Raw genomic sequence first — 53,968 nt, forward strand, 5'->3', positions numbered from 1 at the left:
TGGATCCCGACACCTGAGCGTGCGATCGACCAGCCGTTCCTGATGCCGGTCGAGGACGTGTTCTCGATCTCCGGCCGAGGTACTGTTGTGACGGGCCGTGTCGAGCGTGGCGTGATCAACGTGGGCGACGAGATCGAGATCGTCGGCATCAAGGACACGCAGAAGACGACCTGCACAGGTGTTGAGATGTTCCGCAAGCTGCTGGACCGTGGTGAAGCGGGCGACAACATCGGCGCACTGCTGCGCGGTATCGACCGTGAAGCGGTTGAGCGTGGCCAGGTTCTCTGCAAGCCGGGTTCTGTGACCCCGCACACCAAGTTCGAGGCGGAAGCCTACATCCTGACCAAGGAAGAGGGTGGCCGTCACACGCCGTTCTTTGCGAACTACCGTCCGCAGTTCTACTTCCGTACGACGGATGTGACCGGCACAGTTCAGCTGGGCGAAGGTACCGAGATGGTGATGCCGGGCGACAACGTGTCCTTTGGCGTTGAGCTGATCGCACCGATCGCGATGGAAAACGGTCTGCGCTTTGCGATCCGCGAAGGCGGCCGCACGGTTGGCGCGGGCGTTGTGTCCAAGATCACCGAGTGATCGCGGGACGCGCAGGGTAGAGCGTGTCCGGGAACTGAATAACGGCACGCGCCCATGCGGCGCAGACCCGTTCAGACAGACAGAGGCCGCCCGGCACCGGGCGGCCTTTTTGCATGCCCGGTGCATCCCCGCCGCCACTACGCGAAAAACAGGGGGGGCGTTCTGCTGGCGGCATCAAACCTCTGCTGTACGAAATGTCCCGGAAGTGCTTACATCTGTCAGGGACGAACCGACCAGGATGCCGATACGATGATGCCGAACCGCCGCCAGGCACTGGCCATTACCTGCGCCGCTCTTGGCGCCCCCGGAACAGCGCTGAGTGCGCCCTTTGTGCTGCGCGCGGCCCCGGTCACGGCGCAGATCCTCCCGGCAGGGGACGGTGCCACAGGTCTTTGGGGTTATAACGGATCCAGTCCGGGGCCGGAAATCCGCCGGCGCGTGGGCGACACGCTGGAACTGACCTTTGAGAACGCCATCGGAGAGGGGTCGGCGATACACTGGCACGGTATCCGGATTGAAAACGTGATGGACGGAGTGCCCTATCTCACTCAGCCGATGGTCGCGGATGGTGAAAACTTCACCTACCGCTTCACGCTGCCCGATGCCGGAACATACTGGTACCATTCCCATAACCGGTCCTGGGAACAGGTGGCGCGGGGCCTCTACGGCCCGTTGATTGTCGAAGAGCGCAGGCCTCCGGATGTTCATCATGACATCACGGTCGTGATTGATGACTGGCGGATTGAACGCACCGGGGAGGTCGTAGAGAACTTTGGCGACCGGCATGATTTTTCACATGCAGGCCGGCTGGGTACCTATGCGCGCGCGATTACATCGGTTTCGCAGGTGCGGCGTGGAGACCGCGTGCGTCTGCGGCTGATCAATACGGCAACTGCGCGTATCTTTCCCCTCGAAGTCTCCGGTCTTTCAGGAAAGATCGTTGCCCTTGATGGTATGCCTCTGTCCCGGCCACGTGACATCGAAAGGATGTTTCTGGCACCGGCGCAACGGGCCGACATCATCGCGGATGTCACCGATACAGTTAAGTTTGTTTTTCCGACCCGGCAGGATCCATACGAGCTGGGAGAGATCAGCGTGACGGGACAGAACAACTCACCGTTTGTTACGCCGGTCGCGGCACTTCCCCCGGCAGATCTGCCTGCACCTGCTGACATACCAGACCGCAGGGTGACGCTGGTGATGCAGGGCGGGGCGATGGGTGGTGTTCACAGAGGGGACGACATCTGGAGTTTCAATGGCATCTCCGGTCTGATGGATGACCCCTGGCAGACAATCGAACGTGGAGAGACCGTCCAGATCACCCTGAAAAACGACACGGCCTTTCCGCATGGTATTCATCTGCACGGCCACCATTTCTTTGAGCTAAACCCCGATGGTTCGCCCGGGGATCTGCGCGACACGACGCTCTTGCAGCGCCAGGAAACCCGCGACATCCTCTGTGTTTTTGACAATCCTGGAAAATGGCTGCTTCACTGCCATATGCTCGGACATCAGGCGTCGGGCATGAAAACCTGGGTACAGGTGACCTGACCGGATGATTTGTGGAAATTGCTACGGATTCCCGCATAAAAATCAATGATCACCATTGCCTTTCTGCGCGACTCCCCCTAAACGACCCAAATCCAACAAGGGTGCGGTCAGCCGCGCCCTTTTCCGTTGGACCAAAAGACGCGATGAGGGTGTGCGATGAGCGCCCATCCTCCTCTCCGATCTGGACCCTGATATAAAGGGTGATGCACATGGCCGTTCAAAGCCAAAACATCCGCATCCGCCTCAAGGCGTTTGACTACCGCGTGCTGGATGCTTCCACACAAGAAATCGTCAACACCGCCAAGCGTACAGGTGCTTCCGTTCGCGGCCCGATCCCGCTGCCGAACAAAATCGAGAAGTTCACCGTTCTGCGTGGCCCGCACGTTGACAAGAAATCCCGTGACCAGTTCGAAATCCGCACGCACAAGCGCCTGCTGGATATCGTTGATCCGACTCCCCAGACCGTAGACGCGCTGATGAAGCTCGACCTCGCCGCTGGTGTGGACGTCGAAATCAAGCTGCAGTCATAAACGTAGGAGGGTAATTGTTATGTTGCGCTCAGGCGTTATTGCAAAAAAAGTCGGGATGACCCGGCTGTTCATGGAAGACGGCAAGCAGATCCCTGTGACCGTTCTCCAGCTCGACAAGCTTCAGGTTGTGGCACAGCGGACCGCTGAGAAAGACGGCTACTCTGCCGTTCAGCTCGGTGCCGGTACGGCCAAGGCCAAGCGGACGTCGCAGGCCATGCGCGGCCACTTCGCAGCGGCGAAAGTGGAACCAAAGCGCAAGGTTGCCGAGTTCCGCGTGGACGAAGAGAACCTGATTGGTGTGGGCGAAGAGATCACTGCAAACCATTACTTCGAAGGCCAGTTCGTCGACGTGGCGGGTACCTCTATCGGTAAAGGTTTCGCCGGTGCGATGAAGCGCCACAACTTTGGCGGTCTGCGTGCTACGCACGGTGTTTCCATTTCGCACCGTTCGCACGGCTCTACAGGCCAGTGTCAGGATCCGGGCAAGGTTTTCAAAGGCAAGAAAATGGCGGGTCACATGGGTGCTGCCCGTGTTACCACGCAGAACCTTCAGGTCGTCCGCACAGATGCCGACCGTGGCCTGATCATGGTCAAAGGCGCTGTCCCGGGCTCCAAGGGTGGCTGGGTTACCGTCAAGGATGCGGTCAAAAAACCGTTCCCGGAAAACGCAATCCTGCCCGCCGCGCTCAAATCTGCTGCCGAGGAAGCCGCGAAAGCTGCTGAAGAAGCCGCTGCCGCAGCCGCCGCTGAAGCAGAAGCAGAAGCAAAGCGCCTTGCCGAAGAGCAGGCCGCAGCTGAAGCCGAAGCGCTGAAAGCAGCCGAAGCCGAAATCGAAGCTGAAAAGTCGGATGACGCGCCTGCCGCGGAAGAAGACAAGAAAGAAGGTGACGCATGAAACTCGATGTCATCAAACTCGACGGCGGCAAAGCCGGCTCGGTAGAGCTGGACGAGGCGCTGTTCGGTCTGGAGCCGCGCGCGGACATCCTGCACCGTGTTGTGCGCTGGCAGCGTAACAACGCGCAGGCTGGTACGCACAAGGTCAAGACCCGCTCGGAAACCAGCTACTCGACCAAGAAGATCTACCGCCAGAAAGGCACCGGTGGCGCACGCCACGGCGACCGTAACGCGCCGATCTTCCGCAAGGGTGGTATCTACAAGGGCCCGACACCGCGCAGCCACGGTCACGAGCTGACCAAGAAGTTCCGCAAACTGGGCCTGTGTCACGCGCTGTCAGCCAAGGCCAAAGCGGGTGAGCTCGTGATCATCGACGCGGCAGCCTCAGAAGGCAAAACAGCCGCTCTGGCCAAACAGGTTGCAAACCTGGGCTGGAAACGCGCGCTGGTCATCGACGGTGCCTCGGTCGACGAGGGTTTCGCCCAGGCCGCACGCAACATTGACGGTCTGGATATCCTGCCGACAATGGGCGCAAACGTATATGACATCCTCAAGCGTGATACTCTGGTGATCACCAAAGCGGGTGTCGAAGCACTGGAGGCTCGCTTGAAATGAGTGCCAAGGCAGAACACTACGATGTGATCCGCAAGCCGGTTATCACCGAAAAAGCCACCATGAGCTCCGAGAACAACGCCGTTGTTTTCGAAGTGGCGATGGACAGCAACAAGCCGCAGATCAAGGAGGCCGTCGAGGCGCTCTTTGGTGTGAAGGTCAAAGCTGTCAACACCACGATCACAAAGGGCAAAGTGAAACGGTTCCGCGGCCAGCTCGGCAAGCGGAAGGACGTCAAAAAGGCCTATGTGACGCTCGAAGAGGGCAACACAATCGACGTATCCACAGGTCTCTGACCTCCCTCCGGATATCTGTAAAGTCTGACACGCCCCGGTGCCGCAAGGTGCCGGGGCGTTTTCCGTTGGCAGGGGGCGTTCTGCTGTCCGGTGGAACCTGGCAGAACTTCGCCGACTGTTCAGACTTTTGGGCTGCAGTGTAGTAATTCCGCCACCACCGACACGATTTATCGTGTTAGTTTAAGCACTTCTAACGGGAATGGTGTGGGTTTCGGTTGTCAGCGGTTTTCAGTCAGCATTCCTGGAGGTGGGGTTTTTCCGAGGGACGATCACGTGCAGGAGAAAGAAACCAGTTCAGATATCCCGTCCGGTGCAAACGGCACCGCTGACGCGATTGCAGATACCAACTGGGAAAGCCGGCTGAGTAAGGCAAGAGCGCGACGTGCAGAAGTTCTGTCTGCCCGTACCATGGCAAAGACTGCGCAGACCGTCGCAAAGACACGCGCGCCCGAGGCCGCCCCGACCGTACCCGAAGCAGCCGATGGGGCGGAACCCGGGGATGCAGCAGCAGAAACGAACACAGAACTGGGTCTGCGGCTCACCGGAAAAGACGCTGCCCGTGCACTGTTTGTGTTCGCGGGCAGTCTGGGATTTGCCCTGGGGGCGGTGCTTGGTATCGGAATCCTGATCGGGGTGGGCTCAACCGCGGGCAGTCAGCAGTCGGGTATCGCACAGATACAGACCACGCCGGTGCCGTCAGCAGAAGTACCTGCAAACACCCTCCAGGCGATTGCGACCGGCCCGGAACCGGTGCCAACCACGCGGGATACGGCATCGCTTCCGACAGGCGAAACGGTCAGTGCCACTCCAGCGCCGGAAGCACCCGCGCTGCAGGTTTCTGTATCCTCTCTTCCTGCCGTGCCTGCCCTGACCGGTGCGCCTTTACCCGACGACGCTGTTCTGCTCGTGGACAGCCAGAAGCTGCAGCCCGCGCGGCCCTCTGATGATCTGCCTGTCGATGTCACGCCTGTTCTGCTGACAGGACTCGTGCCGCCCGAACCGCTGAAGGCACGGGATACGCCGTTGCCCGAAATCACGCAGATTACCTATATGAGCGTTGATCTGACGCCGGCAGACGCGGCGGTGATGCGGTCTCTTGCCGTACCAGCCGCGGTGCCGGATACATTCTCGCCGCTGCAACCCACTGTACCTGCGTATTTCGTCCATGCACCGGATGGTGTTTCGACGTCCCGGCTTCAGGGCTACATCGCGCAGATAGAGGCATCAGGTGTCGCGGTCGCAGGCATAGGTCGTGAGACATTCCGCGTGTCGTCGACGCATCTGCGGTATTACAGTCCGGAGATGCAGGAGGCGGCTGCTTCCCTGGCCGATGACCTTGGTGTGCCCGCGCGTGATTTTACCGGGAATGCCATAGTGCCGGGGCGGATCGAGATCTGGGTCGCAGGGCGGCCCAGAGTGGCGCCTGCTCCCGTCGTCGAGGAGCGGATACCGTGGTGGCGCCGCAACCGCGAGGACCGCTGAATACGTGAACTCAGCGCCGATGCGCGTTACCAGGTGATGGCGTCAGACGCTGAACCAGCTGCCCCGGCGCCGGTTTCCCTGGGCCTGGCAGATACGACACCGGCGGTTTTTCATAGCGGGCATTCCCCTGTTTTACGGGGGTTTGGGCGCCCCAGGCCATTCAGGCGCAGAATGCATGCAGAACTGCCGATTAACCAGCTACGGCCCTTGACCCGATCCCCAAGCTCCCCTATCAGACCCCATCGGTAAGGCCCCGGATTCGTCCGGGGCCTCGTCGTTGCCCGCAAGGGCATCCTAACGGGCACCTACGGGGGCCTTCATACCATAGTCGTCATCGCGACGACGGACAGCAAAACGGAAGACAGACAACATGGCACTCAAGTCGTATAAACCGACGACGCCGGGCCAGCGTGGGCTGGTACTGATCGACCGTTCGGAGCTCTGGAAAGGCCGCCCGGTCAAGTCCCTCACAGAGGGTCTGACCAAGAATGGCGGACGGAACAACACCGGACGGATCACGATGCGCCGCAAAGGCGGCGGGGCAAAACGCCTCTACCGGATCGTTGACTTCAAACGGAACAAAATGGATGTAACGGCCACGGTCGAGCGCATCGAATATGACCCTAACCGGACAGCTTTCATCGCTCTCGTGAAATACGAAGACGGCGAGCAGGCGTACATCCTCGCGCCGCAGCGTCTGGCCGTCGGTGACAGCGTGATTTCAAGCGCAAAAGCAGACATCAAACCGGGTAACGCTATGCCTTTCGCAGGCATGCCCATCGGTACAATCGTACACAACATCGAGATGAAGCCCGGCAAGGGTGGTCAGATCGCACGTGCCGCCGGTACCTACGCTCAGTTCGTGGGCCGTGACGGTGGTTACGCTCAGATCCGTCTGAGTTCTGGCGAACTGCGTCTGGTACGTCAGGAATGCATGGCCACTGTCGGAGCCGTGTCCAACCCTGACAACTCCAACCAGAACTACGGTAAAGCGGGCCGTATGCGTCACAAGGGCATCCGCCCGTCTGTGCGTGGTGTCGTGATGAACCCGATCGACCACCCGCACGGTGGTGGTGAAGGCCGGACCTCTGGTGGTCGTCACCCGGTTACCCCCTGGGGCAAACCGACGAAAGGTGCCAAGACCCGCAACAAGAACAAAGCGTCCAGCAAGCTAATTATCCGCTCGCGGCACGCCAAGAAGAAGGGGCGCTGATAGATGGCACGCTCTGTATGGAAAGGTCCTTTTGTCGACTCTTATGTGTTGAAAAAGGCCGAGGCGTCCCGCGAAAGCGGTCGCAACGAAGTTATCAAGATCTGGTCGCGCCGCTCGACAATCCTGCCCCAGTTCGTGGGCCTGACGTTCGGTGTCTACAACGGTCACAAGCACATCCCTGTTAACGTGTCTGAAGACATGATCGGTCAGAAGTTCGGTGAATACTCGCCGACACGGACATACTACGGTCACGCCGCAGACAAAAAAGCGAAGCGGAAGTAAGCCATGAGCAAGGATAAAAATCCCCGCCGCGTGGCCGACAACGAAGCACGTGCAAAACTGCGCATGCTGCGTACAAGCCCGCAGAAACTGAACCTGGTCGCTGCAATGATCCGCGGCAAGAAAGTAGACAAGGCCCTCACGGACCTGACTTTCTCCAAAAAGCGGATCGCACTGGACGTGAAGAAGTGCCTTCAGTCCGCGATTGCAAACGGCGAAAACAACCACAATCTCGACGTGGACGAGCTGATCGTTGCAGAAGCCTATGTGGGCAAAAATCTGACGATGAAGCGCGGTCGCCCGCGGGCCCGTGGCCGTTTCGGCAAGATCATCAAGCCGTTCTCGGAAATCACGATCGTCGTACGTCAAGTTGAGGAGCAAGCCTGATGGGTAACAAAGTCAATCCGATCGGCATGCGCCTGCAGGTGAACCGCACCTGGGACAGCCGCTGGTATGCCGACACCAAGGATTACGGTGATCTTCTGCTGGAAGACCTCGCGATCCGTGAGTTCATCAAAGAAGAATGCAAACAGGCCGGTGTGGCCCGTGTGATCATTGAACGTCCGCACAAAAAGTGCCGCGTGACAATTCACACAGCTCGCCCCGGTGTCATCATTGGCAAGAAAGGTGCAGACATCGAAGGTCTGCGCCAGAAGATTGCCAAGATGACAGAGAGCGAGCTGCATCTCAACATCGTTGAAGTGCGCAAGCCCGAGCTGGACGCGGCCCTCGTTGGTGAAAGCATTGCACAGCAGCTGGAGCGTCGGGTGTCTTTCCGCCGCGCCATGAAGCGTGCGGTTCAGAACGCAATGCGCATGGGTGCTCTTGGTATCCGCGTAAACGTTGCTGGCCGTCTGGGTGGTGCAGAAATTGCGCGTACCGAATGGTACCGTGAAGGCCGTGTGCCGCTGCACACGCTGCGCGCCGACATCGATTACGCACACGTGGAAGCGACGACTGCCTATGGCATCATCGGGATCAAGACATGGATCTTCAAAGGTGAGATCATGGAACACGATCCGTCCGCGCGTGACCGTAAAGCACAGGAACTCCAGGATGGCCCTGCACCGCGCGGTGCCGGTGGTCGTCGCTAAGGGGGAATGATCAATGCTTCAGCCAAAGCGCACTAAATTCCGCAAGCAGTTCAAGGGCTCAATCAAGGGTCTGGCGAAGGGCGGGTCTGACCTGAACTTCGGCACCTATGGTCTCAAAGCCATTGAGCCTGAGCGGGTCACCGCGCGTCAGATCGAGGCGGCCCGCCGCGCGATGACGCGTCACATGAAACGCCAGGGCCGTGTCTGGATCCGGATTTTCCCGGATGTACCTGTCACAGCCAAGCCCATCGAAGTTCGTATGGGTAAAGGTAAGGGCTCGGTCGATCGCTGGGCTGCCAAGGTCAAGCCAGGCCGTATCATGTTTGAGATCGACGGTGTTAATGACGATGTGGCCCGCGAGGCGCTGCGTCTGGCCGCGATGAAACTGCCGATCAAGACCCGGGTTGTTGTCCGCGAGGACTGGTAAACCCGCCAAATCTTGCCTTAAAAAACAAAAGCCCTGCCTTACCGGCGGGGCTTTCGTGATTCAGCGGGTTCAGGAAACGGCCGAATCCCGACCCAGCAGCGCCTGGTTGTGATCGTCCCTGTCACCAATCGCGTAGGAACTGCTGACGATCACCCACTTTTCGCCGGTAAAGCGCAGCTCAGAGTAAACAGCGAAAGGTGCCTGGGTGATAACATTGCCGCTCACCAGTCGGGTCTCATGTGTGGCGACGACTGTGGTCTGATCCCTGAAACGGGCCTCGACACAATGTCTGTACATCTGACTGACGCCGTTCCTTGCGTAATGCGCACGGACGGCGGAATACACATCTTTCAGGTCCGCAGTGTCCCTGATGATCCGGCGACCTTCAAAGGTTTCCAGCTCGTACGGCAGCTGAAAACAGGACCGGAGCAGCTCAAAATCATCTGACATCAGCGCAGTCCCCGTCTGTTCGAGGAGATACTCCGAAATCTGTTTTGCTGTTTTAAATTTCTGCTGCATTCATCCGGACGGCAGTAAGCGCCGCCGTTCTCGCTTAATTCGTTCATGCAGCCTGTGTTAAAAATCCTTTTGAAACAAGTCCGTAGTATTTTTCGCGTCGGAAATCAGAAGAATTCCGCCTGAATTCTAGTTTTACTAGAAGTGAATATGGAAACAATACTTTTGCGGGCGCGGACTGCGCTGACTAAGGGGTGTCAGCTCCACGCATAGTTGAAGCTGATGCTGATACGTTCTTCTTCGGCCATGTTCAGGGGCACTTCATGGCGCAGCCAGCTTTCCCACAGCAGTACTTCACCAGCTGCCGGCGCCACATAGCTGAATGCACGCAATTCGGGTCGGGCGTCCTTGATACGGGGTGGGGCGGCCATCATCATTGCATGCCTGGGATCCTCGAACCTGATAGCGCTGGCACCGTCCGGTACCGCGACATAGGTCGTGCCACTGATGACGGAATGCGGATGGATATGTGACGTGTGAATGCCACCGGGGGGCAGAATGTTGATCCAGATATCCTCCAGAACCAAGTCCCGGCCGTCCAGATCGAATTCAACATCCTTTGCAAAAGTGGCAACGTGTTTATCCAGCACTTTGACCAGCTCTTTGAATATCGGGAAGCGGTAGGGCAGGTCGCTCAGTGAGGCGTAGCTGGTATAGCCGGGATAGCCGTTCTCCTCGCACCAGTTCTGGCCGGCTTCATCGTCTTCGGCAACAGACCAGCAGGACGCTTCAAGCTCACTGTGGTCGACAGGCTTGCCCTGTTCCGACAAAAGAGCGCGGTACAGGCGGGTGACGAAAAGGGAGTTAATCTCGGGCATACGGTCTGGATATCGTTTTGAGGCAGGATGAAACAGCCCTAACAGGCGCCGAGGCAAAAGGCATCCTCAGATGTGGTTGTGCCGTTACGTGGCGTAACAACTCAAACGTGTCGTTCGCGCATATTTATGTGTCGTATTTTTTCAACTTTCGCGTGACCTGCGGGTGCAAGGCAGCGACATAAAATGAATTGACCTCACGGTCAAAAAAATACCTGAAAGTTTGTTCTGATCTGCCTGGCGTCTGGTCCAGGCCCCGGAGTCCGTTATGCACCATGCAAGACCGGAAGATTTCTTCAGCTCAATGGCTGCGGCATATGCCGAAGGCGACTTTGAAACAATCGCGGGGGGGTTCGACGCGCCCGGGGCGGTCTATCTGGAAGACGACATTATTGTCTGGAATGACACTGCGTCTCTGATTGAAACGCTGAAAGGCCATTGCGAAGCAAACTATCAGCTGGGCACGCGCCGGGTGTCGCCGGAAATAATTGCAAAAAGCATGTATGGCAGGCAGCATTTTTCCGTCTGGGTCTCGTGGGCACACGAAGATTCCGCCGGTAAGCTGCTGTTCCGGGCCTCTATGCGGTACTTCTTCCGCCGCAGGCGCAGTGGAGCTCTTTCGGTACAGCTGGTAGAATTGCCAGACAGACCCCGTGCCTACGAGAACGAAGGAATACGGCCACCGTTCCGTCGCACCCGTGAACAGACCGGGCGTCGCTGTGTCGTCTGACATGCATCGCCGCGAGGCAAGTGCAACGCGCGGCTTGGTCTTAAGGACTGGACGGGGCAGGCGGCCCCCTCTGTCCGGCAGTGACAGGCAGGTTCTGATATGCAGCTAGATCACCTTTTCATGTTTGTTCCGGACGAACAGATCGCGCATCAGATGATGGAAGATGCCGGTCTGAGGGTGAACTATGCGCGCAGGCACCCGGGACAGGGAACCCGAAACCTCTGTGCCTGTCTGGATGATGTATTTTTTGAATTACTCTGGGCAGATGGTTCAGACGCGACTGATGAAAGCAGAAACATCGGGCTGGAGCGTCGAAGCCAGGGGCATGGATCCCCGCTCGGTATATCGTGGCGGGGCGACGCGCCATTTGCCTGTGAGGCTTATGCCGCGCCGTTTCTGCCAGAGGGTGTTACGATCCCCGTGGCCATCGCCAGCCGGGACGAAGCGTTGCCATTTATGTTCAGAACGCCGGGCGGCCAGCCTCCGGTGGCACGAACCGATGGCCTGACCGGAAACCGGCAGATGCCACGGTTCGCACACCTGCTGCATTGCGAACTGCGCGTACCGGAACCGTCAAAACTCAGGCCGTTTACCGCGCCGATGGAACGGTTGTCGGTTGTGTCAGGCAAGCCCGGTTTTCATGTAGTGATGGCTGATGCCGGTGGCAGAGAGGCCGGGAGTTTTGCCTGGCAGGCGCCGGACTGGCCAGAAAAGCATCCTTAGAGGTCGGGCCGCCGCCTGGCTCTTAAGCCTTTTCTGAAATTACTCCCGGTCTGCGACGCGGGCTCCCGTTGCACGCCGGTGGGGTCGCAGAGGGTTCTGGCGTTCTGGTGAGCGAGACCAACCTGCTGCAGCCTGAACGGGGTAAAGACGGCGCACTGTCTTCAGAGTGCGAGAGGCGATATGCCTCCTGCAAATGCCGCGAGTATGGGTGAGGTAAGCGCAAAACCGGCGCGCAGATAATCTGCGACCCCTTCTTTCAGGCCGCGTTCGGACCGCCATGACTGTGTGTCAGGTGGCTCGCCGGCCATATCAGCGTTGCCAGCCCTGTTCGCCAGATTTTTCACCCGGTTGTCCAGGATAAAGGCAACCGGCAGGTAAAAGCTGAGCATCAGGAGACTGAAATAGGTGCCGGTATACAGAGCCGCCGACAGCAGAACCGCGCTGTAGGCCGACCGTTCCGCATCGGTGACCAGCGGCAGTGGCCAGTAAATCCAGCTCGCCGCATAAAGCATACCAAAAGACAGAACCAGCCCGGACAGATAGAGCTGCTGACGCATATGGCGCAGATTTTCGGCGAGCAGGGCGGCCTCTTCTTCAATGTCTTTGCAGTCGCGGCTGTTCAGACACAGGATCATGCCCACAATGATGGCACCCAGAGCAAGCCCCGCGAAAATGTTCACCAGATCAACAACACTGGCGAACATCGTAATGACAGGAGCTTCCCCGCAGGTTCCCAGCAGCCATGTGTCAGCAGGACCGGTGCAGCCCCTCAGTGTTCCGCGGGACAGCACGTCGTCAAAAACCGCCTTGCCAAGACGGTCATAGACCTGACCACCACTCACATCACCGAAACTGCGCAGTGACGGCAGAGCCGACAGCGTTAGCACAAAGAAAAAAGCCAGGAGTGCGGCGATCCGTGTTGTGAGAGCGACTGGGCGCGAAAGTGTCACAAACAGCATTGCGGCGGCCAGTACAGATAGTGCCCCAAACAGCCAGGTGGCTGCCAGAAATCGATAGCGGCCCGCTGCCTCAAGCCAGTCCTGACCCTGAACAAGGATTCCGGCAGGCACGTTCAGATCACGGGGCATCAGATGCGTGCCGATAATTTTGTGGGTCGCAAAGATGAGAACCGGCATAAGGACAATTGCGAAACAGCGCAGATCCACCTTGCGCGGTGGCGTCACCGTTTTCTTCTTCGCGGGCCCTGTCATAAGGTCTCATAGCATATTCTGAGCGTGGGCGCGAAATCCTGTTGAACGCGTCGCCGGGTTAACAGCACTTTTGCGATGACACGGCGTCCCGGTTGCCAGCAGGGCAGATGTTCGGCAGTCAAAAACCAGACAACAACCGCAGTTGCCGGACCGAAACAGGAATGCCCCCGGAACGGCACCTTTATCAGTCATTTGTGTTCTACAGAGCTGTGCTTCTCCTGCCGCTGATGTGCAGGAGGCTGTCCGGGCCCTCTGATAACTGACGCCGGTTGCAGAGTTTTCAGTGTCCGGATGCGCCGCGCACCATTGGTTATCACCCGTCGAAGCACGGGCCCGGGGCGGTGGGGCCTTTATAGTACCCTGTCGCTGATGCGTTGTTTCACCGGGTGGAAAGCTTTGCATCCCGTTCGAGACGTGCGGCCCGCAGGCGTGCCATTTTCGTTTGTCGTTTTTCGGCTTCGCTTTCGGTTATTTCCCGAACAATACGGGTCGTCTTGTCCAGGTTGGTCTCCGCAACCGGCTTGGATGTGCTGAAGAAAGTGTCTTTTGTCACTTTGGCCATGGGCGCCGCTCCGTTCTCTGATATGCGCATAAAAAAACGGGCGTGTCGTCGCCGATACGCCCGTTCATTATTTACTGACTGTCCCTGTTACAGGGTCAGACCCTTACGCCAGAGCGATGTTTGCAGCGCTTTCGCGACCATCGCGGCCGGCTTCGATATCGAAGGTGACCTTCTGATCATCTGCAAGGCCGGTCAGGCCCGCGCGTTCGACGGCAGAGATGTGTACGAACACGTCTTTGCTGCCGCCGTCGGGGGCGATAAATCCAAAGCCTTTTGAAGTATTAAACCATTTGACTGTGCCAGTGGCCATTTTCATTTTCCTTTTCTGATGCCCGCGAAATGCGGCATGTCGGCTAAGTCAGTGCAAGATCGAAAAGACTGAGCCGAAAGGAGCAGTGTGGCCGATAGAGACAACGTCGCATGCCCCACATGGTTGTTTTTGCCCCGGATTACAAGGTGAATCTTTTTCCGCTGCCTACGAAGACAGCTGCAGCACGCCAGAAATGGCGATTGAAACACGATCTTGCAGCGGCAAAGCTGTCCGGGTTTGTGCGTGCCGTCATCGGAGACGATTTCCCAATGGAATAAGGGGTTGCCAAGGCTGCGCAACCCTCCTATACGGCCCCTTCATCATGGACTCCACGGGAATCAGGGTGACGCATTAATGCGGCCTGCCCGTGATGTTGAAAGGAAAAAGGCGATGAACGCCAAGGAATTGCACGACAAAACGCCCGACCAGCTGCGTGAAGAGCTGGCCAATCTGAAGAAAGAGCAGTTCAACCTGCGCTTCCAGCAGGCCACCGGCCAGCTGGAAAATCCGGCACAACTGCGTGTCGCACGTCGCAATGCGGCCCGCGTCAAAACTGTACTGAACCAGAAAGCAGCAGCCGCTGCCGCGTCTGAATAAGGAGAGCACACATGCCCAAGCGTATTCTGTCCGGCGTCGTGACCTCCGACGCGAACGCACAAACAGTTACCGTTTCCGTAGAGCGCCGCTTTACGCATCCGGTTCTGAAAAAGACCATCCGTAAGTCCAAGAAGTACCGGGCTCACGATGAGAACAACACATTCAAAGTGGGCGACAGCGTCCGCATCATCGAATGTGCACCGAAGTCCAAGACCAAACGCTGGGAAGTACTTGAAGCCGCTGAGGCCTGAGTTCTTCTCAACTGAATCGAAACCCTGGGGACACGGCCACGCATCGGCCCCCCAAAGGTCGGGAGAAACCAAATGATCCAGATGCAGACCAACCTGGATGTTGCTGACAACAGCGGCGCGCGCCGTGTTCAGTGCATCAAGGTCCTGGGTGGTTCCAAGCGTAAATACGCATCCGTCGGCGACATCATTGTCGTGTCGGTCAAGGAAGCCATCCCCCGCGGTCGTGTGAAAAAAGGCGACGTCCGCAAGGCCGTTGTCGTTCGCACCGCCAAGGAAGTCCGCCGCGAAGATGGCACAGCGATCCGTTTTGATCGCAATGCTGCTGTTATCCTCAACAACAACAACGAGCCCATCGGTACACGTATCTTTGGCCCGGTTGTGCGTGAGCTGCGTGCGAAAAACTTCATGAAAATCATCTCGCTCGCTCCGGAGGTGCTGTAATCATGGCTGCTAAACTTCGCAAAGGTGACAAGGTCATCGTGCTGGCCGGCAAAGACAAGGGAAAGACAGGTAACATTACGTCTGTTGACCCAAAATCCGGCAAGGCCATCGTGGACGGGGTGAACATCTCCATCCGCGCCACCCGCCAGTCCCAGACATCTCAGGGCGGCCGTCTGCCCAAGGCGATGCCGCTGGACCTGAGCAACCTGGCCATTGTCGACAAGAACGGCAAGGCAACCCGCGTCGGCTTCCGCATGGAAGGCGACAGGAAGGTGCGTTTCGCCAAGACCACAGGGGACGTGATCGATGCTTGATTCTGCAAACTACACGCCCCGCCTGAAGGTTGCGTACAAAGACAACATCCGCGCCGCTCTCAAAGAAGAGTTTGGCTATAAGAACGACATGCAGATCCCGCGTCTGGACAAAATCGTTCTGAACATCGGATGTGGTGCGGAAGCGGTCCGCGACAGCAAGAAAGCCAAATCAGCCGTTGAGGATCTGACGCTGATTGCCGGCCAGAAGGCACTGACCACAACCGCCAAGAAGTCCATTGCGGGCTTCCGGGTGCGTGAGGACATGCCGCTGGGTGCCAAGGTGACCCTGCGCGGCGACCGCATGTACGAATTCCTCGATCGTCTGATCACGATTGCTATGCCCCGTATCCGCGACTTCCGCGGCGTTTCGGGCAAATCCTTTGACGGCCGCGGCAACTACGCCATGGGTCTCAAAGAGCACCTCGTGTTCCCGGAAATCAACTTCGACAAGATCGATGAGAACTGGGGAATGGACATCGTAATCGCCACCACGGCGAAATCCGACGCTGAAGCAAAGGCGCTGTTGAAAGCTTTCAACATGCCCTTCAACTCGTAAGCGCGGGAAGGATATAGATATGGCTAAGAAATCTATGATCGCACGTGAGAAAAAGCGCGAACGTCTGGTTGCGAAATACGCCGCCAAACGCGCTGCTCTCAAAGAGATCGTAAACGACGAAAGCAAGCCGATGGAAGAGCGTTTCCGCGCTTCTCTCAAGCTGGCGAAACTGCCCCGCAACTCCAGCGCTGTGCGTCTGCACAACCGCTGCCAGCTGACAGGCCGCCCGCACGCTTACTATCGTAAACTGAAAATTTCGCGGATCGCGCTGCGTGATCTTGGCTCGCAGGGCCAGATCCCCGGCATGGTCAAGTCGAGCTGGTAAGGAGGAGCAATCATGAACGATCCTATCGCAGATATGCTCACCCGTATCCGTAACTCTCAGTTGCGCGGCAAATCCACCGTTATGACACCGGCCTCCAAGCTGCGTGCATGGGTTCTGGATGTGCTCGCAGACGAAGGCTACATCCGCGGCTATGAGAAAACCACTGGTGCTGACGGCCATCCGGCCATCGAGATCAGCCTCAAGTATTACGAGGGCGAACCTGTCATTCGCGAGCTGAAGCGGGTCTCCAAACCCGGTCGCCGTGTTTACATGGGCGTCAATGACATCCCCGTTGTCCGTCAGGGCCTCGGCGTGTCGATTGTCTCCACCCCCAAGGGTGTGATGTCGGACCAGGCTGCACGCAGCGCCAATGTTGGCGGCGAAGTGCTCTGCACCGTATTCTAAGGAGATCACGATGTCTCGTATTGGTAAGAAACCGGTCGAACTGCCAAGCGGTGTTTCCGCTTCAGTGAGCGGCCAGACGGTCGAAGTCAAAGGCCCAAAAGGTACACGGTCTTTCCGTGCAACGGATGACGTGGATCTGAAGGTTGAGGACAATGTCATCACCGTGACGCCGCGCGGCAAATCCAAGCGCGCCCGTCAGCAGTGGGGCATGTCCCGTACGCAGGTTCAGAACTGTGTGACCGGCGTGACCGAAGGCTTCAAAAAGGAGCTGGAGATCCAGGGTGTTGGTTACCGGGCTCAGATGCAGGGCAACACCCTGAAGCTGAACCTCGGCCTGTCACATGACGTTGACTACACCGCGCCTGAGGGCGTGACTGTTACAGCGCCGAAGCAAACCGAGATTGTGGTGGAAGGCATCGACGAACAGCTTGTTGGTCAGGTTGCCGCGAACATCCGCGCATGGCGTAAGCCCGAGCCCTACAAGGGCAAAGGCATCCGCTACAAGGGCGAGTTCATCTTCCGCAAAGAAGGCAAGAAGAAGTAAGGACCGCAGAAATGGCAAACAGCAAAAGAGACCTGTTCCTCAAGCGCCGTCTTCGCGTCCGGAACAAACTCCGCAAGGTCAACGCAGGTCGCGTTCGCCTTTCGGTTCACCGCTCGAACAAGAACATCTCCGTTCAGCTCATCGACGACGTGGCAGGCACAACACTCGCCTCCGCATCGACGCTCGAGAAAGAACTGGGTGTTGTGGGCAAGAACAACATCGAAGCAGCCACCAAAGTGGGCACGGCCATTGCCGAGCGCGCCAAAAAGGCCGGTGTTGAAGAAGCCTATTTCGACCGTGGCGGTTTCCTCTTTCACGGGAAGGTCAAGGCAGTTGCCGACGCCGCGCGTGAAGGTGGTCTGAAGATATAAGAGACCTGTGGAGGGCTTTGCGGCCCTCCCGATGATCCGGGAGCGTCTTGCTCACCAGGATTGAGACCATGGGCCTTTGTGCCCGCGTACCAAAGGAGGCCTGCATGGCCAGAGACAACAATCAGAGGGGCCGTCGCGATCGCGATGAGGCACCGGAATTCGCAGACCGCCTGGTCGCGATCAACCGCGTTTCCAAAACCGTCAAAGGTGGTAAGCGCTTTGGCTTTGCAGCCCTCGTCGTCGTCGGCGACCAGAAGGGCCGCGTCGGCTTTGGCAAAGGGAAAGCCAAAGAGGTGCCTGAGGCAATCCGCAAGGCAACCGAGCAGGCCAAACGCCAGATGATCCGTGTTCAGCTGCGCGAAGGCCGCACGCTGCACCACGATATGGAAGGCCGTCACGGCGCCGGTAAAGTGGTCATGCGGACAGCACCGGAAGGTACCGGGATCATCGCCGGTGGTCCGATGCGTGCCGTGTTTGAGATGCTGGGCGTCAAGGACGTTGTGTCCAAATCCATCGGCTCTCAGAACCCGTACAACATGATCCGTGCAACCATCGACGGCCTGAAAAAAGAATCCAGCCCCCGTTCGGTCGCACAGCGTCGCGGCAAGAAGGTGTCTGACATTCTGCCAAAGCGTGAGGATGCCGTAGACACATCCGCGCAAGTGGCTGAGGAGGCGTGAGCATGGCCAAGACTATTGTGATCAAGCAGATCGGCTCGCCGATCCGCCGCCCCGCGAAACAGCGCGCGACGCTGATCGGCCTGGGCCTGAACAAAATGCACAAAACCCGCGAACTGGAAGACACACCTTCTGTGCGTGGCATGATCAACTCGATCCCGCATATGGTCGAGATAATCGAGGAAAAGGGCTGAGCGGTCCTTTGCCGAACAATGTGTAACTAACTGAAACCCCCGGTTTTTCCGGGGGTTTTTGCGTGTTTGACTAGTTTCCTCGCCTGACTTATTTTACAGTCGGTTCCGGGTGTGGTTTGGGGCAGTGGGTGACGCATGGTTGCATCTTCGGGCGTGTCGCCCGACGTTTTCTCTGATCACGTTCCGATAGAAACGATGCGTGCTATCGCAGTGGTAATGCTGGTCAGCTACCATGTGGTCGGTATGTCGCCCGGAACAGGTCTGGATATTTCGTACCCGCATCCGCTGCGACTTTACGCAGACTTTTTCGTTGATCTGCGCATGCCGTTTTTTGCATTTATCGCAGGGTACATTTATGCGCTGCGGCCCGTGTCACTGGAACACTACGCTGGATTTGTAACAGGGAAGCTGCGTCGTCTGTACCTGCCGGGCGCTGTGGCAATTACAGCTTTTGCCGTCAGTGCGAACCTGCTGGGCAACCGGTTTTCCATGGCGTGGACTGATATCTGGTACGTTATTCTGCATTCATATGCGCATTTCTGGTTCCTGCAGGCGATACTGGTCATATTCGTTGTTTTCGGACTTTGGGATGCATTGCTCAACCGGCGCTACACAGGTTTTGTTTTGCTGCTGTCCCTTGTGATTTACCTGTCAAACTTTCACTTCGGAACGCAGTTTTTCTCTGTTGACAGCGCAATGTATCTTCTTCCGTTCTTTCTGCTCGGGGTTTTCGCGGTACGTCATGCAGCGCAACTGGCGAAGGACGCCGTGCCTTTCAAAGTACTGCTGGTTCTGATCTGTGCCGCATGTGTTTTGTGGAATGCAAAGGTGTATTATGACACCGGGGCTTTCTCGTTGTACCGGCGTGATCTGCAGAGCCTCGGATTTGGGTTTTCTGCCTGTTTGCTCGCAATACTGTGGCTGCCGCGGTGGCATGTGCTGGAAAGGCTGTCGCCTTATGCCTTTACCGTTTACCTCTATCATATCTTCGGAACATCCGGCTCGCGCATGCTGTGCAACGGGATCGGAATAGCGGATACCGAGCTGAGATTCGCCTTAGGCGTTATGGCCGGGCTGGCGCTGCCGGTACTGATCCACAGAGCGGCCCTCAGGTCACCTGCGACCAGCCGGTTGGTGCTGGGTCGATAAACTGCTGCAAAGCAAAGCATTTCTGAAACAGCTGTCGAGCCGCACAGACAGGTGCGGTGGCCATGTTTACGATGATTTTCGCCAAATCTTGACCTGAACTGCACACCCGCTAGATTTAGTTAATATTTTATTAACGAGGTTTCAGATGCGTGGGTTTTTCTTAACGGTTCTACTTCTGGCAGCCACCATTGCTTCAGCGCCGGGCGCGGTTACGCTCACATACTGGGGCGCGAACTACGAAGAGGCGCGATACTCAGTCTCGGGTCCGTCTCAGGATCCGTTCTATACGCTGCGGGGAGGCTATTCTGAAGACGACGCCATGAAACTGTGGGTGGATCTTGATGATCACCTGACCGCAGACACATACTATTTCGTGGGCTCAGCGATCCCGATCTTTACCGGACAGGCCGCCGCGTCAGGTGCACGTATCGTCGAGCTGCAGCGGGGCAGGGTTGCGGCACATGACGGAGTCAACACCTTCGGCGCGCGCCATCTGGACGGGTATTTCAGGACGAATATCGACGGACTGGTATCTGAATGGGATTTCTCTGCCTACACAGGCACCGGGCCTGACTACGAACTGATAAGGTTTGGAAACAGCATCGGCAGTTTTGCAGAATACCGCAGGGAATACGGGCTTGCACCCCAGCCCGAACTCAGCAGTTTCCGTTTTGCCCGCAGCGCATTTGCCGTTGGTGCAGAATCCGCCTCTGCGCACACATCACGCACCGGAACCTGGGAGGTCAGTGAAGTCCCGCTGCCAGCAGGTGTCGTGTTGCTGATGAGTGCGCTTGCAGGATTTGCCGGGCTCCGCAAAGCAAGTCAGAAGAAGCCCGCCGCCGGGGCTTGATCAGGCCACACCCATCCTCTATACGCGCGCAGTGACCCGTACTGTTGGTCACAGAATCATGAAACGCCGTGGTCGGCCACTCCCGTCGCTGGGGGTCGCATCCGGCAAGAGGAGAAGCGACAATGAAACTCAACGAACTGCGCGACAACGACGGCGCCACCAAAAAACGCAAGCGCGTTGGCCGTGGCCCGGGTTCCGGCACCGGTAAAATGGGTGGCCGGGGTATCAAAGGTCAGAAATCACGCTCGGGTGTAGCCATCAATGGCTACGAGGGCGGCCAGATGCCGCTCTATCAGCGTCTGCCCAAGCGTGGCTTTAACAAGCCGAACCGCAAATCTTTCGCAGTTGTGAACCTTGGTCTGATCCAGAAATTTGTCGATGCCAAGAAAATCGATGCGAAGAAAGCGATCACTGAGGACGTTCTCGTCGAATCCGGGCTTGTACGTCGCAAGCTGGACGGTGTCCGGGTGCTGGCCAAGGGTGAAGTAACTGCAAAACTGACGCTTGAGGTCACTGGCGCATCGAAATCCGCTGTAGCCGCTGTCGAAAAGGCAGGTGGCTCGCTGACAGTCGCGGCGCCGGTCGCGGAAACGTCAGAGGCATAAGCCCCCAGATCGGACTTGTGGGCGGCGACAACGCCGCTTACATAGTCTCGAGAGTTTTCCATGACGCCGCCCGCCGGAAAACGGCCCGGGCGGCGTATCTGTTACGAAAGAGAGCCCTTAATGGTTTCTGCCGTCGAAAACATGGCCGCCAATACCAGCTGGTCAGCACTTGGTAAGGCCACGGACCTTCGCAACCGTATCCTTTTCACGCTCGGACTTCTTATTGTTTACAGGCTTGGTACCTTTATCCCGGTACCGGGTATCGACGGTGTTGCCCTGCGTGAATTTATGGAGCAGGCGGGCCAGGGTATCGGTGGCATGGTCTCGATGTTTACCGGTGGTGCGCTGGGGCGCATGGGTATCTTTGCCCTCGGTATTATGCCGTATATCTCGGCCTCGATCATCGTGCAGCTTCTGACGGCCATGGTGCCGAAGCTCGAGCAGCTCAAGAAAGAAGGCGAGCAGGGGCGCAAGAAGATCAACCAGTACACCCGTTTCGGTACTGTGGCGCTGGCAACAGTTCAGGCTTATGGTCTCGCGGTCAGCCTTGAAGCCGGCGATATCGTCACAGATCCGGGCATGTTCTTCCGCGCATCCTGCGTGATCACTCTGGTTGGCGGCACCATGTTCCTGATGTGGCTGGGCGAGCAGATCACCGCGCGCGGTATCGGCAACGGTATTTCTCTGATCATCTTTGTTGGCATTATCGCGGAAATCCCTGCGGCAATTGCACAGTTCTTTGCATCGGGCCGCTCCGGTGCGATCAGCCCTGCCGTGATCATCGGCGTGCTAGTGATGGTCGTTGCGACGATCATGTTTGTGGTCTTTATGGAGCGGGCGCTCAGAAAAATTCACATCCAGTACCCGCGTCGCCAGGTCGGCATGAAGGTCTATGATGGTGGATCCAGTCACCTGCCGGTCAAAGTGAACCCGGCGGGCGTTATCCCGGCGATCTTTGCGTCTTCGCTGCTGCTGCTGCCGGTGACGATCAGCACCTTTTCCGGCAACTCCACCAATCCGGTGATGTCCTGGCTGCTGGCGAACTTTGGACCCGGGCAACCGCTCTATCTGACGTTCTTCGTGCTGATGATCGTGTTCTTTACGTATTTCTACACGTTCAATGTGTCGTTCAAACCGGACGATGTGGCGGACAATCTCAAGAACCAGAACGGGTTCATTCCGGGCATCCGGCCGGGCAAGAAAACTTCCGAGTATCTGGAGTACGTCGTGAACCGCATTCTGGTGCTGGGCGCTGGTTATCTGGCCGCTGTGTGCCTGCTGCCGGAAATTCTGCGCGGTCAGTTCGCTATACCGTTCTACTTCGGCGGCACGTCGGTTCTGATTGTTGTGTCGGTCACGATGGATACCATTCAGCAGGTTCAGAGCCATCTGCTGGCACATCAATACGAAGGTCTGCTTGAGAAATCTCAGCTGCGTGGCAAATCCGCCGGTGGCAAAGGCCGCAAGAAACGGAGCCCTGTACGCCGATGAATATTATTCTCCTCGGACCGCCCGGCGCCGGCAAAGGGACACAGGCCCGTCATCTGGTAGAAGAACGCGGCATGGTGCAGCTGAGTACCGGTGACATGCTGCGTGAGGCGAAGGACAGCGGGACGGAAATGGGCGAGGTCGTGGCCGATGTGATGGCCCGTGGCGCGCTTGTGACCGACGAGATCGTCATTGGCCTGATCCGTGAGAAGCTTGAGACCGTTAAGGCAAATGGTTTTATTTTTGATGGCTTCCCGCGCACACTGGCACAGGCTGACGCGCTGGGTGAACTGCTTGAAGGCGAAGGCCAGACCCTCGACAAAGTCGTCGAGATGCGCGTGGACGACGAAGCGCTGGTTGCGCGGATCGTTGCACGCTCGACCTGCGGCATGTGCGGTGAGGTCTACAATGATAACACCAAACCCATCCCGGCGGATGGCAAGTGCACGAACTGCGGCGGTTCCGACTTTAAACGCCGCGCAGACGACAATGAGGAGAGCCTCAAGACCCGTCTGATGGAATATTACAAACAGACATCGCCACTGATCGGGTATTATTATGCCAAGGGTATGCTGAGCCGTGTGGACGGGCTGGGAGCTATTGACGCGGTACAGAGCGAAATCAAGGCGGTTCTCGACGCCTGACTGGTCTGCACCGCTTACTAGCTGACCCAACGGCTCCAGAATTTAGCGAAGTCTTTGAGAAGCGTGGAATGGGACGTCTTTCCTTCTTCCTCCGCCTTGCCCGCAGCAATCGCGGCATTGCGTGCGCGGATTTCCAGCTTTACCTCAGGTGGCGAACCGGCCCGGTAACTGACATCACGGGCGTTGTCTGCTGCCTGCTGCAATGTGCGCATCGCCTCACGCCCGGATTCCGCCGCGGTCTGAATGTATGTGGTCAGCCTGTCGAATTCCTCGTCTGATTCACCTCGAAGATCCCAGATGAGTGCTTTTCTGACAATTCCCGCGCTTCTCTTCAGCTGTTTCAGCGCCTTTTCTGCGGTTTCGGCATCTACTTCCTCAGGCATGCGGATTTCCGCGCGCATGGCGGCGCGGTCATCCAGCAGTTTGCGGAAAAAGGTTCTGTTGTTAGCGGAAGCCGTTGCGTCTTCGTCCACCAGTGCAACGGCGGCCTTTATTGAGGCAATGTCCGACGTGTCCCGCGTGATCTTCACCGCCGCCCCGCGCGAGGGGTGAACCCTGCGGCCTGAGTCCTCTTCGTTCACCGGGTCGACATCGTAATACTCCAGCAGCTTGCGCCCGCCCGGTGCGTTTTCGGGGGCGCTCGCCGGGTCCGTGACCTCGCCGTCTCTGGCCCAGTCCGGTGTGCCGGCCTCCAGCCGGTCGCGGATGTACCAGTTGAGCTTTTTCCGCGCGGTTTTTTTTGCCTTGCGGTCGCGCTTGAAATCCTCTGCCGCCGCTTCGCGGTCGATGTTGAAACGGTGGATGTTCCTCTGTTTGCCCCGGTCGTCCTCGGGCCCCCTGCCATGCGTGGTCCGGATGCGGCCGTCACCGAAGTAGATGCTGCCGATCTTACCGCCCTCCATGCTGACGATCACTGTCTCCTGCGCCGTAGCAGCGTCCTGTTCGCCCTCGCCCCCGCCTTCGCGCTGTGTGACGTGATCGGCCCTTTTCTGGAGTACTGACAGTGACCGCGCACCAGGGCTGGTGTCAGCCTTATGCTGCAGCGCTGCCAGTGGCGCGCCATCCGGGCTGCGGCCGGCGCTGGCCTGTGATAAAGGCTGCTCCGGGGTCTTGCCCCTGGGTATGAAAGTCCTTATCGGCAGGCGACTGCTCCCGTTTTCCGGCACGCTGACGGTGACGCTACCTTAGGTAGAAACGCTTCCGCAGATCAAGTCTTTGCCGGCACCTGGCTGTCGGGTGTTACAGGCGGGTTGACGACTGGACCAAAACCCCATAACACGCGCTATCTCTGACGAGAATCAAATTGTCTTACGGGTCGCACCCGGATGGCAGGATCACCTGATCAGCTGACGCCCGACGCCATGAAAAGCTTCGGGCTTACGTTGTGAAAAAAGGGTCTGGAATGACGGACCCGCAACGAAAAGGAATATAACACGTGGCACGTATTGCCGGCGTAAACATCCCGACTGCAAAGCGGGTTCCAATCGCCCTCACCTACATCACCGGTATCGGCAACGCTTCTGCGAAAGCAATCTGCGAAGCCGTTGGTATCGACGCATCCCGCCGGGTCAACGAGCTCTCGGACGCCGAAGTTCTGGCCGTTCGCGAGCACATCGACGCTAACTTCACTGTCGAAGGCGACCTGCGCCGCGAAGTGCAGATGAACGTCAAGCGCCTGATGGACCTCGGCTGCTACCGTGGCCTGCGCCACCGTCGCAACCTGCCGGTCCGCGGTCAGCGCACACACACAAACGCACGCACACGCAAAGGCCCCGCAAAGGCCATTGCCGGCAAGAAGAAATAAGGGAGGCTGATCAATGGCACGTGATAAGACACGCACAAAACGCAAGGTCTCCAAAAACATCGCAGCCGGCGTTGCGCATGTGAATTCGAGCTTCAACAACACCAAAATCCTGATCTCTGACGTGCAGGGCAATGCGATCTCCTGGTCGTCCGCCGGCACCATGGGTTTCAAAGGCTCGCGGAAATCCACACCCTATGCTGCCCAGATGGCTGCCGAGGATGCGGGCCGCAAGGCACAGGAACACGGTGTGAAGACGCTGGAAGTTGAAGTTCAGGGCCCCGGTTCGGGTCGTGAGAGCGCCCTGCGCGCGCTGGCAGCTGCTGGTTTCAACATCACATCGATCCGCGACGTGACGCCGATGGCGCACAACGGCTGCCGCCCGCCGAAACGTCGCCGGGTTTAATTGTATAAGACCTTTCGGGGCTGCGTGTTTTCGCGCGGCCCCAATCCGCTTTTTTGAAACCTCGAGAGTCGCAGCCTTAGGACATGGGGGCGCTGACGAGAATGGAGGGACGCATGATCCACAAGAACTGGGCCGAACTGATCAAGCCGCAACAGCTTGACGTAAAACCGGGCAATGATCCGGCACGCCAGGCCACCGTGACAGCAGAACCGCTGGAGCGTGGCTTTGGTCTGACAATGGGCAACGCACTGCGTCGGGTTCTGATGAGCTCACTGCAGGGTGCAGCGATCACATCCGTACAGATCGACAACGTACTGCACGAGTTTTCGTCGGTTGCCGGTGTCCGCGAGGACGTGACCGACATCATCCTGAACCTCAAGGGCATTTCCCTGCGCATGGAAGTTGAGGGACCCAAGCGTCTTTCCGTTTCCGCCAAGGGCCCGGGTGTTGTCACAGCGGGTGATATTTCCGAAAGCGCGGGCATCGAGGTGCTGAACCGCGATCACGTGATCTGCCACCTTGATGACGGCGCTGATCTCTACATGGAGCTGACGGTCAATCAGGGTAAGGGCTATGTCTCTGCCGAAAAGAACAAGCCTGAGGACGCGCCCATTGGCCTGATCCCGATCGATGCGATCTATTCGCCGGTCAAAAAAGTCAGCTATGATGTGCAGCCGACCCGTGAGGGCCAGGTTCTGGACTATGACAAGCTGACAATGAAGGTCGAAACAGACGGGTCCATTACGCCGGATGATGCAGTGGCTTTCGCCGCGCGGATTCTGCAGGACCAGCTGGGCATCTTTGTGAACTTCGACGAGCCGGAATCCGCGTCGCGTGCCGATGAGGACGATGGTCTTGAGTTCAACCCGCTGCTGCTCAAAAAGGTCGACGAGCTGGAACTGTCGGTTCGCTCCGCGAACTGCCTGAAAAACGACAACATCGTCTACATCGGGGATCTCATCCAGAAAACCGAAGCCGAGATGCTGCGCACGCCGAACTTTGGCCGGAAATCCCTGAACGAGATCAAGGAAGTGCTGTCCGGCATGGGTCTGCATCTGGGCATGGACGTCGAAGACTGGCCACCAGACAACATCGAAGATCTGGCCAAGAAATTCGAAGACTCCTTCTGAGGGGTCTTCGCTGATGCCCGCCCGGTGCGGGGACGACATGGGCCATGTGGCCCCAAGGAGAACCGGGTGACACGCATCACCCGGTCAGACAAAGCAAAACAGCCCGTAGAGGGCACGATTAGGAGATAGAAAATGCGTCACGCACGTGGATACCGCCGCCTGAACCGCACACATGAGCACCGCAAGGCGCTCTGGGCAAATATGGCGGGCTCGCTCATCGAACATGAGCAGATCAAAACAACTCTGCCCAAGGCAAAAGAACTGCGCCCGATCATCGAAAAGATGATCACGCTGGCAAAACGCGGGGACCTGCACGCGCGCCGTCAGGCCGCGGCAAAACTGAAGCAGGACGAATACGTCACAAAACTCTTCGACGTGCTTGGCCCGCGCTACAAGGACCGCCAGGGCGGTTACGTTCGCGTTCTGAAAGCCGGCTTCCGTTATGGCGATATGGCACCGATGGCGATCATCGAATTTGTCGATCGCGACCGCGATGCCAAAGGTGCCGCTGACAAAGCGCGCCTGGCTGCTGAAGAAGCTGCTGAAGAATAAAAACTGGCGCAGTTGCGCCGGCCTGGCCCCTGACCCTGACGGGACAGGGGCTTTTTTTATGCCTCTGGCGGGGATATCTAAAGCCGGAGAAGGGCGCGAACGCGTGTCTGTTGCACAGAGGAGGTACTGATGCGTCTGATACTGGTTCTCGTGGCAATTGTCTGGGCAGGTGCGGGGCTGAGCCAGCAGGTTCCTCAGTCGGCTGCTCAGATGCAGCTGAGTTTTGTGCCGCTGGTCCGACAGGCGACGCCGGCAGTGGTCAACATTTATGCGCGGATTATCCGGCCCGGGCGCAGCAGTCCCTTCGAGGGTGACCCGTTTTTTGAACGCTTTTTCCGGGACAGTTTCCGCGAGCAGCCGCGCGTGCAGAATTCGCTGGGGTCTGGGGTCATCCTGAGCAGAGGCGGCATTGTCGTTTCAAATTACCACGTGGTGGGCAACGCCACAGACATACGGGTCGTCCTGTCCGACAGACGTGAATTCAGCGCCCAGGTGCTTCTGAGCGACGCGCAGAGCGATCTTGCTATTCTCAAGCTGGATGAGGCTGCTGACCTGCCATTCCTGCCGCTGCGTGCTTTTGAGACAGTTGAGGTGGGCGAACTGGTACTGGCGATCGGGAACCCTTTTGGCGTCGGGCAGACGGTCAGCAGCGGCATTGTGTCCGGACTTGCGCGTTCAGGTGCTGCAACGGGAAGCGGTCGCGGGTATTTCATCCAGACGGACGCGCCGATCAATCCGGGCAATTCAGGCGGTGCGCTGATCGACATGAACGGATCGCTCATCGGGATAAACACATCCATTCTTACGCGGTCCGGGGGGTCCAACGGCATCGGTTTCGCGATCCCGTCTGACCTGGTGGCAGCATTCGTGGCGCAGGCCGAAGAGGGACGGGAGAGTTTTGCGCGGCCATGGGCCGGAATCAGCGGTCAGCCCGTAGATGCAGAGATGGCAGAGGCCTTTGGCCTGTACAGACCCGGTGGGATAATCGTGTCAGGGATTCATGCGGCCAGCCCGTTTGCGACGGCCGACGTGGAGGTCGGTGATGTGATCGTCTCAGTCAACGGGCGGCCCGTAAATACCCCGTCGGAGATGATATACCGGATGAGTGTCACCGGGCTGGGTCAGGAGGCCGTTATCACCCGCCTGCGGCAGGGAAACGCGTCCGATACGTCAGTGCGTATGATAGAAGCGCCCGAAACACCAGCGCGTGACCGGACGACGCTGCGCGCCCGCGAGGTTCTCGAAGGCCTGGTGCTGGAACGGGTGAACCCGGCGGTGATTTCCGAATACAACCTGCCGCTGGAGGCAGAGGGGGTTCTGGTCGCCGACACCGGCCGTCTGGGCCGGCGCGTCGGTCTGTTGAAGGGAGACGTCATCATGGGCGTAAACGAGGTGGCGGTCGCACATCCTGATGAGATTCGCGCCTTGCTGGCCGAACGTGCGCGCCGGTATGAACTGATCGTGTTGCGGGGCGCCCGGCGCATCGTTCTGCAGTTCAGGGTCTGAGCGGTGACCGATCTCTTTTCCTCTGACCCTGCGCCGGACAGCCCGTCCGGGCACCGGCCGCTGGCAGACAGGCTTCGCCCACAGACGCTGGCCGATGTCATCGGACAACGGCAGGTTCTGGGGCCCGACGCACCGCTGAAGGCTATGCTGGCTTCCGGCGCGCTTTCGTCGCTGATTTTCTGGGGGCCGCCGGGTGTCGGTAAGACCACGATTGCGCGGCTTCTGGCCCATGAGACGGATCTGCATTTCGTGCAGATCAGCGCCATTTTCACCGGGGTGCCGGATCTGCGCAAAGTCTTTGAGGCTGCGAGGATACGTCGGACAAACGGGCAGGGCACATTGCTGTTCGTGGATGAGATACACCGGTTCAACAAAGCGCAGCAGGATGGCTTTCTGCCCCACATGGAAGACGGAACAATTCTGCTGGTCGGAGCTACAACTGAAAACCCGTCCTTTGAACTGAACGCCGCTGTGCTCAGCCGTGCGCAGGTGCTGGTTCTTGAGCGGCTGCCAGCAGAGGATCTGGAGCTGATGGCGCAGCGCGCCGAGAGCGAAATGGATACACAGCTGCAGCTGACACCAGAGGCACGCTGTGCCTTGCTGGATATGGCTGACGGGGATGGTCGCGCGCTGCTCAACCTCGTCGAACAGGTCGCGGCATGGAAGACGGACACCCCGCTGGATACAGATGCCCTGGCCGCGCGGCTGATGAAACGGGCCGCTCAGTACGACAAGGGCGGGGATGCGCATTACAACCTGATCTCAGCGTTGCACAAATCAGTGCGCGGGTCTGATCCGGATGCGGCGCTCTACTGGTTTGCCCGAATGCTTGAGGGTGGCGAGGACCCCAGGTATCTTGCGCGCCGGATTACCCGCATGGCGGTGGAGGACATCGGGCTTGCGGACCCGCAGGCGCAGGCAGTCTGCCTGCAGAGCTGGGAAACCTATGAGCGTCTGGGCAGTCCCGAGGGAGAACTGGCACTGGCTCAGGCGGTTGCCTATCTGGCACTCGCACCGAAATCCAATGCCAGCTACGTGGCCTACAAGGGCGCGCGTGCGGCCGCGAGGCGGACAGGTTCTGAGCCGCCGCCCAAACATATTCTGAACGCGCCGACATCGCTGATGAAAGACCAGGGATATGGCGACGGATATGCCTACGACCACGATGCCGAAGACGGGTTTTCGGGCCAGAATTATTTCCCCGACGGCATGGAACGGCCCGAACTTTACCAGCCTGTGGAACGGGGGTTCGAACGCGATCTGAAAAAGCGGCTGGACTACTTTGCGCGCCTGCGGGTCAAGCGGGAAACTTGACATTTGAAGGCAGAGGCGTGAGAGACCGCGGATGATCAAAACTCTGTCTCTTGTTGCTCTTGGCGGCGCACTTGGTGCCGCACTGCGGTTCCTGTGGGGGGTATCCGTCTATCGCCTGACCGGGGGGCCGGGTGAGTTCCCCGTCGCAATCATCGGGGCGAATGTACTGGGGTCCTTTCTGATGGGAGCTTTTGTGGTGCTTGCCGCGCATAAGGGGCTGACGCATATGAGCCCCTTTGTCATGACCGGCTTGCTGGGCGGGTTCACGACATTCTCGGCATTTTCGCTGGAAACGGTGACGCTGATGGAGCGGGGGTCTTTCGGACCTGCCGCGCTGTATGTTCTTTTGTCGGTTGGCCTTTCAGTGGCTGGTCTGATGGCCGGTCTGTGGCTGATGCGGGGAGTATTGCTGTGAGCCGGGTCCAGACACGTACTGTCGCGCCGGACGATGCCGAGCAGCGTCTTGATCGCTGGTTCCGCCAGCAGTTCCCGCAGATCAGCCAGGGCCGAATCGAAAAGATGTGCCGCAAGGGCGAAATCCGTGTGGATGGTGGCCGGGTCAAAGGGTCAACACGTCTGGAGGCCGGTCAGCAGGTGCGTATTCCACCCCTGCCGGACACCGCCGCTCCGGCCCCCGCGCCGCGCAGCGCCGTCAGCGATGCTGACGCGCGCCTGATCCGGTCATGTGTGATCTACAAAGACGACGACGTGATTGCGATCAACAAGCCAGCGGGACTGCCGACGCAGGGCGGCTCTGGCCAGACCCGGCATGTTGACGGCCTGTCAGAGGCACTGAAATTCGGACTGGAGGAAAAGCCGCGTCTGGTGCACCGACTGGACAAAGACACATCCGGCGTGCTGCTTCTGGCACGGAACCGGATGGCCGCCAGAGGACTAACGGCGGCCATGCGCCACAAAGAGACGCGCAAGATTTACTGGGCGCTCGTCGCGGGTGTGCCCACACCGTACCTTGGAGAAATCCGTTTTGGCCTTGTGAAAGCTGCGGGTCGGGGGCGCGGCGGTGAAGGCGAGAAAATGATCGCGGTTCATCCGCGCGATATGGATGACACGCCGGGCGCAAAACGGGCGCATACGCTTTATGCCACGCTCTACCGCGTTGCCTCACGTGCCGCATGGGTGGCCATGGAGCCGGTTACGGGACGCACGCATCAGCTGCGCGCGCACATGGCCGAAATCGGCCATCCCATCATCGGAGATGGCAAGTATGGCGGCTCGGGGCAGGAAAATATGGGGGATGGCTGGGGTGCCCAGCTGGGAGGCGTGATCTCCAAGAAGCTGCACCTGCATGCCCGCATGATGCGTTTTGAGCATCCGGTCACCCGTGCTGTTGTGACGGTGACAGCGCCCATGCCGGACCATATGGCGCAAAGCTGGGAAACCTTTGGCTGGACCGATGACCTTGCGGCAGAAGACCCTTTCGAGGCGCTGTGATGGCGGACCAGCTTAAACTCGTTATTTTTGACGTGGATGGCACGCTTGTCGACAGCCAGGCGGATATTGTGGGTGCAATGACCCGGGCTTTCGGGGCTTGCGGACGTGACGTGCCTGAACACAGCGTGATCCTTGGCATTGTTGGCCTGTCGCTGGACACTGCGATGGAACGGCTCGCACCGGGCGCATCTCCTGCAGAACGGGTTCTGATGGTGGAGGCTTACAAGGACGCCTATGTCGGGATGCGGGCAAAAGTGGGCGCCGCGCAGTCCTCGCCACTGTATCCTGGCGCTCTCGATGCTCTTGATCATTTGCATGCTGATCCGGAAATTCTGCTGGGTGTCGCAACGGGTAAATCCCGGCGTGGGCTGGATAAACTGGTCGAAGCGCACGGTCTGGAAAAATATTTTGTCACCCGGCAGGTCGCTGATTTTCATCCCTCCAAGCCACACCCGTCGATGATCCTGCAGGCGATGCAGGATGCCGGCGTTGGTCCGCGGGAGACGATCATGGTGGGAGACACGAGTTTTGACATGGAGATGGCGCGGGCGGCAGATGTCGGCGCGCTGGGCGTCAGCTGGGGATATCATCCGGTCAGCCGGCTGAGAGCGGCGCACAGGGTGCTGGACGACTTCTCATTGCTGCCCGCAGCCGTGTCGGAGATGTGGAGGATTTCTGGATGAGCGAATGGAAAGCGAAACGTTTCTGGACCTTCGCTGAAATTGTGCAACAGCCTGACGGCTTTGGTGTCCTGTTGGATGCGCGCCCGGTAAAAACACCTGCAAAGCAAACGCTTACGGTTCCCACCGCCGCGATGGCGCAGGCAATTGCGGACGAATGGAACGCCCAGCAGGAACAGATCGATCCGCGTTCGATGCCCTTTACCCGCACCGCCAATGCAGCGGTTGACAAGGTTGCGGTTCAGCATGCGGAGGTCGCGCAGATGCTTGCGGGATATGGCGACAGTGATCTGCTGTGTTACCGTGCGGAACGCCCGCAGAGCCTGGTTGACCGGCAGAATGAGCTCTGGGACCCCTGGCTGGACTGGGCCGCGGACGCGCTGGGTGCGCGTCTGATACCCCGATCGGGTGTCATGCATGCGGCTCAGGCCCCGGAGGCGCTGGCGCAGCTCAGTTCACGCGTGTACGGGCTTACACCGTTTGAACTGGCGGCTTTCCACGATCTTGTCAGCCTTTCCGGATCATTGATTCTTGGCTTTGGCGCGGCGTATGGTCACCGTCCGGCAGAAGAGATCTGGGATATTTCACGCCTTGACGAGAACTGGCAGGCAGAAGAATGGGGAAAGGACGACGAGGCAGAGGCGGTGGCGCAGATTAAGCGCATGGATTTTCTCCATGCAAAACAAGTGTTTGAACTCGTTCAGGGCTAAGGCCCGACTGGATGCCTGCAAATGATGCAGCTGGCGCTGAAAGAGACCTGATTTTAGGCACGTCACCCTTGACCTTATCCGGTGAATGCGACCAGAATGATGCCCACTTGAAGGGGAGAGCCTTCATTATCGCCACCGGCCTGCTGGCTGGTCGAAACCGCCCCTGAAAAGGGGGGGGAAATCAGGAAGAGGTAAAAATGAAAAAATCAGTATTTCTCGGCGCACTGACAGTCGCCGGCATTGCCGCAGGCGCGGCAGCCGCCGGTACACTGGACGACGTCAAAGCACGCGGCAAACTGAACTGCGGTGTGACAACCGGCGTTCCCGGTTTCGCCGAACCGGATGCCAATGGCGTCTGGCAGGGCTTTGACGTTGCGGTATGCCGCGCCGTTGCAGCAGCGGTTCTGAGCGACCCGGAAGCGGTCGAGTTTGTCCCGACAACCGGTAAAACACGTTTTACCGCGCTGGCGTCCGGCGAAATCGACATGCTGGCACGTAACACCACATGGACATTCTCACGCGACGTGGACCTGAAGTTCGAATTCACCGGCGTAAACTACTACGACGGCCAGGGCTTTATGGTACCCAAAGAGCTGGGCGTGACATCGGCTAAAGAGCTTGATGGCGCAACAGTCTGCATCCAGACGGGCACAACAACCGAGCTGAACCTCGCGGACTTCTTCCGCGCGAACAACATCAGCTACGAGCCGGTGCCGATCGAAACAGGTGCGGAAGCTGTCCAGCAATACAACGCCGGTGCATGTGACGTTTACACAACTGACGCATCCGCTCTGGCTGCTCAGCGTGCAAACTTCGAAGATCCTTCGGCGCATGTGATCCTGCCGGAAATCGTCTCCAAAGAGCCGCTGGGACCGCTTGTCCGTCATGGCGACAACGAGTGGGCAGACATTGTCCGCTGGACCCTGAATGCGCTGGTCACAGCTGAGGAACTGGGTGTCACATCGGTGAACCTGGCAGAACTCGGTGGTGGATCTGACAACCCCGAAGTCAACCGTCTGCTTGGTACAGAAGGTGACCTCGGCGCAATGCTCGGGCTCGACAAAGAGTGGGCCAAGCGCGCGATCGGCGTTGCCGGTAACTACGGCGAAGTCTTCGAGAAGAACATCGGCGAATCGACACCGATCGGTCTGGCCCGCGGCCTGAACGCTCAGTGGACCGATGGCGGCCTCATCTACTCGCCGCCCTTCCGTTAATCAAAAACCGGGAAAGAGCGCAGAACTTCTGCGCTCTTTCTTTTTCAGCCCGGCGCAAAGCCGGCAACTTCTGGTCTCGCACCACCAAGAGTGCTTCAAAAAAAGTCCAGTATCCAACGACGGGGAACGTCATAAATGACGACATTAGCCGACGCACCGGTGAGCAATACACCGAAGGAGTCGTTCCGGCTCGCTATGCTGTTGAACGACACACGCTACAGATCGCTTACTTTTCAGTTCATCGCGCTCGTTGCCATCATCGCCTTTATGGCGTTTGTCGGTGGCAACCTTGTGCGAAACCTGGCCGAAGCCGGTCTGAATATTTCATACGCCTTCCTGGGCGAGCCTGCGGGCTATGACATTAACCAGCGACCCATTGAGTACGACTCGCAGTCGTCACATGGACGCGCCGCGGTTGTGGGGCTGCTGAACACGCTTATCGTGGCGTTTCTGGCCTGTATGACCGCAACAGTGATTGGCGTCGTGGCAGGTGTGCTGCGGCTGTCCAACAACTGGCTGGTCTCCAAAGTCATGAGCTTTTACGTCGAGATCTTCCGCAACGTACCGGTACTGATCTGGATCCTGATCATCTTCTCGATCATGATTAATGCGCTGCCCGGGCCCAGAGATTTCCGTGGCGACAACCCCACAGCGTCAATGTCATTCTTCGATACCGTTGCATTTACCAACCGGGGCGTGTTCGGCCCGGCGCCCCAGTTTACCAACAGCTTTGGCGCAACTGCCGATGTGCCTGCGACCAGCACAGGTCTGGACTGGCTCATAGTGATTGCAGCCCTGATGCTGTCATTCTTTGTCGCGCGGGCTATCAGGGCGTGGGCTACAAAAACGCAGGAAGCGACCGGTGTTCGCCCGGCGACGTGGCACATGCTGCTGGCAACCTGGGTGATTCCGGTGGGAATTGTACTGACGTTTCTGGGCCTCACCTGGGAAATCCCGGCGCTCAGAGGGTTCAACTTCCAGGGCGGTATGCAGATCCGCGGATCGCTGATTGCTCTCTGGTTTGCGCTTGCGATCTATACCGGTGCCTTCATCGCCGAGAACGTGCGTGCCGGCATCATGGCTGTTTCCAAAGGCCAGACTGAAGCCGCAGGTGCGCTGGGTCTGCGCCCAAACCTCATCATGTCGCTTGTGGTGCTGCCACAGGCGCTGCGGGTGATTATCCCACCACTGATTTCGCAATATCTCAACATCACGAAAAACTCGTCTCTGGCGATTGCGGTGGGCTACATGGATGTCACCGGAACGCTGGGCGGTATCACGCTGCTGCAGACTGGTCGCGCGATTGAGACCATCCTGTTGCTGATGCTGTTCTACCTTACGATCTCGCTGCTGATTTCGGCCGTGATGAACGTCTTCAACAACTCGATGAAACTGAAGGAGCGCTGAGATGTCCGATACTGAACTCGCGTTTGTACGCTCCGAAGAGATCCCGCCAGCGCCGCCGCCCGCCTCTGAAGCAGGTGCGGTCAAATGGATGCGTGAGAACCTGTTTGCAGGGTGGTTCAATACTCTGCTGACGATCCTTGCGATCTATATCATCGGGCGGTTCGTCGTCTTTGCTTTCCCGTGGTTCTGGAACGGTGTCTGGGATGCCGGTTCCATCAAGGAGTGCCGCGATATCCTGAGTGCAGCCGGCAAAACCACCGGTGCCTGTTTCGCGGTGCTTGTGGATCGCTGGGATCACCTGCTCTTTGGTTTCAAATACCCGGCTGAGGGTTACTGGCGACCGACTCTGGCATTCATCATGCTGATCTTTGCCGCAGCGCCTGCGCTTTTTGCACAGTACGTGCCGCGCAAGTTTCTGATCTTTACAGGTCTTTACCCGTTTATCGCGTTCTGGCTTGTCTGGGGCGGATCGCTCTGGGTGCCATTGTGTATCCTCGCAGCAATTCTCGCGACGGCCTACATTTTCCGGGTTGTAGAAAACCTCGACGTCGGTGCGCGCGGCGTGCTTGCGGGTATTGTCGGGGCTGCTGCCGGACTGGGGCTTGCGTTTCTGCTGTTTCAGGGCGCGACCGAACTGTGGTTCATCTCAAACTCTGTAGGGGCCGGTGGTGCGCTGGGAACGCTTGCCAGCCTTCTGTTCAAAGCGGCGTCGATCTTTATGTTCGTCTTCTTTATCCCTATGGGCATCTTTGTAGGCTATGCGATCTACAACGATGCAGAGGATGGCGGCCTTGTCACTGTGGTCACAGCACTTTTCGCGATTTACGTGATGCTCGCATACCTGCTGAGCCCGGTGTCCGGCGCTCTGAACGCGATCATCCCGATTGAGCTGCAGGCGGTACCGTCGCGTGACATGGGCGGGTATATGCTCTGTCTCATCCTCGGGACGGTCTGTGTGTCGCTGTCGATCCCGCTGGGCATCGTCCTGGCGCTGGGGCGTCAGTCTAACATGCCGCTGATCAAGGGCGTCTGTGTTGTCTTCATCGAGTTCGTGCGCGGCGTGCCGCTGATCACGCTGCTCTTTGTGGCCAACGTTATGCTGGCATACTTCATGCCGCCGCAGTCGAACTTTGACCTCATCCTTCGGGTGATCATCATGATCACGATGTTCTCGGCGGCCTACATTGCCGAGGTGATCCGGGGCGGTCTGGCCGCTCTGCCCAAAGGTCAGTATGAGGCCGCGGACTCGCTGGGTCTGAACTATACACAGTCCATCCGTCTGATCATCCTGCCGCAGGCGCTGAAGATTTCGATCCCCGGTATTGTGAACGTGGCCGTTGGCCTCTTCAAGGATACCACGCTGGTCTCCGTGATCTCCATGTTCGACATTGTCGGCATGATCCGCGGGCCGATCCAGCAGTCGACAGACTGGATCAGCATTTACTGGGAAGTCTATCTCTTCGCAGCAATGGTGTTCTTCGTCGTGTGCTACTCGATCTCACAATACTCGCAGTGGCTGGAACGCCAGCTGGCAACAGACCACAAATAAGGAGGCCTGAACAATGGCTGAACAAGCAATACAAATGCAGGTCTCTGACGAGATTGCGATCACCATTTCCAAGATGAACAAGTGGTATGGTGCGTTTCACGTGCTGCGGGACATCGACCTGACGGTGAACCGGGGCGAGCGGATCGTTATCTGTGGCCCGTCGGGCTCGGGGAAATCCACGCTGATCCGCTGCATCAACGCGCTTGAAGAGCACCAGCAGGGATCGATCGAGGTGGATGGCACATTGCTGTCGTCGGACCTCAAGAACATCGACAAGATCCGGTCTGAGGTCGGTATGTGCTTTCAGCACTTCAACCTCTTTCCGCATCTGACGATCCTTGAGAACTGCACGCTTGCGCCGATCTGGGTGCGTAAGACACCCAAAAAGGAAGCCGAGGAAACGGCGATGCACTTCCTCGAAAAGGTAAAGATCCCGGAACAGGCGGACAAATATCCCGGACAACTCTCCGGTGGTCAGCAACAGCGGGTGGCGATTGCGCGCTCCCTGTGCATGCGCCCCCGGATCATGCTCTTTGACGAGCCGACATCCGCGCTTGACCCGGAAATGATCGCAGAGGTGCTCGACACGATGATCGAGCTTGCCGAGGAGGGTATGACCATGCTTTGCGTGACCCACGAAATGGGCTTTGCACGCAAAGTGGCGAACCGAGTGATCTTTATGGATGCGGGTCAGATTGTGGAACAGAACGAACCGGAATCGTTCTTCAGCAACCCACAGAGCCCGCGGACCCAGCTGTTCCTCAGCCAGATCCTCGGCCACTGATCCTCAGATCAGTTCGCGCGGAACGACAAAGGAAACCGGCCGGCCACTGTGCTGGCCGGTTTCTTTCCATTGATCCCCCTCAAAATCACAGACCAGTGTCGCGGCTGTCGGATAGTCGTCGAACCGGTCGTGGTCGGGGGGCTGGCTGACCAGCGCATGGGCCAGGTCGGCAAGGCCGTGATTATGCCCGAGCATCAGTACACAGCGCCCGTCTGCGGCCCGCAGGCTGTCCAGCATCGCACTGGCGTGCGCCAGATAAAGCGCGCGGTGAAATGTGATGTCGGGCTCCCCGGTCAGCTGCAGGCGCTCCAGCGTTTCGCGGGTACGCTGTGCGCTCGAACAGAGCACCTGATCGGGCAGATACCCTTCGTTGCGCAACCAGGCGCCCATTGCATCAGCAGACCGGCGTCCCCGTTTGTTGAGCGGCCGGTCATGATCAGACAGACCACCACAGTGCCAGTCAGATTTCGCGTGGCGCATGAGGATCAGTCTGCGCATTCGTTACCCCCGGAAAACCTGCATATGATAGGCCGACTGCGCCGGCTGGCGGGGGTGCTGCACTGACACAGGGCAGGCCCTGCGTGCAAGACACCCTGCGGCCATGCAATCAGCGCCTGCTGTCTGGCCGAGATGAGATTTGCAGGCGTCCACATCATAGCCTGTCCCGTCAAAGGCGTTGACGGGGCATGCGCTTTTACAGGGTTTCGTGTCACAGGTGATGCAAGGGCTGGGCGGCGCGGGTGGCAGGTCAATGTGTTCGCGCAGGGCAAGTGCGCCGCGAAAGGACACGAACAGCCCGGCTTCGTCATGGACCAGCAACATGATCGGGGACGCGTGGATACGGCCCGTGCGCTGCGCCCAGCTGAAGAACGGCAGCCACGGCGGGCCGCCAAAAGGAAAAAGTGCGGTGGCGCCAAGTGATCTGGCCCAGCCGCCGATAACCCGCTCTGACCATCTGTCCATGGGGTCGGGCGCGCCGTCCAGTGCTTCGGCTGACTGGCTGTATGCGGGCCAGAATTCCGGTGCTGACGGGCCGAGCAAAAGAAGTGTCCTGTAGCCGTCGGGTGCGCCGTCCGTTGTATCCGGGTGAAACCCGCCGAGGATCGTCAGGTGACGTTCCCTCGCGCCAGCCTCAAGCGCAGCCCAGCTCACTTGCGCGCAAAGGGCAGGGTCATGGACCAGCCGAATCGTGAGGGCCGGTCATCCTGCCATTCAAGCCCGACTTGCATGTCATCGTGCCCCTCTGCCGGTTGCGGAATGTAGGTACCGAACATCTGATCCCAGATGGAAAGTGAAAACCCATAGTTGCTGTCATGTTCAGCGCGGTACACTGAATGATGCACCCTGTGCATGTCTGGTGTCACGAGGACCCGGCGCACGATTGTATCGAGCCAGAGCGGCAGTCGCAGGTTGGAATGGTTGAACATGGCCGTGCCGTTCAGAATGATCTCAAAAAGCACAACGGCAACGGCTGCCGGCCCCAGCAGGTACACCAGTCCGATCTTGAGCAGCATGGAGAGTGCGATTTCAACCGGATGAAAGCGGATGGCCGTGGTGACGTCCATATCGACATCGGCGTGATGAACCCGGTGCAACCGCCACAGCAGGGGTACCTTGTGGGTGATCAGGTGCTGCAGCCAGATCGCGAAATCCAGGATCAGAACGCAGATCACCACCTCAAGCCAGAGGGGCAGGGCAAGCGCATTGAAAAGACCCCATCCCTGTGCTTCAGCATCCAAGGCAGCACCAACCGCCAGCAGTGGCAGCGCAAATGCCAGTGCGCGCAGTGTCAGCGTGTTGACGATGGTCACGCCCCAGTTAGTGACCCACCGGCGAGACCGGGGCTGGCTGCGGATACGGCGGGGTGCCAGGCTCTCCAGCAGTGCAAGCACTGTGAACAGGCCAAGAAACACCACAAGACGGATGAGGGCTTCGTTTTCCATGGGTCTGAACTTAACGCGAACCGGTTGCGGTACAAGCGACAGGCTGACACATCCGCGTCAGTCAGCGCGGATAATCGACCCGGCACCATGCTCGGTGAAAAGCTCCAGCAGGCATGCATTGGGTGCGCGCCCGTCGAGGATGACCGCGGCACGCACGCCGCCCTCGATCGCATTGAGCGCAGTCTCTGTCTTGGGGATCATACCGCCGGCAATCGTGCCCTCGCGGGTCAGAGTGCGGATCTGTTCTGCGCTGAGTTCGGTCACTACCTCTCCTTCCGCATTCTTTACACCGGCCACATCCGTGAGCAGCAGCAGGCGATCTGCTTTGAGGGCCGCAGCGACAGCACCTGCAGCAGTGTCGCCGTTGATGTTGAATGTCTCACCGTTTCTGCCAGAACCAAGAGGGGCTATGACCGGGATGTATTCCCTGTTGGTAAGGTCAGTGAGCAGCCTTGGATTGATCTCGTCGGGCGTGCCGACAAAACCCAGCGCCGCATCGGTCTGCGAGCAGGTTATCATCGCGCCGTCCTTGCCGGACAGGCCGACAGCGCGCCCGCCCTGACTGTTGATTGCCTGCACGATACGTTTGTTGACAACGCCGCTCAGCACCATTTCGACGACTTCCATTGTCGCAGCATCCGTCACGCGTTTGCCGCCGGAAAATTCTGATCTGATCTGCAGCCGGTCCAGCATCGCGTTTATCATCGGACCCCCGCCATGGACCACAACAGGGTTCACACCTACCTGGCGCATCAGCACTACATCGCGGGCGAATTCGTCCATCGCCTCGTCGCTGCCCATCGCATGACCACCAAGTTTAATCACGACGGTTGCATTGGTATAGCGCTGCAGAAAGGGCAGGGCTTTGTTCAGGGTGCTTGCGGTGGCAATCCAGTCGCGGTTCATATCCTGGGTCTTCATATCAGGGCCATGGTCCGATGGTTATGATCGCGCCCGGTGCGCTCTGCAAGGGCTATTCAAGTGTCGCGATTATGGCGCGTAAAGTGGGAATGCCCCAGCCTTTTTCGCTGGAAGTTACGATCAGTTCCGGAAACGCCGCGGGATGTTTGCTCAGCGACGTGCGGACCTGATCCAGAACTCTGGCGCGCTCTGCCTCTTTGACCTTGTCAGCTTTGGTCATCACGACCTGAAACGTAACCGCTGCGCTGTCCAGAAGAGACATGATTTCGTCGTCGACTTTTTTAACACCATGTCGCGAGTCAATCAGCACAAATGCCCGGCGCAGTGTCTGGCGACCGGACAGATACTGGCGCAGCAGGCGCTGCCATTTCTCGACAACCGCAACCGGCGCATTTGCATAGCCATACCCTGGCAGATCGACCAGAAAATGCTCTTCGCCCGCAGTGAAATAGTTGATTTCCTGCGTCCGGCCCGGTGTGTTTGACGCCCTTGCAAGGCCCTTGCGGCCGGTCAGAGCGTTGATCAGGGAGGACTTGCCGACATTGGACCGTCCGGCGAAACAGACCTCCATTGGACCGGCGGGTGGCAGGCCAGACATTGCGACCACGCCTTTGACGAATTCTGTGTCGCCTGCAAAAAGAAGGCGACCCCGTTCTGCGATCGCCGGATCGGGCTCTTCTGCGACAGGAAATTCCAGCATCAAAGGACCTCCAGCCTGTCGCCTTCGCGCACCAGACCGCTCTGGATGACCGCTGCGCAGACACCGAATTCCTGGTGGCCAAGCTGTTTCAGTGCCCCGAGCGTGTCCGCGTCGCGGGCCCCGGTTTCCGGGTTGGCAGTGGTCGCACGGCATCTTGTAATGCGCTCGCGCACTTCCAGCACGGTGTCACCCAGCGACACTTTCCGGCCTACCAGCGCAAATTCGTCCCAGGCATTCATGCCGTCCAGCCAGAAGTTGCTGCGCCATCTGTGGTGCGAAAGGCTTTTCCCGACCTGTTGTTCAACAGCTGCATGCGAGGCGTGGCTGCTCAGCGACACGGATGCAAAATCGCTGTCCGTAAACCCACGCCCGTTCAGACGCAGAATGCCCGTTGATGCGGCGCGGTTCTGAGGCATGAGAGGTTTCATCCATTCCAGAAAAGCGACCACGTCGTCGTCGGGCCGAAAGACCAGATCGGGCCGTTTCGGATGTCTCAGCGTCAGAGTTTCGGTGGCCTCTGTCAGTTCCGCGGTGATCGCCATAAGCTCCGGTGCCTTGGCTGCACGCGTAAAATTGGAACAGCTCAGCCACCCGTCCGCATGACGCGTTGCCTCATGTGTTACCGCCCATACCCTGTCCCAGGGCATAGCCTCACCCTTCTTCAGAGCCACCTGAGAAATCTGCTCGCGTCCGTGAGCCTTCAGCGGATACCGCAGGATCTCAGCGACACGGCTCATTCGCCGTCCGGTTTGGATTTCCTGCCAAAGCTGCCCTTGATGTTGCCGAACACGTCGGGCGTATATCCCTGGCTGCGCATGATGATGTACTGCTGGGTGAACGTAATTGTGTTGTTCGCAATCCAGTAGACAACAAGTCCGCTGGCGAAGCCGCCGAGCATGAACATGAAAACCCATGGCATCCAGGCAAAGATCATCTGCTGGGTCGGGTCAGTGGGTGCAGGGTTCAGCTTTTGCTGCATCCACATCGAGATACCCAGCAGCAAAGGCAGAATCCCGATAAATACCAGCGCCATCAGCGAGCCAGGTTCCGGGCCTGCGAAAGGCAGAAGGCCGAAAGCGTTCATGATTGAGGTGGGATCAGGGGCGCTGAGGTCCTGGAATGGCCCGAAGAACGGCGCATGACGCAGCTCGATTGTGACAAAGATCACCTTGTACAGCGAAAAGAAAATCGGAATCTGCAGAAGAATAGGCAGGCATCCCGCGGCTGGATTTACCTTTTCCTTTTTGTAGAGCTCCATCATGCCCTGTTGCATTTTCTGACGGTCTTCGCCGGCTTCTTCCTTGAGCTTCTCCATCTGGGGCTGAAGCTCTTTCATCTTCGCCATAGAGACATAGGATTTGTAGGCCAGCGGGAACAGGATTGCCTTGATGATCAGTGTCAGGCCGATAATCGCCCAGCCCATGTTTCCGATGATCTGATTGAGATAGTGCAACAGCCAGAAAATTGGCTTCGTCAGGAAGAAGAACCAGCCCCAGTCAATGCTGTCGATAAAGCGGTCAACGCCGGCGGTCTGATAATTCCGGATCGTTTCCCATTCCTTGGCACCGGCAAAAAGCTCGCTCTGCGCTGAGATCGTTGCACCCGGTGCCAGCGTCTGCGTCGGCAGAACCACCTCTGCCTGGTATATATCGCGGCGATCATCATATTTCGCTGTTGACCTGAACGCGCTGCCCGGCTCCGGGATCAGTGTCGACATCCAGTAGTGATCGGTGAAGCCGATCCAGCCGTTCTGTTCGACCTGTGTCGTCTCGGCCCGGGCGCCGTCGCGCTCGGAGAAGGCAAAGTCCGGCATATCCGACCAGTCGGTTTCCGTCAGCTCACCGTCCGCCATCGCAACAACGCCTTCGTGCAGGATGAAGAAGTTCATCAGGTCCGTCGGTTCGCCGTGGCGGGCCAGGATCCCGTAAGGGGCCATACTGACAGTCGCGTCGCCTGAGTTGCTCACAGACTGGGTCACGGTGAACATATAGTCATCGTCAACTTCGATCTGTCGCTCAAATGTGAGGCCGGCACCATTGTCCCATGTCAGAGTGACCGGTGCGCCGGGGCTCAGAGTGTCTCCCGCCGTCAGGTCCCACATAGTGTTCGGGCCCGGTACAGAAGAAGGATCGAGGCCGGACCCCGCAGCCCAGCCATAAAGTGCGTAATATGCCCCCGCGCTGCCAACAGGTGACAGCATTTTCACGATTTCCGCGTTTTCTTCGAGCGATACGCGATAGTCCTTGAGAGACAGATCGTCGATGCGGCCGCCAAGCAGCGAGATCGAACCTTCCAGACGGTCTGTCGATACAGGAACGCGCGGTGCATCACTGATGGCTTCTGCGCGGGTATCACCGGCGGTCGCGGTCTGCCTGGCCGGAGCAGCTGCGGATGGCGCTGCCGCAACAGGAGTGTCAGGTGTCAGGTCCGCGGATGTGGTAACCTCGGACGGAATTTCAGGCTCGGGTGGCGGAAACAGAACGAACCAGACCAGGATCACAAGGAAACTGAGCGCTGTTGCCAGAATGAGATTCTTGTTCTGATCGTCCATCGGGACCGCCACCTGATCTGTTTTGATATCAGCGAGGGTTCAACAGAGTACGGGGGCAAAGGTCAAGCGGAATCCGTGTCCCGCTGCTCTGGGTCGCAGCATTGAGTGGCCGGGTGCAGCGCGCTGTCAGCCGGAGCGATCCCCCATGATCCGCGGAGGGTCCTGAAGTCTGGCGTTGTGGCTTTCGATCCAGGCGACCGTCTGGTCAAAGGGCATGGGTTTACCAATTCCGAATCCCTGAACGTGATCACAGCCCAGCTGCGAGAGCAACGCGTGTTCTCCACTGCTTTCGACCCCCTCTGCAAGGGTTTCGACACCGAGCCGCTCTGCCATGGTCAGAATCGCGCTGATCATACGCTGCTGGTCAGGATCACGATCGGATTTCATAACAAAAGACCGGTCAATCTTGATCCGGCTGACCGCAAAGCGCCTGATCGACGCGATCGATGCATGGCCCGTGCCGAAGTCATCAAGATCAATCTTACAGCCCATCTTGCTGAGACCGTTTATGTTGCGCGAAACCATGTCATCGGGTGAGCTTGCAACGACAGTTTCCAGAACCTCGACGGCCAGGCGGTCCGGGGCGAGGCCGAAACAGTCCAGTTCCCACTGCACTTTCTGCACGAGGTTCGGGTTGTTCAGTTCAGGCCCTGCAAAATTGACGCCTATCTGGGGAACGGTCACCTCCAGATCGTCCCATGCGCGCAGGGCGCGGAATGCATGATGCAACATTACTTCTGCAAGACGCTCCAGTTGTCCTGCCTGCTCAATCGCGGGCAGAAATTCGCCGGGCGGTATCATTCCCCTTTTGGGGTGATGCCATCGCGCCAGCGCCTCAAAGCCTGTAACGCGTCCTGTGTCGGTCGATATCTGTGGCTGGAACCATGGTCTTATCTGATCCTCTTCCAGCGCTTTCACGACCTCTTCGCGCAGTTCGCTGCGGGTATCCGATTTGCGGCTCATATCAGCGGAAAAGGCGCGGATGGAGGCGGGGCCGTTATCGCGGGCCTCAACCAGCGCGAGGTCTGCGCCTTCCATCCATGACAGGGCGTCCTTACCTGCAACCCGCGCATGCTGACAAAAACCGATTGTCGCCGTGACATAGATGGCAGTGCCGTCAACTGAAACCGGTTCCTCGACGGCTTCCTGCAGACGCCCGGCCAGTTGAATGCATGTTTCCAGATCAAGGTTGGGAACCGCTTCAAGGCATGCCGCAAACCGGTAGGCGCCAGTAAGGGTGACAGCATCGTTGTCACGCAGGATGGAAACTATGCGATCACCCACGACTGCGGTTACTTCTTCGGCTGCGGCGTGCCCATACGTTTTCTCCAGGACGTCATGCTCGTCAATTTCAACCATGTAAATCGCGGATTTCGAGCCGGATTCGCCGGTACTGGAAAATGTGTACCCAACGAAATCCCGGAACGTGTCGCGTGGCATCAGGCCGCGGGAAACAGCGCGTGCAAGCTTCGGGTCAAAACGGCGTGCATCAGCGCCACCAAGAATCAGGTAGACAACCGGCACGGCAATTGCGCAGACCATCAGAGCCGTTTCGCCACCGATCCAGTATGTAGCGAGGCAGAAAGCGGGCAGGCAGGCGAGAGCCACAGGGCCGAGAAAGAGTATCGCGGCCCTTTCCCGTAACTTCCGCAGATTGCGGACCATGTTTCCCGCCATGGGTTTTCCTCTCAGCGCAGCACATCGGTGTCTGCCCTGCAGGTTAGGTGCGTCTGCATGAGAGTCTGGTTAACGCAACCTGCGTTTCCGCGTTGAATAAGGCTAAAATTCAACCTACCCGCGGGTAAGGCCCTGAAAATCGAAAAGGGCCGGATCCAGAAGGTGCGAGGGGCGTGCATTCGTCAGAGCGCGAAACATCACCTGGCGCCTGCCCGGGCTGTTTCGTTCCCATTCGTCCAGGATGGCTTTTACCTGCTGGCGTTGCAGGCCGTCCTGACTGCCGCAGAGATCGCATGGGATAATCGGGTAATCCATTGCGCGCGCAAATTTCTCGCAATCGGCCTCAGCTACATGGGCCAGCGGCCGGTAGACAAAGAGATCGCCCTCTTCATTCAGCAGCTTGGGCGGCATGGTTGCGAGTCTGCCACCATGAAAAAGGTTCATGAAGAATGTCTCAAGAATGTCGTCCCGGTGATGTCCCAGCACGACAGCAGAGCAGCCCTCTTCGCGGGCGACACGGTACAGATGCCCGCGCCGCAGCCGCGAACACAATGCGCAGAAGGTCCGCCCCTGCGGGATTTTGTCCATCACAATGGAATAGGTATCCTGGTACTCGATGCGGTGCGGCACGCCCATTCTTTCCAGATATGCCGGCAGGACAGTTGCCGGAAAACCGGGCTGCCCCTGATCAAGGTTGCATGCCAGCAGATCGACCGGCAGCAGGCCGCGCCATTTCAGTTCGTAGAGCACTGCAAGCAGCGTATAGCTGTCTTTGCCGCCGGACAGGCAGACCAGCCATCGTGCCCCGGGCTCAATCATTCCGTATTCATCTGTCGCCTCGCGCACCGCGCGGACGATCCTTTTGCGAAGTTTGCGGAACTCGGTTGTTTTCGGCGCGCCGCTGAACAACGGGTGAATTTCGTCCTGGGTATCAAGCATCACTTCGGATCCTGGCTGAAGTCGCCCTTCTATACCGCCGCGATCAATGAACCAAAAGCCCGTACCGGGCGTACCCCTGTCAGAACGAAAGGAATAATGATGCGACAGGTGCTTTTTCTGGTCTTTGTGCTCTTTCTCGGTGCGTGTGTTGGCAAGCCGGCGCTCAGGGACGAGAAACTGTCGGACAGCGAATTCAATCTCGAAGAGTTCTTTGAGGGCAGAGTGCTGGCACAGGGCCAGTTCCAGGATGTTTTCGGGACGGTTCGGCGCCGTTTTGACGTAGAGATCAACGGCACCTGGGACGGCCAGACGCTCCGGCTTGTCGAGGATTTCACCTATGCGGATGCAACAACAGAACAGCGCATATGGACGCTTACCAAAACCGGCCCGGAAACCTGGGAAGGCACTGCGCCGGGCGTGATCGGCGTGGCCACAGGAGAGGAGCAGGGCGATACCTTTAACTGGCGCTATACCATCGATCTGCCTGTGCCTGATGGTACACTGCGTGTCAGTTTTGACGACTGGATGTGGCAGCTGGGAGAAAATCGCGTGCTGAACAGGGCCTATATGACAAAGTTCGGCGTCGACATCGGCGAAGTGATCATAAATTTTGAAAAGCAGCCCTGAGGTTCAGTCGTCCTCTGGCACGGGATCATACCCGGACCGGCCCCAGGGGTGGCAGCGAAAAATGCGCCGTGCGGCCAGCCAGGAACCGCGCAGCGCTCCGTGGCGGTCCAGTGCCTCAAGTGCGTAGGCGCTGCATGTAGGCTGGTAGCGACAGTTGTGACCAACCCAGGGGCTGAACAACAGACGATAGGCCCGCACAGGCAGCGAGATCACCCGTGCGAGGGGGGTCACTTCAGGCGCCCATGAAGATTGTCGATTGCGGATTCAAGATCAGCCTTCAGGCGATCGAAAGGCAGGCTGGCAGTTTTATCGCGTCGTCCGATCAGCACATAGTCGGTGTCAGCGAGGCCTTTATGCGGCAGGACTGCCCTGGCGATTTCACGCAGACGTCTTTTTGCGCGGTTGCGCTGCACCGCGTTGCCGACCTTTTTCGAGCAGGTGAAGCCGACGCGCATGCCCGAGGCATTTTCTGCGGCGTGACGGCGCATCTGAAGTACAAAACCAGGTTTTGAAACGTGCAGCGCCCTGGCGGCCAGCAGAAAGTCGTGTCGCTTTCTCAGAGTAGTGACCGCACGCAAAGAAGCCGCCCCGGACATGCCCCCTCCGGTCTTGTTACCGGTCGGGTTGGTCATGGGCGGCTTTTTCATGTCAGAACCTGAAGGTCCGGACGGCGTCAGGCGCTCAGGGATTTCCGGCCCTGTGCGCGGCGCGCGTTGATGATCTTGCGGCCGGCTTTGGTCGCCATGCGCGCACGGAACCCGTGACGGCGCTTGCGGACGAGGTTCGAGGGTTGATAGGTGCGTTTCATCGCTCCGTCTCCAATACTGCTTCGGGTCTGGCGCGGAATCGGTCCGCGTCAGATATCAATAGAAGCCCGTCTCCTAAAGCGGTCACGGGACCAAGTCAAACCCTTCCGGGGCGAAAATCCACGGTTTCTGCAACATAAACGCTGCTTTTACGCTGCGATGTTACAGCACCCGTCACAAACGTCGCGTCCGGCTCGCATTTGCGTCACGCCGGATCAAGCGCGCGTGATACCCCTGTCGCGGCCGGCCCGCAGCCGTCATGTATGACATCAATTGCAACCCGCAGCCCGAAAGGCGACAAAGATGTCAGACATGACGCAGGAAACAAAACCAGGCGCTTTGCGCTATCTGCCGATGATCGCCATCCTGGTGGTGGCAGCGGTGGGCGCGTTTACGCTGCGGGACTACATCAGTTTTGATGCGCTGAGAGACAACCGCGAGGCACTGATTGCGCTGCGGGATGCGAATTTCATACTGACGGTGTTCGGTTTTGTGGCGGCGTACATCGTAATCGTCGCGTTTTCCCTGCCCGGCGCGCTTATCGCGACTCTGACCGGTGGATTCCTTTTCGGTACAGTTGGCGGGTCAGCGCTCAGTGTTACCGGTGCTACCATTGGCGCGACCGTTATTTTTCTGGCGGCGCGCTTCGGGCTTGGTGAGCGTCTGAAAGAACGGATGGATGCCTCACAGGGTACGGTACGCAAGATCAGGGAAGGCCTTGACGAAAATCAGTGGTCGATGCTGTTTTTTCTGCGTCTTGTACCGGTTGTCCCCTTCTTTGTGGCAAACCTGATACCGGCATTTCTGGCCGTTCCGGTCCACCGCTACGTGATCTCTACCTTTCTGGGCATTATCCCGGGGTCACTGGTCTATTCTTCGGTCGGGGCGGGACTTGGCACAGTGTTTGAGCAGGGTGAAAGCCCGGACCTTGGCATTATCTTTGAACCGCATATCCTGTTGCCGATCCTCGGGCTGAGCGCGCTGTCGCTGCTGCCCGTCCTCATCAAAGCCGTGACAGGCAGGAAAGATCTCTGACATGAAACGCATCAAGACGGATGTTCTGGTCATCGGGGCGGGCTCCGGCGGCCTGTCGGTTGCGGCGGGTGCCGTCCAGATGGGCGCGAGCGTGACCCTGCTTGAGGGCCACAAAATGGGCGGTGACTGCCTGAATTACGGCTGTGTGCCCTCCAAGGCGCTGATTGCCAGCGGCAAAGCGGCCTGGCGCCAGCAGCATTCTGCGCAATACGGCGTGGCCGACGCAGCCGGTGACGCGGATTACGCCGCTGCCAAGGACCATGTGCGCGACGTGATCGCACAGATCGAACCGGTCGACAGCCAGGAGCGCTTCGAAGGACTGGGCGTGAATGTCATCCGCGAATTCGGACGCTTCGTCTCGCCTTCCGAGGTCGAGGCCGGTGATACGGTGATCACCGCACGGCGGATCGTTATCGCTACGGGGTCCTCACCTCTTGTACCGCCCATCCCGGGACTCGAGAGCGTCCCTTACGAGACCAACGAGACACTGTTCGATCTGCGCGAAAAGCCTGAGCATCTGCTGATCATCGGTGGTGGACCCATCGGCATGGAAATGGCGCAGGCGCACATCCGTCTGGGCAGCAAAGTGACCGTAATTGAGGGCGACAGGGCGCTGGGCAAGGATGATCCGGAAATGGCTGCTGTCGTGCTGGACACCCTGCGCGCCGAGGGCATTGTGATCGAAGAGAACGCACTGGCCGAAGAGGTACGCGGCAAGGCCGGAGCGATTGAGGTGCTGACCAAAGACGGGCGCAGCATCAAAGGTACGCACCTGCTGATGGCTGTGGGTCGGAAATCCAACACCGACAAGCTGGACCTTGACGCGGCAGGCATCGAAACCACCCGCACCGGCATCAGGGTGGACGACGCGCTGCGCACCACCAACCGCCGCGTCTATGCCATCGGCGATGTGGCCGGTGGTCTGCAGTTTACACATGTTGCAGGCTACCATGCCGGTGTGATCATCCGGTCGATGCTGTTTGGTCTGCCGTCAAAGGCGAAAACGACCCATATCCCATGGGCCACCTATACCGACCCGGAGCTGGCGCAGGTCGGTCTGACCGAGGCTCAGGCACGCAAGGAACATGGCGACCGGCTGGAAGTTGTCCGGTTTGAATTTGAACATAATGACCGCGCCATAGCCGAACGTAAGACCAAAGGTCTGATCAAAGTCATGGTGGTCAAAGGACGCCCCGTGGGAGCGTCGATTGCCGGGCATCAGGCTGGCGAACTGATCAGTCTGTGGTCACTGGCACTGGCAAACCGGATGAAGATGAGCCAGATTGCCGGTATGGTCGCGCCCTATCCGACTATCTCCGAGGTCAATAAACGCGCGGCTGGGGCCTATTTCAGCCCGCGGCTTTTCGAAAATCAGATGGTCAAACGCGTGGTTGGACTTGTCCAGCGCTGGATCCCGTGAAACGCTGAGACATGTTCAATTCGCTTTCAGGACGGCTGCTTATACTGACAACCATCTTCGTGATGATTGCAGAAGTCCTGATTTTCGTGCCCTCGATCGCGAGGTTCCGCGAAGACTATATGATGAACCGGCTGGAACGCGCCCAGATCGCCTCGCTGGCGCTGCTGGCCGATGACATGATTGACAGCGACCTGGAAACTGAACTGCTTGAGAATGCCGGAGTCTTCAACGTCGTGCTGCGCCGGGACTCGTCGCGTCAGCTGATGTTGTCGTCTGACATGCCCCAACCGATCGCTGCTACCTTTGATATGCGCGACAACACAGCAGCGGTGCTGATCCGTGATGCGATGGCCCGCCTCATTGAGCCCGAAAACGAAGTTGTCCGCGTCATCGGTGCGCCGGTCAGAGATGCCGGCCTGCTCATCGAAATAACAATGGATACCTCGCCGATGCGGGCGGCGATGATTGATTACGGCATCAGGATCCTGATCCTGTCAGCCGTCATATCGGTGATTACCGCTTTCCTGCTGTTTCTGGCGATGCGTGCTTTGCTCCTCAAGCCGATCAAACGGGTCGTCGGGCATATGAAGAACTATGCCGCCGCTCCTGAAGATGCCCGTCGGATTATTACACCGTCCGCGAGTGTGACCGAGCTGCATGAAGCGGAGGTTGCTCTGCAGCAGCTGGAAACAGACCTGACACAGGCGCTGCGTCAGAAAGAACGTCTGGCACAGCTTGGCAGCGCCGTCAGTAAGATCAGCCACGACCTGCGCAACATACTGACATCGGCACAGCTCTTTACCGACCGTATTGAGATGAGCGAGGATCCAACGGTCAAACGGATGGCGCCAAAACTTGTTGGATCCATCACCCGTGCCGTTCATCTTTGCGAAAGCACCCTGGCATTCGGAAAAGCGGAAGAACCCAGTCCGACACTCACGATGCTGGCGCTGAACGACCTGGTGGACGAGGTCATCGACAGTGAGCGTCTGGCGGTTGGCACGTTTGATCTGCAGTTCGAGTGCGATATACCTGACGGGCTGATGTTGCGGGCAGATCCGGAGCAGCTTTACCGGGTGCTCGCCAACCTTATCAGAAACGCACGGCAGGCGATCGTCGCGACCCGCACACCGGGACATATCAGCGTAACAGGCTACGAGGATATGTCGGCCTGGTGGATCGAGGTTGTGGACACCGGCCCGGGCTTGCCGCCTAAAGCGCGCGAGCATCTCTTTACACCGTTTCAGGGCGGCGCGCGCAAGGGTGGGTCCGGGCTGGGGCTTGCGATTTCTGCCGAACTTGTGCGGGGTCACGGGGGCACGCTGGAACTGGCGCACAGTGATGCCAGCGGTACCCGTTTTGTTATCTGCCTCCCGAAAGGCGACGGAGCCATCACCATCGGCGAAGTGCCCGCTGAACTGCAAAACACCGCCGGCTGAGCGCAGCGCCGGACGTTGTGAACTGTGTGGAGTTTTTTTGCCAGGTTTGCCCTTGCATAACTTCGCGCGCGGGACTAAACCCCGCTCTCAGTGGACCGATAGCTCAGCTGGATAGAGTACTTGACTACGAATCAAGGGGTCGGGGGTTCGAATCCTCCTCGGTCCGCCACTAACCAAAATCAAAAAATGCAACTGACCCCCGTTGGTGGGGTATTTTTGTTGTATAACAGCTTGTTGGTATTACCGTTCGATTGTGTTGAGCTTTTTGTGATAGTGTGCAATTCTGTTTATTGGGTGGTATGTAGTGTGGTATGCTTGTGGCACTTTCTGGAAAGCTTACAAAGAAGCTTGTTGAGAATCTTGGGCCGGGTCGTCACGGAGATGGGAACGGGTTATACCTCGTCGTGGATCCCACGGGCGCGCGGCGGTGGATTGTTCGGGTTGTGGTTAAAGGGCAGAAAAACCGCAAAGGCGGGCCACTTCGTACGGATTTTGGACTTGGCGGCGCAGACATCGTTTCGTTGCCTCAGGCGCGGGACCGGGCTCTGGCCTATCGGCGTATGGCGAAGCAGGGACTCAATCCTCGTTTTGTTGCGCGACAGGAAATGCCGACCTTTGAAGAGGTTGCCCGCCAGGTGCACATCGAGCGACTGCCTACGTGGAAAAATGCAAAGCACGGTCAGCAATGGCTGAACACTCTGCGTGACTATGCCTTTCCAAAGATCGGGCGTATGCCCATCGACAGTATCTGCCAACCAGAAGTCATGATGTGCCTCAGCCCGATCTGGACAGAGAAGCACGAGACCGCCAAACGTCTGGCGCAGAGGATTAAGACTGTGCTCGATGTGGCGCGTTCCAGGGGATTGCGTTCGGGCGAGAACCCAGTGGTTGCGATAAAGGAGGCTGGGGCACTGCCAAAGGTCAAAGCACGGCCGGTCCATCACAAGGCGATGCACTGGAAGGACGTGCCAGTGTTCTATGCAGCCCTGAGCAAGAAGACCGGCATGGCCGCCAAGGCACTGATGTTTACCTGCCTGACCGGTGCGCGGACCGGCGAAGTGCTTGGCATGCGGTGGGCGGAGATCGACTGGGAGGCGGGCGTCTGGACCTGCCCGGCCGATCGCATGAAAACGGGTGAACTGCACAGGGTGCCGCTGACAGAAGCAATGATCAACGTTCTGAAACCGCTACACGCACTGCAGTCCGAATTTGTCTTCGAAGGACAGAGGCGCCATCAGCCACTCTCGAACATGTCGATGCTGATGCTCTTGCGTCGAATGAAGATCGAAGGTGTCACGGTGCATGGGTTCCGGTCGACTTTTCGGGACTGGGCGGCCGAAGAAGCGGAAGCGCCGCGCGAAGTGGCCGAAATGTCGCTTGCCCACAAGGTCGGCTCCGGTGTCGAACGGGCCTATGCGCGATCGGATTTGCTGGACCGAAGGCGTGCCTTGATGGAGGAGTGGTCGCGATTCGTGACCAAAGCTGAGCGAAAAGGGGGTCGTTAATGTTTGCTCTTGAAGGCTATACCCCCCTCTCTTTTCTTTGGGGCGTGTTTGAGGAACGATATCTGAAATGGTGCTGCGCGCGTGCCTGCGAGTTCTACAGTGCAGATAAATTCAGTCGTTATGATCACTTCGGCTCACCCAGGGATCTCTGTGAGGACCTGTTTCTGGAGTCGCTTTCGGAATTACGCGTCACGCTTTGCACAACCGAAGGCTCTTTTCTGGACATTGATGCAAGGCTGTCCGGAACAAACGCGAGGCTTTTCCAGAAAACGACTGTGATGGAAAGTTTCAGCATTGCCACGTTTGAGGATGAGGCTGGTCCGGAAAACGAATGGCTCATCCGCATGGGATCGCCACAATTTCGGCAGGCTGGTCATACGGCCAGTGAAGTCAAAGAGTGGATCGCTGAATATGCTGCGCTGGTTGAACGCGATGCTGATTTCAAAGCCGTGAACATACCGTTTCACACACTACCCTATCTGTTTGAGCGGCAAACCTACGTGATCGCCCGCGAGTTCCCACCCTGGTCCAGTGACATGTGGGATGATCACTATGAGCGCAACCTGCCTGACCAACATCGCGGCTCCTCCATCTGTTTAAAGGACGAGTTGGCACAGCGTTGGCAAGGTAGCCTGAGCGAAACCGCACTGCGC

At 58.4% G+C, this 53,968-nt stretch carries 68 protein-coding genes and 1 tRNA gene (1 of these 69 cut by a window edge); 51 read left to right on the forward strand and 18 right to left on the reverse strand.

Annotated elements, in window-relative coordinates:
- From Q0792_RS19160 to rplP, 12 genes are all read left to right on the forward strand, one after another.
- A partial coding sequence (locus Q0792_RS19160) for an EF-Tu/IF-2/RF-3 family GTPase (protein ID WP_298844795.1) occupies nucleotides 1–591 on the forward strand: 591 nt, incomplete at its 5' end.
- Nucleotides 592–840: 249 nt separating this feature from the next.
- Complete coding sequence (locus Q0792_RS19165; protein WP_298844797.1) at nucleotides 841–2,142, forward strand: multicopper oxidase family protein; 1,302 nt, start codon at nucleotides 841–843, stop codon at nucleotides 2,140–2,142.
- A gap of 209 nt (nucleotides 2,143–2,351) precedes the next feature.
- The gene (gene rpsJ, locus Q0792_RS19170) at nucleotides 2,352–2,672 is read left to right on the forward strand and encodes a 30S ribosomal protein S10 (protein WP_195819727.1); all 321 of its coding nucleotides are present in this window, start codon (nucleotides 2,352–2,354) and stop codon (nucleotides 2,670–2,672) included.
- 19 nt (nucleotides 2,673–2,691) lie between these two features.
- Nucleotides 2,692–3,567, forward strand: a complete 876-nt coding sequence (gene rplC / locus Q0792_RS19175; RefSeq protein ID WP_298844805.1) for a 50S ribosomal protein L3 — start codon at nucleotides 2,692–2,694, stop codon at nucleotides 3,565–3,567.
- Nucleotides 3,564–4,181 (forward strand): 50S ribosomal protein L4, encoded by a 618-nt coding sequence (rplD, locus tag Q0792_RS19180; RefSeq protein WP_298844807.1) that lies wholly within the window; start codon nucleotides 3,564–3,566, stop codon nucleotides 4,179–4,181. The genes rplC and rplD overlap by 4 nt, the downstream gene beginning before the upstream one ends.
- Nucleotides 4,178–4,474: a 50S ribosomal protein L23 gene (locus Q0792_RS19185; RefSeq protein WP_298844810.1), complete on the forward strand. Its 297-nt coding sequence runs from the start codon at nucleotides 4,178–4,180 to the stop codon at nucleotides 4,472–4,474. Before rplD ends, Q0792_RS19185 begins: the two co-directional genes overlap by 4 nt.
- Before the next feature lie 273 nt (nucleotides 4,475–4,747).
- On the forward strand, nucleotides 4,748–5,956 hold the full coding sequence (locus Q0792_RS19190) for a hypothetical protein (protein WP_298844813.1): 1,209 nt from the start codon (nucleotides 4,748–4,750) through the stop codon (nucleotides 5,954–5,956).
- A gap of 370 nt (nucleotides 5,957–6,326) precedes the next feature.
- A complete protein-coding gene (gene rplB, locus Q0792_RS19195; RefSeq protein ID WP_298844814.1) occupies nucleotides 6,327–7,169 on the forward strand; it encodes a 50S ribosomal protein L2 in 843 nt (280 codons plus the stop codon).
- A gap of 3 nt (nucleotides 7,170–7,172) precedes the next feature.
- Complete coding sequence (gene rpsS, locus Q0792_RS19200) at nucleotides 7,173–7,451, forward strand: 30S ribosomal protein S19 (protein WP_071969830.1); 279 nt, start codon at nucleotides 7,173–7,175, stop codon at nucleotides 7,449–7,451.
- A 3-nt stretch (nucleotides 7,452–7,454) separates the two neighbouring features.
- Nucleotides 7,455–7,835 carry a 50S ribosomal protein L22 gene (rplV, locus tag Q0792_RS19205; RefSeq protein WP_298844823.1) on the forward strand — a complete coding sequence of 127 codons (381 nt, stop codon included), beginning with the start codon at nucleotides 7,455–7,457 and terminating at the stop codon, nucleotides 7,833–7,835.
- Nucleotides 7,835–8,542: a 30S ribosomal protein S3 gene (gene rpsC, locus Q0792_RS19210; RefSeq protein WP_298844825.1), complete on the forward strand. Its 708-nt coding sequence runs from the start codon at nucleotides 7,835–7,837 to the stop codon at nucleotides 8,540–8,542. Before rplV ends, rpsC begins: the two co-directional genes overlap by 1 nt.
- Nucleotides 8,543–8,555: 13 nt before the next feature.
- Nucleotides 8,556–8,969, forward strand: coding sequence for a 50S ribosomal protein L16 (gene rplP / locus Q0792_RS19215; protein WP_298844828.1), 414 nt, complete (start codon nucleotides 8,556–8,558; stop codon nucleotides 8,967–8,969).
- A gap of 69 nt (nucleotides 8,970–9,038) precedes the next feature.
- On the opposite strand, the gene Q0792_RS19220 is transcribed toward rplP, so the two are convergent.
- Nucleotides 9,039–9,419 carry a hypothetical protein gene (locus tag Q0792_RS19220; RefSeq protein ID WP_298844831.1) on the reverse strand — a complete coding sequence of 127 codons (381 nt, stop codon included), beginning with the start codon at nucleotides 9,417–9,419 and terminating at the stop codon, nucleotides 9,039–9,041.
- Between the two features lie 263 nt (nucleotides 9,420–9,682).
- Nucleotides 9,683–10,303 carry a TIGR02466 family protein gene (locus Q0792_RS19225; RefSeq protein WP_298844833.1) on the reverse strand — a complete coding sequence of 207 codons (621 nt, stop codon included), beginning with the start codon at nucleotides 10,301–10,303 and terminating at the stop codon, nucleotides 9,683–9,685.
- Between the two features lie 265 nt (nucleotides 10,304–10,568).
- On the opposite strand from Q0792_RS19225, the gene Q0792_RS19230 reads away from it, so the two are divergent.
- Nucleotides 10,569–11,030, forward strand: coding sequence for a hypothetical protein (locus Q0792_RS19230; protein WP_298844836.1), 462 nt, complete (start codon nucleotides 10,569–10,571; stop codon nucleotides 11,028–11,030).
- Between the two features lie 99 nt (nucleotides 11,031–11,129).
- Nucleotides 11,130–11,753 (forward strand): VOC family protein, encoded by a 624-nt coding sequence (locus Q0792_RS19235; protein ID WP_298844839.1) that lies wholly within the window; start codon nucleotides 11,130–11,132, stop codon nucleotides 11,751–11,753.
- Between the two features lie 161 nt (nucleotides 11,754–11,914).
- Here the strand turns inward: Q0792_RS19235 and Q0792_RS19240 are convergent, their stop codons facing one another.
- From Q0792_RS19240 to Q0792_RS19250, 3 genes are all read right to left on the reverse strand, one after another.
- On the reverse strand, nucleotides 11,915–12,964 hold the full coding sequence (locus Q0792_RS19240; RefSeq protein WP_298844841.1) for a hypothetical protein: 1,050 nt from the start codon (nucleotides 12,962–12,964) through the stop codon (nucleotides 11,915–11,917).
- 379 nt (nucleotides 12,965–13,343) lie between these two features.
- On the reverse strand, nucleotides 13,344–13,526 hold the full coding sequence (locus Q0792_RS19245) for a hypothetical protein (protein WP_298844844.1): 183 nt from the start codon (nucleotides 13,524–13,526) through the stop codon (nucleotides 13,344–13,346).
- Nucleotides 13,527–13,629: 103 nt separating this feature from the next.
- Nucleotides 13,630–13,836, reverse strand: a complete 207-nt coding sequence (locus Q0792_RS19250) for a cold-shock protein (protein WP_298844847.1) — start codon at nucleotides 13,834–13,836, stop codon at nucleotides 13,630–13,632.
- 390 nt (nucleotides 13,837–14,226) lie between these two features.
- Here Q0792_RS19250 and rpmC point away from each other — a divergent pair, with 390 nt between their 5' ends.
- The 16 genes from rpmC to Q0792_RS19330 all read left to right on the forward strand — a co-directional run bounded on the left by rpmC (nucleotide 14,227) and on the right by Q0792_RS19330 (nucleotide 23,247).
- Nucleotides 14,227–14,433: a 50S ribosomal protein L29 gene (gene rpmC / locus Q0792_RS19255; RefSeq protein ID WP_298844849.1), complete on the forward strand. Its 207-nt coding sequence runs from the start codon at nucleotides 14,227–14,229 to the stop codon at nucleotides 14,431–14,433.
- A gap of 11 nt (nucleotides 14,434–14,444) precedes the next feature.
- Nucleotides 14,445–14,684 carry a 30S ribosomal protein S17 gene (gene rpsQ, locus Q0792_RS19260; RefSeq protein ID WP_298844851.1) on the forward strand — a complete coding sequence of 80 codons (240 nt, stop codon included), beginning with the start codon at nucleotides 14,445–14,447 and terminating at the stop codon, nucleotides 14,682–14,684.
- 72 nt (nucleotides 14,685–14,756) lie between these two features.
- Complete coding sequence (rplN, locus tag Q0792_RS19265; RefSeq protein ID WP_011567679.1) at nucleotides 14,757–15,125, forward strand: 50S ribosomal protein L14; 369 nt, start codon at nucleotides 14,757–14,759, stop codon at nucleotides 15,123–15,125.
- A gap of 2 nt (nucleotides 15,126–15,127) precedes the next feature.
- Complete coding sequence (gene rplX, locus Q0792_RS19270) at nucleotides 15,128–15,439, forward strand: 50S ribosomal protein L24 (protein ID WP_298844890.1); 312 nt, start codon at nucleotides 15,128–15,130, stop codon at nucleotides 15,437–15,439.
- Entirely contained in the window at nucleotides 15,432–15,995 is a 564-nt protein-coding gene (gene rplE, locus Q0792_RS19275; protein WP_298844893.1) for a 50S ribosomal protein L5, read from the forward strand. Before rplX ends, rplE begins: the two co-directional genes overlap by 8 nt.
- A 19-nt stretch (nucleotides 15,996–16,014) precedes the next feature.
- Entirely contained in the window at nucleotides 16,015–16,320 is a 306-nt protein-coding gene (rpsN, locus tag Q0792_RS19280) for a 30S ribosomal protein S14 (RefSeq protein ID WP_298844896.1), read from the forward strand.
- A gap of 12 nt (nucleotides 16,321–16,332) precedes the next feature.
- Nucleotides 16,333–16,725, forward strand: coding sequence for a 30S ribosomal protein S8 (gene rpsH / locus Q0792_RS19285; protein ID WP_298844900.1), 393 nt, complete (start codon nucleotides 16,333–16,335; stop codon nucleotides 16,723–16,725).
- Nucleotides 16,726–16,735: 10 nt separating this feature from the next.
- A complete protein-coding gene (rplF, locus tag Q0792_RS19290; RefSeq protein ID WP_298844902.1) occupies nucleotides 16,736–17,269 on the forward strand; it encodes a 50S ribosomal protein L6 in 534 nt (177 codons plus the stop codon).
- Nucleotides 17,270–17,280: 11 nt separating this feature from the next.
- Nucleotides 17,281–17,640 carry a 50S ribosomal protein L18 gene (gene rplR / locus Q0792_RS19295; RefSeq protein WP_298844905.1) on the forward strand — a complete coding sequence of 120 codons (360 nt, stop codon included), beginning with the start codon at nucleotides 17,281–17,283 and terminating at the stop codon, nucleotides 17,638–17,640.
- Between the two features lie 104 nt (nucleotides 17,641–17,744).
- Entirely contained in the window at nucleotides 17,745–18,320 is a 576-nt protein-coding gene (rpsE, locus tag Q0792_RS19300) for a 30S ribosomal protein S5 (protein ID WP_298844908.1), read from the forward strand.
- 2 nt (nucleotides 18,321–18,322) lie between these two features.
- Nucleotides 18,323–18,511 (forward strand): 50S ribosomal protein L30, encoded by a 189-nt coding sequence (gene rpmD, locus Q0792_RS19305; RefSeq protein ID WP_298844911.1) that lies wholly within the window; start codon nucleotides 18,323–18,325, stop codon nucleotides 18,509–18,511.
- Between the two features lie 135 nt (nucleotides 18,512–18,646).
- A complete protein-coding gene (locus Q0792_RS19310; RefSeq protein WP_298844914.1) occupies nucleotides 18,647–19,660 on the forward strand; it encodes an acyltransferase in 1,014 nt (337 codons plus the stop codon).
- A gap of 145 nt (nucleotides 19,661–19,805) precedes the next feature.
- Nucleotides 19,806–20,510 (forward strand): VPLPA-CTERM sorting domain-containing protein, encoded by a 705-nt coding sequence (locus Q0792_RS19315; protein WP_298844916.1) that lies wholly within the window; start codon nucleotides 19,806–19,808, stop codon nucleotides 20,508–20,510.
- A 122-nt stretch (nucleotides 20,511–20,632) separates the two neighbouring features.
- Complete coding sequence (gene rplO, locus Q0792_RS19320; protein ID WP_298844918.1) at nucleotides 20,633–21,115, forward strand: 50S ribosomal protein L15; 483 nt, start codon at nucleotides 20,633–20,635, stop codon at nucleotides 21,113–21,115.
- A gap of 120 nt (nucleotides 21,116–21,235) precedes the next feature.
- Entirely contained in the window at nucleotides 21,236–22,606 is a 1,371-nt protein-coding gene (secY, locus tag Q0792_RS19325; RefSeq protein ID WP_298844920.1) for a preprotein translocase subunit SecY, read from the forward strand.
- Nucleotides 22,603–23,247, forward strand: coding sequence for an adenylate kinase (locus Q0792_RS19330; protein ID WP_298844922.1), 645 nt, complete (start codon nucleotides 22,603–22,605; stop codon nucleotides 23,245–23,247). The genes secY and Q0792_RS19330 overlap by 4 nt, the downstream gene beginning before the upstream one ends.
- A 17-nt stretch (nucleotides 23,248–23,264) precedes the next feature.
- Here Q0792_RS19330 and Q0792_RS19335 read toward each other — a convergent pair whose 3' ends face one another.
- A complete protein-coding gene (locus Q0792_RS19335) occupies nucleotides 23,265–24,161 on the reverse strand; it encodes a hypothetical protein (RefSeq protein ID WP_298844925.1) in 897 nt (298 codons plus the stop codon).
- Nucleotides 24,162–24,682: 521 nt separating this feature from the next.
- Here Q0792_RS19335 and rpsM point away from each other — a divergent pair.
- The 14 genes from rpsM to Q0792_RS19405 all read left to right on the forward strand — a co-directional run bounded on the left by rpsM (nucleotide 24,683) and on the right by Q0792_RS19405 (nucleotide 37,752).
- Nucleotides 24,683–25,051, forward strand: coding sequence for a 30S ribosomal protein S13 (gene rpsM / locus Q0792_RS19340; RefSeq protein WP_298844927.1), 369 nt, complete (start codon nucleotides 24,683–24,685; stop codon nucleotides 25,049–25,051).
- Nucleotides 25,052–25,064: 13 nt separating this feature from the next.
- On the forward strand, nucleotides 25,065–25,454 hold the full coding sequence (rpsK, locus tag Q0792_RS19345) for a 30S ribosomal protein S11 (protein WP_227271748.1): 390 nt from the start codon (nucleotides 25,065–25,067) through the stop codon (nucleotides 25,452–25,454).
- 113 nt (nucleotides 25,455–25,567) lie between these two features.
- On the forward strand, nucleotides 25,568–26,584 hold the full coding sequence (locus Q0792_RS19350; protein ID WP_298844934.1) for a DNA-directed RNA polymerase subunit alpha: 1,017 nt from the start codon (nucleotides 25,568–25,570) through the stop codon (nucleotides 26,582–26,584).
- 132 nt (nucleotides 26,585–26,716) lie between these two features.
- Nucleotides 26,717–27,136, forward strand: a complete 420-nt coding sequence (gene rplQ / locus Q0792_RS19355; protein WP_298844936.1) for a 50S ribosomal protein L17 — start codon at nucleotides 26,717–26,719, stop codon at nucleotides 27,134–27,136.
- Between the two features lie 129 nt (nucleotides 27,137–27,265).
- Nucleotides 27,266–28,642 (forward strand): trypsin-like peptidase domain-containing protein, encoded by a 1,377-nt coding sequence (locus Q0792_RS19360; protein ID WP_298844939.1) that lies wholly within the window; start codon nucleotides 27,266–27,268, stop codon nucleotides 28,640–28,642.
- 3 nt (nucleotides 28,643–28,645) lie between these two features.
- Nucleotides 28,646–29,956 (forward strand): replication-associated recombination protein A, encoded by a 1,311-nt coding sequence (locus Q0792_RS19365; RefSeq protein ID WP_298844943.1) that lies wholly within the window; start codon nucleotides 28,646–28,648, stop codon nucleotides 29,954–29,956.
- 31 nt (nucleotides 29,957–29,987) lie between these two features.
- Nucleotides 29,988–30,371 carry a fluoride efflux transporter CrcB gene (crcB, locus tag Q0792_RS19370; RefSeq protein ID WP_298844946.1) on the forward strand — a complete coding sequence of 128 codons (384 nt, stop codon included), beginning with the start codon at nucleotides 29,988–29,990 and terminating at the stop codon, nucleotides 30,369–30,371.
- Nucleotides 30,368–31,408 carry an RluA family pseudouridine synthase gene (locus Q0792_RS19375; RefSeq protein ID WP_298844948.1) on the forward strand — a complete coding sequence of 347 codons (1,041 nt, stop codon included), beginning with the start codon at nucleotides 30,368–30,370 and terminating at the stop codon, nucleotides 31,406–31,408. Before crcB ends, Q0792_RS19375 begins: the two co-directional genes overlap by 4 nt.
- Nucleotides 31,408–32,091: an HAD-IA family hydrolase gene (locus Q0792_RS19380; RefSeq protein WP_298844951.1), complete on the forward strand. Its 684-nt coding sequence runs from the start codon at nucleotides 31,408–31,410 to the stop codon at nucleotides 32,089–32,091. Before Q0792_RS19375 ends, Q0792_RS19380 begins: the two co-directional genes overlap by 1 nt.
- Nucleotides 32,088–32,798, forward strand: coding sequence for an ATP12 family chaperone protein (locus Q0792_RS19385; RefSeq protein WP_298844957.1), 711 nt, complete (start codon nucleotides 32,088–32,090; stop codon nucleotides 32,796–32,798). Before Q0792_RS19380 ends, Q0792_RS19385 begins: the two co-directional genes overlap by 4 nt.
- 197 nt (nucleotides 32,799–32,995) lie before the next feature.
- The gene (locus tag Q0792_RS19390) at nucleotides 32,996–34,012 is read left to right on the forward strand and encodes an amino acid ABC transporter substrate-binding protein (protein WP_298844960.1); all 1,017 of its coding nucleotides are present in this window, start codon (nucleotides 32,996–32,998) and stop codon (nucleotides 34,010–34,012) included.
- Between the two features lie 135 nt (nucleotides 34,013–34,147).
- Nucleotides 34,148–35,419, forward strand: coding sequence for an ABC transporter permease subunit (locus tag Q0792_RS19395; RefSeq protein ID WP_298844962.1), 1,272 nt, complete (start codon nucleotides 34,148–34,150; stop codon nucleotides 35,417–35,419).
- A gap of 1 nt (nucleotide 35,420) precedes the next feature.
- Entirely contained in the window at nucleotides 35,421–36,968 is a 1,548-nt protein-coding gene (locus tag Q0792_RS19400) for an amino acid ABC transporter permease (RefSeq protein ID WP_298844965.1), read from the forward strand.
- A gap of 13 nt (nucleotides 36,969–36,981) precedes the next feature.
- On the forward strand, nucleotides 36,982–37,752 hold the full coding sequence (locus Q0792_RS19405) for an amino acid ABC transporter ATP-binding protein (RefSeq protein ID WP_298844968.1): 771 nt from the start codon (nucleotides 36,982–36,984) through the stop codon (nucleotides 37,750–37,752).
- A gap of 3 nt (nucleotides 37,753–37,755) precedes the next feature.
- Here Q0792_RS19405 and Q0792_RS19410 read toward each other — a convergent pair whose 3' ends face one another.
- The 9 genes from Q0792_RS19410 to ttcA form a co-directional block, all read right to left on the reverse strand.
- Nucleotides 37,756–38,250 (reverse strand): histidine phosphatase family protein, encoded by a 495-nt coding sequence (locus tag Q0792_RS19410; RefSeq protein WP_298844971.1) that lies wholly within the window; start codon nucleotides 38,248–38,250, stop codon nucleotides 37,756–37,758.
- Nucleotides 38,251–38,253: 3 nt separating this feature from the next.
- Nucleotides 38,254–38,904: a ferredoxin gene (locus Q0792_RS19415; RefSeq protein WP_298844973.1), complete on the reverse strand. Its 651-nt coding sequence runs from the start codon at nucleotides 38,902–38,904 to the stop codon at nucleotides 38,254–38,256.
- The gene (locus Q0792_RS19420) at nucleotides 38,901–39,695 is read right to left on the reverse strand and encodes a sterol desaturase family protein (RefSeq protein ID WP_298844976.1); all 795 of its coding nucleotides are present in this window, start codon (nucleotides 39,693–39,695) and stop codon (nucleotides 38,901–38,903) included. Before Q0792_RS19420 ends, Q0792_RS19415 begins: the two co-directional genes overlap by 4 nt.
- Nucleotides 39,696–39,752: 57 nt before the next feature.
- The gene (argB, locus tag Q0792_RS19425) at nucleotides 39,753–40,616 is read right to left on the reverse strand and encodes an acetylglutamate kinase (protein WP_298844979.1); all 864 of its coding nucleotides are present in this window, start codon (nucleotides 40,614–40,616) and stop codon (nucleotides 39,753–39,755) included.
- A 52-nt stretch (nucleotides 40,617–40,668) separates the two neighbouring features.
- On the reverse strand, nucleotides 40,669–41,319 hold the full coding sequence (yihA, locus tag Q0792_RS19430; RefSeq protein WP_298844981.1) for a ribosome biogenesis GTP-binding protein YihA/YsxC: 651 nt from the start codon (nucleotides 41,317–41,319) through the stop codon (nucleotides 40,669–40,671).
- The gene (locus tag Q0792_RS19435) at nucleotides 41,316–42,053 is read right to left on the reverse strand and encodes an MOSC N-terminal beta barrel domain-containing protein (protein ID WP_298844984.1); all 738 of its coding nucleotides are present in this window, start codon (nucleotides 42,051–42,053) and stop codon (nucleotides 41,316–41,318) included. The genes yihA and Q0792_RS19435 overlap by 4 nt, the downstream gene beginning before the upstream one ends.
- Nucleotides 42,050–43,867 carry a membrane protein insertase YidC gene (gene yidC, locus Q0792_RS19440; RefSeq protein WP_298844987.1) on the reverse strand — a complete coding sequence of 606 codons (1,818 nt, stop codon included), beginning with the start codon at nucleotides 43,865–43,867 and terminating at the stop codon, nucleotides 42,050–42,052. The genes Q0792_RS19435 and yidC overlap by 4 nt, the downstream gene beginning before the upstream one ends.
- A gap of 126 nt (nucleotides 43,868–43,993) precedes the next feature.
- Nucleotides 43,994–45,544 (reverse strand): bifunctional diguanylate cyclase/phosphodiesterase, encoded by a 1,551-nt coding sequence (locus Q0792_RS19445; RefSeq protein ID WP_298844990.1) that lies wholly within the window; start codon nucleotides 45,542–45,544, stop codon nucleotides 43,994–43,996.
- Nucleotides 45,545–45,658: 114 nt separating this feature from the next.
- On the reverse strand, nucleotides 45,659–46,483 hold the full coding sequence (ttcA, locus tag Q0792_RS19450; protein ID WP_298844993.1) for a tRNA 2-thiocytidine(32) synthetase TtcA: 825 nt from the start codon (nucleotides 46,481–46,483) through the stop codon (nucleotides 45,659–45,661).
- 99 nt (nucleotides 46,484–46,582) lie between these two features.
- On the opposite strand from ttcA, the gene Q0792_RS19455 reads away from it, so the two are divergent.
- Complete coding sequence (locus Q0792_RS19455) at nucleotides 46,583–47,110, forward strand: DUF3833 domain-containing protein (RefSeq protein WP_298844995.1); 528 nt, start codon at nucleotides 46,583–46,585, stop codon at nucleotides 47,108–47,110.
- A 3-nt stretch (nucleotides 47,111–47,113) separates the two neighbouring features.
- On the opposite strand, the gene yidD is transcribed toward Q0792_RS19455, so the two are convergent.
- The 3 genes from yidD to rpmH form a co-directional block, all read right to left on the reverse strand.
- Entirely contained in the window at nucleotides 47,114–47,341 is a 228-nt protein-coding gene (gene yidD / locus Q0792_RS19460) for a membrane protein insertion efficiency factor YidD (protein ID WP_298844998.1), read from the reverse strand.
- On the reverse strand, nucleotides 47,338–47,706 hold the full coding sequence (gene rnpA / locus Q0792_RS19465; protein WP_298845040.1) for a ribonuclease P protein component: 369 nt from the start codon (nucleotides 47,704–47,706) through the stop codon (nucleotides 47,338–47,340). The genes yidD and rnpA overlap by 4 nt, the downstream gene beginning before the upstream one ends.
- Nucleotides 47,707–47,783: 77 nt before the next feature.
- On the reverse strand, nucleotides 47,784–47,918 hold the full coding sequence (gene rpmH, locus Q0792_RS19470; protein ID WP_037911188.1) for a 50S ribosomal protein L34: 135 nt from the start codon (nucleotides 47,916–47,918) through the stop codon (nucleotides 47,784–47,786).
- A gap of 301 nt (nucleotides 47,919–48,219) precedes the next feature.
- Between rpmH and Q0792_RS19475 the strand changes: the two genes are divergently transcribed.
- The 6 genes from Q0792_RS19475 to Q0792_RS19500 form a co-directional block, all read left to right on the forward strand.
- Nucleotides 48,220–48,951, forward strand: a complete 732-nt coding sequence (locus Q0792_RS19475; protein WP_298845011.1) for a TVP38/TMEM64 family protein — start codon at nucleotides 48,220–48,222, stop codon at nucleotides 48,949–48,951.
- A gap of 1 nt (nucleotide 48,952) precedes the next feature.
- Complete coding sequence (locus Q0792_RS19480; protein WP_298845014.1) at nucleotides 48,953–50,371, forward strand: FAD-dependent oxidoreductase; 1,419 nt, start codon at nucleotides 48,953–48,955, stop codon at nucleotides 50,369–50,371.
- Between the two features lie 11 nt (nucleotides 50,372–50,382).
- The gene (locus Q0792_RS19485; RefSeq protein ID WP_298845017.1) at nucleotides 50,383–51,810 is read left to right on the forward strand and encodes a HAMP domain-containing sensor histidine kinase; all 1,428 of its coding nucleotides are present in this window, start codon (nucleotides 50,383–50,385) and stop codon (nucleotides 51,808–51,810) included.
- Nucleotides 51,811–51,902: 92 nt separating this feature from the next.
- A tRNA-Arg gene (locus tag Q0792_RS19490) sits at nucleotides 51,903–51,979 on the forward strand.
- A 142-nt stretch (nucleotides 51,980–52,121) separates the two neighbouring features.
- Nucleotides 52,122–53,315, forward strand: coding sequence for a site-specific integrase (locus tag Q0792_RS19495; RefSeq protein ID WP_298845019.1), 1,194 nt, complete (start codon nucleotides 52,122–52,124; stop codon nucleotides 53,313–53,315).
- Nucleotides 53,315–53,968, forward strand: the 5' portion of a protein-coding gene (locus tag Q0792_RS19500; RefSeq protein ID WP_298845022.1) for a hypothetical protein. The gene runs 237 nt beyond the window's last position; 654 of the gene's 891 nt are visible here — the first part of the coding sequence; it begins with the start codon at nucleotides 53,315–53,317; its stop codon lies off the right edge, out of view. The genes Q0792_RS19495 and Q0792_RS19500 overlap by 1 nt, the downstream gene beginning before the upstream one ends.

The sequence above is a fragment of the uncultured Roseobacter sp. genome, from assembly GCF_947495025.1.
Taxonomy (GTDB): Bacteria; Pseudomonadota; Alphaproteobacteria; order Rhodobacterales; family Rhodobacteraceae; genus Roseobacter.

Coding starts and splice junctions, on each gene's coding strand:
- Q0792_RS19235 (WP_298844839.1), top strand. CDS start 11,130: ATGCAGCTAGATCACCTTTTCATGTTTGTTCCGGACGAACAGATCGCG.
- rpmD (WP_298844911.1), top strand. CDS start 18,323: ATGGCCAAGACTATTGTGATCAAGCAGATCGGCTCGCCGATCCGCCGC.
- Q0792_RS19420 (WP_298844976.1), bottom strand. CDS start 39,695: ATGGAAAACGAAGCCCTCATCCGTCTTGTGGTGTTTCTTGGCCTGTTC.
- Q0792_RS19380 (WP_298844951.1), top strand. CDS start 31,408: ATGGCGGACCAGCTTAAACTCGTTATTTTTGACGTGGATGGCACGCTT.
- rpsE (WP_298844908.1), top strand. CDS start 17,745: ATGGCCAGAGACAACAATCAGAGGGGCCGTCGCGATCGCGATGAGGCA.
- Q0792_RS19245 (WP_298844844.1), bottom strand. CDS start 13,526: ATGGCCAAAGTGACAAAAGACACTTTCTTCAGCACATCCAAGCCGGTT.
- rplO (WP_298844918.1), top strand. CDS start 20,633: ATGAAACTCAACGAACTGCGCGACAACGACGGCGCCACCAAAAAACGC.
- rpmC (WP_298844849.1), top strand. CDS start 14,227: ATGAACGCCAAGGAATTGCACGACAAAACGCCCGACCAGCTGCGTGAA.
- Q0792_RS19455 (WP_298844995.1), top strand. CDS start 46,583: ATGCGACAGGTGCTTTTTCTGGTCTTTGTGCTCTTTCTCGGTGCGTGT.
- Q0792_RS19350 (WP_298844934.1), top strand. CDS start 25,568: ATGATCCACAAGAACTGGGCCGAACTGATCAAGCCGCAACAGCTTGAC.
- Q0792_RS19230 (WP_298844836.1), top strand. CDS start 10,569: ATGCACCATGCAAGACCGGAAGATTTCTTCAGCTCAATGGCTGCGGCA.
- crcB (WP_298844946.1), top strand. CDS start 29,988: ATGATCAAAACTCTGTCTCTTGTTGCTCTTGGCGGCGCACTTGGTGCC.
- Q0792_RS19250 (WP_298844847.1), bottom strand. CDS start 13,836: ATGGCCACTGGCACAGTCAAATGGTTTAATACTTCAAAAGGCTTTGGA.
- Q0792_RS19480 (WP_298845014.1), top strand. CDS start 48,953: ATGAAACGCATCAAGACGGATGTTCTGGTCATCGGGGCGGGCTCCGGC.
- rpmH (WP_037911188.1), bottom strand. CDS start 47,918: ATGAAACGCACCTATCAACCCTCGAACCTCGTCCGCAAGCGCCGTCAC.
- Q0792_RS19360 (WP_298844939.1), top strand. CDS start 27,266: ATGCGTCTGATACTGGTTCTCGTGGCAATTGTCTGGGCAGGTGCGGGG.
- rpsK (WP_227271748.1), top strand. CDS start 25,065: ATGGCACGTGATAAGACACGCACAAAACGCAAGGTCTCCAAAAACATC.
- rplV (WP_298844823.1), top strand. CDS start 7,455: ATGAGCAAGGATAAAAATCCCCGCCGCGTGGCCGACAACGAAGCACGT.
- Q0792_RS19410 (WP_298844971.1), bottom strand. CDS start 38,250: ATGCGCAGACTGATCCTCATGCGCCACGCGAAATCTGACTGGCACTGT.
- Q0792_RS19240 (WP_298844841.1), bottom strand. CDS start 12,964: ATGACAGGGCCCGCGAAGAAGAAAACGGTGACGCCACCGCGCAAGGTG.
- Q0792_RS19390 (WP_298844960.1), top strand. CDS start 32,996: ATGAAAAAATCAGTATTTCTCGGCGCACTGACAGTCGCCGGCATTGCC.
- Q0792_RS19185 (WP_298844810.1), top strand. CDS start 4,178: ATGAGTGCCAAGGCAGAACACTACGATGTGATCCGCAAGCCGGTTATC.
- Q0792_RS19435 (WP_298844984.1), bottom strand. CDS start 42,053: ATGAGCCGTGTCGCTGAGATCCTGCGGTATCCGCTGAAGGCTCACGGA.
- Q0792_RS19165 (WP_298844797.1), top strand. CDS start 841: ATGATGCCGAACCGCCGCCAGGCACTGGCCATTACCTGCGCCGCTCTT.
- ttcA (WP_298844993.1), bottom strand. CDS start 46,483: ATGCTTGATACCCAGGACGAAATTCACCCGTTGTTCAGCGGCGCGCCG.
- rplD (WP_298844807.1), top strand. CDS start 3,564: ATGAAACTCGATGTCATCAAACTCGACGGCGGCAAAGCCGGCTCGGTA.
- Q0792_RS19495 (WP_298845019.1), top strand. CDS start 52,122: ATGCTTGTGGCACTTTCTGGAAAGCTTACAAAGAAGCTTGTTGAGAAT.
- rpsS (WP_071969830.1), top strand. CDS start 7,173: ATGGCACGCTCTGTATGGAAAGGTCCTTTTGTCGACTCTTATGTGTTG.
- Q0792_RS19400 (WP_298844965.1), top strand. CDS start 35,421: ATGTCCGATACTGAACTCGCGTTTGTACGCTCCGAAGAGATCCCGCCA.
- rplQ (WP_298844936.1), top strand. CDS start 26,717: ATGCGTCACGCACGTGGATACCGCCGCCTGAACCGCACACATGAGCAC.
- secY (WP_298844920.1), top strand. CDS start 21,236: ATGGTTTCTGCCGTCGAAAACATGGCCGCCAATACCAGCTGGTCAGCA.
- rpsN (WP_298844896.1), top strand. CDS start 16,015: ATGGCTAAGAAATCTATGATCGCACGTGAGAAAAAGCGCGAACGTCTG.
- rplN (WP_011567679.1), top strand. CDS start 14,757: ATGATCCAGATGCAGACCAACCTGGATGTTGCTGACAACAGCGGCGCG.
- rplC (WP_298844805.1), top strand. CDS start 2,692: ATGTTGCGCTCAGGCGTTATTGCAAAAAAAGTCGGGATGACCCGGCTG.
- Q0792_RS19485 (WP_298845017.1), top strand. CDS start 50,383: ATGTTCAATTCGCTTTCAGGACGGCTGCTTATACTGACAACCATCTTC.
- argB (WP_298844979.1), bottom strand. CDS start 40,616: ATGAAGACCCAGGATATGAACCGCGACTGGATTGCCACCGCAAGCACC.
- Q0792_RS19385 (WP_298844957.1), top strand. CDS start 32,088: ATGAGCGAATGGAAAGCGAAACGTTTCTGGACCTTCGCTGAAATTGTG.
- Q0792_RS19445 (WP_298844990.1), bottom strand. CDS start 45,544: ATGGCGGGAAACATGGTCCGCAATCTGCGGAAGTTACGGGAAAGGGCC.
- rplE (WP_298844893.1), top strand. CDS start 15,432: ATGCTTGATTCTGCAAACTACACGCCCCGCCTGAAGGTTGCGTACAAA.
- yidC (WP_298844987.1), bottom strand. CDS start 43,867: ATGGACGATCAGAACAAGAATCTCATTCTGGCAACAGCGCTCAGTTTC.
- rpsC (WP_298844825.1), top strand. CDS start 7,835: ATGGGTAACAAAGTCAATCCGATCGGCATGCGCCTGCAGGTGAACCGC.
- Q0792_RS19475 (WP_298845011.1), top strand. CDS start 48,220: ATGTCAGACATGACGCAGGAAACAAAACCAGGCGCTTTGCGCTATCTG.
- rplR (WP_298844905.1), top strand. CDS start 17,281: ATGGCAAACAGCAAAAGAGACCTGTTCCTCAAGCGCCGTCTTCGCGTC.
- Q0792_RS19395 (WP_298844962.1), top strand. CDS start 34,148: ATGACGACATTAGCCGACGCACCGGTGAGCAATACACCGAAGGAGTCG.
- rnpA (WP_298845040.1), bottom strand. CDS start 47,706: ATGTCCGGGGCGGCTTCTTTGCGTGCGGTCACTACTCTGAGAAAGCGA.
- rpsH (WP_298844900.1), top strand. CDS start 16,333: ATGAACGATCCTATCGCAGATATGCTCACCCGTATCCGTAACTCTCAG.
- Q0792_RS19310 (WP_298844914.1), top strand. CDS start 18,647: ATGGTTGCATCTTCGGGCGTGTCGCCCGACGTTTTCTCTGATCACGTT.
- rpsQ (WP_298844851.1), top strand. CDS start 14,445: ATGCCCAAGCGTATTCTGTCCGGCGTCGTGACCTCCGACGCGAACGCA.
- rplP (WP_298844828.1), top strand. CDS start 8,556: ATGCTTCAGCCAAAGCGCACTAAATTCCGCAAGCAGTTCAAGGGCTCA.
- Q0792_RS19220 (WP_298844831.1), bottom strand. CDS start 9,419: ATGTCAGATGATTTTGAGCTGCTCCGGTCCTGTTTTCAGCTGCCGTAC.
- Q0792_RS19315 (WP_298844916.1), top strand. CDS start 19,806: ATGCGTGGGTTTTTCTTAACGGTTCTACTTCTGGCAGCCACCATTGCT.
- Q0792_RS19225 (WP_298844833.1), bottom strand. CDS start 10,303: ATGCCCGAGATTAACTCCCTTTTCGTCACCCGCCTGTACCGCGCTCTT.
- rplX (WP_298844890.1), top strand. CDS start 15,128: ATGGCTGCTAAACTTCGCAAAGGTGACAAGGTCATCGTGCTGGCCGGC.
- Q0792_RS19405 (WP_298844968.1), top strand. CDS start 36,982: ATGGCTGAACAAGCAATACAAATGCAGGTCTCTGACGAGATTGCGATC.
- rplB (WP_298844814.1), top strand. CDS start 6,327: ATGGCACTCAAGTCGTATAAACCGACGACGCCGGGCCAGCGTGGGCTG.
- rpsJ (WP_195819727.1), top strand. CDS start 2,352: ATGGCCGTTCAAAGCCAAAACATCCGCATCCGCCTCAAGGCGTTTGAC.
- rplF (WP_298844902.1), top strand. CDS start 16,736: ATGTCTCGTATTGGTAAGAAACCGGTCGAACTGCCAAGCGGTGTTTCC.
- Q0792_RS19330 (WP_298844922.1), top strand. CDS start 22,603: ATGAATATTATTCTCCTCGGACCGCCCGGCGCCGGCAAAGGGACACAG.